Origin of the sequence: Amycolatopsis azurea DSM 43854, assembly GCF_001995215.1 — a bacterium.
GTDB lineage: Bacteria > Actinomycetota > Actinomycetes > Mycobacteriales > Pseudonocardiaceae > Amycolatopsis > Amycolatopsis azurea.
On sequence record NZ_MUXN01000005.1, the window covers coordinates 221497 to 277887 of the forward strand.

Genomic DNA, 56391 nt, shown 5'->3' on the forward strand with positions numbered 1-56391 from the left:
GGCGAGACCGGGAGCCCGTGCGTCCAGATGTGGGAGAACGGGTAGAACCGGGCGCCCGGCAGCTCGCGCTCGAGCAGGGCGAACACCTCGCGGTCGACCCGGGGCACGCCTTCGACGACACCGATCTTCTCGGTCGGGATCTTCCACGAGCGCACCATCGAAAGCACCGCGCCCGCCAGCTTGCCGACTCCGACCTCCACCAGGTCGGACTGGAGGCAGAGCATGACCTCGGGCAGGTCTTCGGCCTCGTCGTAGAGGTGCGGTCCGATCCCGATGAACGCGTCGTCGAGACCCACCGGCACGTCCAGCAACTCCGCCGAGGCGTCGTCGCGGACCTCCACGATCTCGAACCGGTCGGCCAGCGCGCGCAACAACGGCCCGACGTCGTCGCAAGCGGGCAACAGCCCCTGTCCCGTCATCGCCGCCCGGCCACCGGACCGCTCGGCGGCGGCCGCCGCCCCGGCGAGAAGCCCGATCTGCTTGGGCCAAAGCCTGTTGATGTAGCCGCCACCGACGACGTGCACCACGTCGGCCGTCGCGAGCAGCTCGATCCCGTGATGCAACCTGGGCATCATGCCGGGGTTGTGCACGGCTTCCCTGACCCACGCGGCCGTCTGCCACGGGTCCTCGGAAGGGGCCTCCCAGCAAAGCCGCCACAGCGTGTCCGTGAACTTCGCCCGCGGATGCAGCCCGTCGAGGAGCACGGCCGCCGGACCGGGCGAATGGGTGTCCACCCACACGTCCGCGTCGGGTGCCACTTCGGCCAGATGCCGGAGCCAGCTCGCGGCGATGAGCTCATCACCGTAGTTGGGGTGACCGACCGGCGCGACCAGGTAATACAGCGCGCGCTGGACAGGCTTCGACACCGAAACCGTACTGTCGGGGACCGGCATCCGTGCATCGTATGCTCCGCACACACCGTCACCGGAGCGGGAGCGTCGGACCACCTCCGGGCGGGGCGGCCCAGGCACCATCGGCCCCATCGGTACCCTCGTTCCCGTGCATGCCACCAGCACGGTTCACGCCGCCGACAGTGCTGCGCCGACCTCGGTTCCGCCGATTTCGGACAGCAAGACCTTTTCGCGCGCGTTCGCCGACATCAAGACCGGTTTCGCCGCCAAAGAGCTGTGGGGACACCTCGGCTGGCAGGACATCAAGCAGCGCTATCGCCGCTCGGTGATCGGCCCGTTCTGGATCACCATCAGCCAGGGCATCATCGCGCTGGGCCTGGGACTTCTGTATTCACAGCTGTTCAGCATGCCGACGGCGACGTTCCTGCCCTACATCAGCACCGGGTTCATCGTCTGGGGCTTCATCAGCGGCTGTCTCTCCGAGGGCATGGAGACCTTCATCTCCAACGAAGGGCTGATCAAACAGCTCCCGGCGCCGCTGTCGGTCTACGTGCTGCGCACGGTGTGGCGCCAGACCCTGATGCTGATGCACAACCTGATCGTCTACGTGATCGTGGTCGCGATCTTCTTCACCTCGCTCAACCACCAGTACTCGCTGAACACCGGCAACTGCAACGAGGGCTTCACCGGCATCTGCCACCCCGGCCTCGGCTGGTACTCGCTGAGCGCGATCCCCGGCATCCTGATGCTCGCGCTGAACGCCGGCTGGGTCACCCTGCTGCTGGGCATCATCTCGACCCGCTACCGCGACATCCCGCAGGTGATCAACTCGCTCATCCAGCTGCTCTTCTATATGACGCCGATCGTGTGGCCGATCGACCAGCTCATGGCAGGCGGCGCCCGGACGGGCATTTCGGGAGCCTTGCCGTTCGTCTACGCGAACCCGCTCTTCCACTTCATCCAGATCGTGCGGGCACCACTGATCGGGCAGGCCGTCAGCCCCTACAGCTGGGTGGTCGTCGGCGGCATCACCATCATCGGCTGGGGCCTCGCCCTGGTTGCGATGCGCAATTACCGTTCCCGCGTCTCTTATTGGGTGTGACAGATGGTCAGCATTGATGTGCACAACGCCTACGTCGACTTCCCCATCTTCGACGCGAAGACCCGCTCCATGAAGAAGAAGGTGCTGGGCAAGGTCGGCGGCAAGATCGGCACCGAGACCAAGGTGCCGATCATCGAAGCCCTGCACGACGTGACGCTCTCGCTGAAGCAAGGCGACCGTGTCGGCCTGGTCGGCCACAACGGTGCCGGGAAGTCGACCCTGCTGCGGCTGCTGTCCGGCATCTACGAGCCCACTCGTGGCTCGGCGAAGATCTCGGGCAAGATCGCACCGGTCTTCGACCTCGGGATCGGCATGGACCCGGAGATCTCCGGGCTGGAGAACATCATCGTCCGCGGCCTGTTCCTCGGGATGACCGCGAAGCAGATGGAAGCCCGCGTCGACGACATCGCGGAGTTCACCGAGCTCGGTGACTACCTGCAGATGCCGCTGCGGACGTACTCCACCGGTATGCGCGTGCGCCTGGCGCTGGGCGTGGTCACCTCGATCGACCCGGAGATCCTGATCCTCGACGAGGGCATCGGCGCGGTCGACGCGGCCTTCCTCAACAAGGCCAAGGACCGGCTGAAGGACCTCGTCAAGCGGTCCGGCATCCTGGTTTTCGCCAGCCACTCGGACGAGTTCCTCTTCGAGCTCTGCGATTCCGCCATCTGGATGGACGAGGGACACGTCAAGATGCGCGGTTCGCTGCGCGACGTGCTCACCGGCTACAAGGGGCGCGACCCGTTCGAGAACATGAGCCAGGAGACGCTGGAGCGCTTCGGTATCGAGCCGCAGCCGGTGGCGACGACGAACGGTGGCCAAGGATGACCAGCGAGACCCGGCAGTTGCCCGAAGGTGCCGTCGTCGGCGTCGTCGTCACGCGCCATCGGCGGGAACTGCTCGCGGACTCGCTCAAGGTGATCGCCGCGCAGACGCGGCCGGTCGACCACCTCGTCGTGGTCGACAACGGGCCGGACAAGTCGGCGCGGGACATCGTCGAGAACTACCCGCTTCCCTTCACGTACCTGCCTTCGCACCGCAACCTCGGCGGCGCGGGCGGGTTCGCGCTCGGCATGCTGCACGCGCTCTCGCTGGGCGCGGACTGGATCTGGCTGGCCGACGACGACGGCCGTCCCGCCGACGAGAACGTCCTCGCGATCCTGCTGGACGAGGCCGAAAAGCGGGACCTGGCCGAGATCTCCCCGGTGGTGTCCAACATCGACGCGCCGGACAAGCTCGCGTTTCCCTTGCGGCGCGGGCTGACCTGGAAGCGGTCGTCGTCGGAACTGGGCGTCGACTTCCTGCCCGGTATCGCCTCGCTGATGAACGGCGCGTTGTTCCGCGCGTCCACTTTGGACGTCGTCGGTGTGCCGGACCTGCGGCTGTTCTTCCGCGGCGACGAGGTCGAGCTGCACCGCCGCCTGGTGCGTTCGGGGCTGCCGTTCGGCACCTCGCTCAAGACCGCGTACCTGCACCCGGACGGCTCGGACGAGTTCAAGCCGATGCTGGGCGGCCGGTTCCACGCGCAGGACCCGGAGAACGAGGTCAAGCGCTACTACACCTACCGCAACCGCGGGTACCTGCTGTCGCAGCCGGGCATGCGCAAGATCGGCGCGCTCGAAGTGGTGCGGTTCGGGCTGTACTTCGTCGGCGTGAAGCGGGATCCGAAGGCGTTCTTGCAGTGGCTGAAGCTGGTTCGCCAGGGCCGCAAGGAAAAGTTCTACCGCTACTGAGACACACGAAAGGGCCCCTCGCTCGTGCGAGGGGCCCTTTTCGTGTGTCTATTCGCCGATGACCGGCGGCGCGGTGCGCATGTCGGTCCCGAAGACCTCGTCCGGGTCGCCTTCGACGAGGTACGTCGGACGCTGGTGCTCGGTGTCCTCGTCCCCCTCCGACTGCTGGCCGCGGCCACCCATGCCGCCGCCCATCCCCGGGCCGCCACGGCCGGCGGCGCCACCGCCGAGACCGCCCATACCGCGGCCTGCCGCGGCTTCGGCGGCGCCGACACCGCCGGGGCGGGCCGCGCCGGACGCGGAACCCGAACCGGGCGTGGAGCCCGAACCGCCACCGGGTCCGAAGCCGCTGCCGCCGCCACCGCGGCCGCTCCGGCTGTTGTACTCCGAGTCGCCCATGCCGCCGCCCATCATGGGCGACATCGGCATCGGGCTCATCGGCATGGCGTTCGAGTTGTTGTTCGGGCCGGGGGTGCTGATCGGCGGCTGGTTGCCCAGGAAACCCGACGGTGTCGTGCTCGACGGGATGCTGCCCGTACCCGTGGTGCTGCCGGGACCGGGGATGTGGCCGCCGCCACCGCCGCCTCCTCCACCGTTGCCACTGCCACTGCCGCCACTGCCGCCACCGTTGCCCGGCGGGATGTAGGTGTTGCCGGGGTTGCTGCCGTGGCCGGGCTGGCCGTCACCGGGGTTCCTCGAGCCTGGCGGAACCTCGTACGGCTGCGGCTTGTCGATACCGCCCCCGCCGTCCACGCCGAACTTGGGCGGTTCGGCGAACGCCGGCTGCTTCGACGCGGCGTCGTACAGCGCCTTGTCGTAGTTGTGCATGGCGGTGGCCGCCTCGGTGTGCGCCTCTTGGCTGTCCTTCTGCTTCTGGATGGACTTGTCGATGTTGTCGCCCATGTTGAACGGGTTCGACGTCAGCCAGCCACCGACCTCCTCCTTCCAGCTGAAGGGGATCGGCTTGGGCATGGTGTTCTTCACGGTGGAAGCCGCGTTGCCCTGGTCGTAGATCGTTTCGGAGGCGAGCTTCGCGTTCTGGGAGTTCGTCTCGGACCACTTGCTGAGGCTCTTGAAGTAGCCCTGCGCGTTGCCCGCCGCGTCACCCTCCCAGGTGCCCTGCGACGCCGTGACGGCCTTGTCCATGGTCGTCGAGAAGGTGTTGAACGCCTGGTGCAGGTGGTGGTACGCCGTGGAGACGTCGGTGACCTGGTTGACGTTCAGGTCGCTGTTGACGAACTGTTCGAGCTTCTCGTGGTCGTAACCCTGGTAGTCCGCGTTCGACGGCTCCAGTCCCTCGACGTATTGAACGTCCTTGTTCTTGGTCAGCTCGTCGACGTTCTTGTCGCCGACCTCCTGGGACTGCTGGTGCGCCTTCCCGGAGGCGATGAACCGGTTGACCGCGCCGAACAGCCAGCCGTCGCTGGGATCGACGCCCTCGTCGGCCTTCTGCTGGAAGTACGCGTCGCGGGCCGCGGGCGAAAGGTCGGAGACCTGCTTCTCGCTCAGGTTCGGTGTCTTCGTGGTCATCCTGATTCCCCCTTAGCCTTTCGGAAGCTTCGGTTCGACGATGTCGGCGACCTTCTCGGCGATCCCGCAGGCCTTCTCGGTGTCGTCTCCGGCGATCAGGACGTCGACCCGTGCCGACGCGGTGAGTTCGAGCGCCATCAGGCACCCTCCCGGAGGCCTGGGGGCGAGTACCGCCTTGCGCCCGTTGACGTTGCCGCTGGTCTTGCCGTTGCCGGCGTCGCTCACCGAGTCGAGACCCTGCGTGTCACGAACCCCGACACCGATCGAAAGAGCTTCCGCGGCTGTCGCCGCCTCCTTGCTCAGCGTGCAGAGCCGGGCCCCGCCCGCGTTGTCGGTGGTCGGTGGTTTGAACGTCCCGTAGGACGCCAGGTCCGTCGCGCTGACGAGTGAACACGGGTCGATCGACGCGGTGTCCCCACCGGAGGTGGGCGCGGCGCTGGACGCGCTCGACTGCGCGGGAGGAGCTGACGGCGCGGGACTGGCACTTCCCGGCTTCTCGCTGGAGCACGCGGCCAGTACCAGAGCGGCCGCGGCGAGCGGCACCACGTAAAGCTTCTTCATCGTCCCTCAGGCCTGGATCTTCTTGGTGGCGTCGATCGCGCTGTCTTCGACACCCTTGTACAGTCCGGCCGCCCTGGCCAGTGCCTCGTCGGCGTCCTTGACCACCTGCTCGAACTGCCCGATGATCGCGTTCGCGGAGTTGGCCGACTGGGCGGCGCCCTTGTGGTCGTGGGCTGCCACGGCCTTGCCGTAGGGGTGGCCACCGAGCTGCGGCGCGTCGTTCAGCGCCATGGTCTTGACCTTCAGCTCGCGGAGCTCTTCCGTCATGTTCGCCAGGGCCTCACGAAGCGGCTTGACGCCCTCTTCGGAGATCTTGAAGCCGCCGCTCTTGGCGGCCGAGACCAGCTTCTGGGTCTCGGCGCTCACCTTGGCGATCGCAGCCTGGTTCAGGCCGCCCGCCGCCACGTAGTTGGCCGCCGCGCCCATGGCGGAGCCGATCGAGAAGTCCGGTGCCGCCTGTCCGCCGTCCGCTTCGAAAGCCATCGTCCGCCCCACTGCATCGTCTGCTCGCCCGTGCGTACCGCCCGGCAGTCTACTAGCCGAGCACTCAGCGCAACGAGGATCGCGGCTATTCGCCGATCATCGCAGTACGCGCCTGAACTGTGACGAAACGGGCTTCACCCCGGTTCCCGACGGTTCAGAACTGGCCTTCGAGCTGGGTGTACAGCTGCTGCGCGATCCTCGCGTTGTCGGCGGGAGCGTAGGTCAGCCAGCTTTGCCCGTCGGCCGCCTGGCGCGAGGTCATCATGAACCGGCCGGCTTCGGTGTCGAACCACGCCAGCGGCGGGAAGACCTGGCCACCGCGGATGAACACGCTGAACTGGCCGACCCGCGTCTTCGGCTTCTCGAAGATCCGCTCCACCTGCCGCTGTTGCGGGTTCGACCCGTGGGAGCGGGGTCCGGCGACCTTGGCGAACGGGTCGTACGCGTCGTCGTTGCGGGGACGCTTCGGCGCGCTCGCCGGCTTCGCGATGGTGACGGACTGGCCGGGACCCGCCGGGGTCAGCGGCAGCAGGTCGACGATCGACGCGACGATCGCGGTCGGCCTGGTCTCCTCGAATACGAGCAGGTTCTCTTCCTGGCGCACGACGACCGCGAACTGGCCGTTCGTCGCCGACCTCGCGAACAACTGCTTGTCCTTGTCCATCTGCGCGACCGCCCACACGGCGAGCTGCGGGGCGACGAACGTGGCGAGCGCGAGTTCGACGTCGGCGTCGAGCCTGCCGCCGCGCATCATGCCGCGGCCTTCGAGGTCGCGGAAGACCGCCTCGCGCACCATCGCGCGCTGGTCGGTCGTGGTGCCGATGTGCGGGACCTCGAACGGGGCAGGCGCCGGGCCGAGCCGCCCGTGTTCGAGCAGGATGTCCACCGCAGCCAGTGACAACGAGAACGAATGCGGCATCGCCATTTCCCCCCGCGGGTGTCTTGTTCGTCGGGATGAACGTAGTCCACGCACCCGGTACGCCCGCAGCGAACCCGCTTGCCGGGCCGTGATCAGTGCTGGTGCCATGGGTTCATGGCAGACCAGAAACCCGCGCTCGTACTCCATCTCGCCGCCGGCGGCGAACCGCTCCTCTTCGCGCTCACGACGGAGGAAGCCGAACGGCTGACCAAGGATCTCTCGCATTTCGTCCGGACCGGCTCGGTCCAGTCGATCCAGACCAAGGACGAGTCGGAGGTGGCGGTCAACTTCTCCCACGTCGCCGCCGCCTACATCGACGACCTGAACCGCAAGACCCGGGTGTTCGGCCTCCACTAGTCCCGGGAGAACAGCTCCAGGAGTCCCGACTTGAAGAAGGACCCTGGGTCCTTCAAGGAGGTCTTCACGGACCGGTGTTCTGCGGTGATCAGCGTGGTGAAGGGGAGCGTTGCGAAAGCCACTTTCGCAACCTTCAACGTTGCGAAAGTGGCTTTCACAACACCCGAGATCGGCGGGCGGGCGGGCGACTGAACACGCCACCTTTGCCCTTCACTTCACGACCTCCACTGATCCGACAGGGACAGCGCCTAGTCGCGGGCGAACAGCTCCAGGAGTCCCGACTTGATCTCCGGGCGGCTGGCGGCGACGAGCAGGAAGGTGGCTTCCCGGACGAGCCGCTGGGGGTGTCGTCCGGCGAGGACCGACGTGCTGCCGTTGGCCGCGACCAGCGCGCCGGCGGCCCGGAACGCGAGTTCCGCGCCCGCCGCCCGGGCCGGGGGCAGGGACGGCGGGTCGGCGAGGCCCGCGTCGAGCCGCGTGCGGACGACGTCGATCTCGGCCCGGATCCCGGCGGCGTCGTCGGCCTTCCCGAGGGCATCGAGGAGCCGGGCGGCGCGGTCGGCCAGGCCGAGCGGGGCGCAGCCGTTGAGCCGGGAGGCGAACGTGTTCCCCGCGACGAACTCCGCGTGCGGGATCTTCCCGTAGACACGGTCGTCGGCGACGAAGTAGCGGGTGAAGCCGAGGTGCACGGTGGACGTGCCCTGCGCGGCGACGAGGTCGAGCGGCTGGACCTCCACTCCCTCCGCGGGAACCGCGTCGACGGCCGCGCAGACGACGGTGTCGCCGTCCCGGGCGCACAGTTGGAGCAGGTCGATGACGCCCCAGCCGCTGACGAACGGCGCCTCGCCGTCGAGCAGGTAGCCGCCCTCGACGCGTTCCGCGCGCAGCCTGGGCGGGGTCGGGATCACCGCGGCGAACGCGGCGCCCGCCTTGAGTTCTCCCTTGATCAGCGCCGGGAGGTAGCGCTCGCGCAGGTCCACGCGATCGGTGACGGACAGCGCGGCGACCAGGCCGTGGTGCTGGATCCAGGTGAACATCGTGCTGAGACAGCCGCCGGCCAGCGCCTCCAGGATCTGGACGATCGTCGAGAGGTCGGCACCCGGACCGCCTGCTTCCTTGGGCGCGGCGAGGCCGTAGAAGCCTTCGGCGGCGAGGGCGTCGAAGTGGCTCGAAGGGACTTCGCCCTTGAGGTCGACTTCGGTGGCTGCCGGGAAGAGAACGTCATCGGCGAGGGCTTGGGCGCGGGCGACCGGATCCGTCATACCACTAAGGCTCCCTTACTTGACCGAAGGACGCTTTCGTCGCGTCCGCCGCAGCGAAAGGGCCCTTCACCGCGTCTTATGCGGTGAAGGGCCCTTTCAGCTCATGCCTGCTGCTTACAGCTTGTAGAGCCGCTTCCAGTTCTCCCGCGACGTCAGCTCGGGCATGGAGCGCTTGTACTGCTCCTGCACCGCCGCGCCTTCCTTGCGGAGCCGCTGGAGGACCTTGGCACCCTTCCGGGCCAGCTCGAACATCTTCACGCGGTCGTACGAGCGGACCCGCACACCCTCCTGCGAAGCGTCGGTGACGACGGCGGTTTCGAAGGTCGCGATGTGCCACCAGTGGGCTTCGTCGATCGGGACCGCGCCGAGCGAGTGACGGCTGCGGCCGAGCACCCGGTCGAGGACCCGCTTGATCAGCACCAGACGCTGCATGCTGGGCCGCGGCGCGCTGTTGATGATGCCGATGTCGTTCGACGCGATACCCGGGACGTCGGTGGCCTTGTGCCGCTTGGTCTCGGGGTACTCGTCGCGGATCCGGCGGATCTCCTTCATCGCGGCGACGCCGCCGTCACGCAGGATCTCCGGCCCTTCGAGGAAGTCCTCGACGGCCTTGATCAGCGTGGCGGACAGGCCGTACTGCATGCCGAGCAGGTACCGGACCAGCTGCGCGAGGAGCGCGCGAGAGAGCAGGTTCAGGTTGAACGGCGAGTGCAGCGCGGCGGTGATGATCGAGTTCCGCAGGTTGAAGTAGCGGTGCCACTCGTCCCAGTCCTTCCAGTGGAAGTCGGCGTGCCAGACGCCGGCGCCCGGAAGGGTGACCGTGGGGAAGCCCGCACCCCGCGCGCGGTAGCTGTACTCCGCGTCGTCCCACTGGAAGAAGAACGGCAGCGGGTAGCCCGTGGCCTTGACGACCTCGTACGGGATCAGGCACGACCACCAGCCGTTGTACCCGGCGTCGAGGCGGCGTTCCTGGCGGTTCGGCTTGAGGGTCTCCTCGTCGACGCCGAGCAGGTCGGCGGTCGAGAGCGAGTGCTGGACCGGCTGACCGGGCTCCAGCGTGTTCAGCCGGGCGTACTCGGCGCCGACGTGCAGCTGGTTCGGGTGCAGCAGGTTCAGCATCTGCCCGCCGACGATGACCGGGTTGACCGTGCGGTTGGAGAACGCGGTCATCCGGATCACCAGATCCGGCTCCAGCAGCACGTCGTCGTCCATGAACAGGACGTTCGCGTGCTCGGTCTCGGTGTGCCCGGCGACCTCGTAGAGGCCGCGGGTGAAGCCGCCGGCGCCGCCGAGGTTCGGCTGCTTGATGTAGTGCAGCTTGTCGCCGAGGTCCTTCGAGACCTGCTCGAAGCCGTCACGCGACTCGACGAGGTCGGTGCCCTGGTCGGCGACGTAGATCGCGTCGAGCGTCTCCAGCGAGGAGACGTCGGCGGCGAGCGCCTGCAGGTTCGACAGGCAGTCGTCGGCGCGGTTCATCGTGCAGATGGTCACCGCGGTCGGGCGGATCTTCTCCGGCGCCTCGACCGTCCAGCGGACGTTCTCGACGCGCAGCGACTGGCCACCCTCGGTCTCGAGGTCGAGCCAGAGCGCGCCGCCGTCGTAGAACTTGTCGAGCTTCGCGCTGAGCGTCACCTTCTGCTGCTTCGCGCCCGCGACGATCTCGGCGGCGACCACGCGCGGGTCACCCTCGATGTCGGAAGCGCCGACGGACAGCTGACCGTCACCGGTGACGACGGCCTCGACCTGGACCTCGGTCACATCGGTCCAGCGCTGCCAGTAGCTCGCGGGGAAGCGCCCGAAATAGGTGTTGCCGGACACCTTCGACGCCGGCTCGATGGAGATGCCCGCGCGCTCGCGCACGGCACTGCCCCATTCGAGTTCGGCGTAGAGGTCCTTGCTGACGATGGGGGCCGGGCCGGCGTAAAGCCCGCGCTGCGCGGTGAGACGGCCCTGCGGGGTGCGTTCCGCGAAGCGGGTGTCGTCGATAGTGCTCACCATGGCGCTCGGGGCCTCTCCGGTGACGGCGGCTTTACCGGGCATGAATCCTCAGTTCTCCTCTGTGCTGGTGACGATGTCGCGGGGCTCGCGGAAGACGACCCACTTGAGCATGACGAAATTGATCACGGTCGCGGTTGCCTGCGAAACGACCCAGCCGATGGTGGCCTTCCAGGCCGAGTCCGGCAGGACGTGCAGCATCGTGCGGTTGACGCCGACGGCGACGAGGAACGTCACGGCGTACAGGAGTACGAAGCTACCGATCTGACGTGCGCCCTCCTGGCGTCCACCGGCGAAGGTGAACTTGCGGTTCAGGAAGAACGCGGTCGTGGTACCCACGATGAAACTGAGCGCGCGGGCGACGTCCTCCCACGGCGTCGCGTCCATGCCGAGGGCGCGAAGTCCCTGGTAGACGCCGAAGTCGACCAAGGCGCAGAAGCCGCCGATGAGGCCGAAGCGGATGAGCTGCCCGAGCAGCCCAGGGGAGGACGGCGCTGCTGCCGTCGCACCGGCTTTCGGGTCGGTCGCCACCACTGCTCTACCTCATAAACTGCTGGGGCTGATGCGCAAAGTGTAGAAGCGAGCACTTCAGGGTCACGTTCCGGGCAGTGTTCGGCGTGGTTACCCTGGTCGGCGTGACCCAAGCACCCAAGACACAGCGGCAGTCGCTCATGGGCTGGGCAAGGACGTCGCCGACCATCGCGGACGTCCTGAGCACCCCCGACGTGGAGGCCATCGCCAAGGCGGTGACCCGGGCCGGGGAGCGCGGGGTCATCGCGCGCGGACTCGGCCGGTCCTACGGCGACCCGGCGCAGAACGCGGGCGGCCTGGTCGTCGACATGACCGCGCTGGACCGCATCCACTCGATCGAACCGGACTCCGGCATTGTCGACCTCGACGCCGGGGTCAGCCTCGACAAGCTGATGCGCGAGGGCCTGCCGTACGGCCTGTGGGTCCCGGTGCTGCCGGGTACGCGCCAGGTGACCATCGGCGGCGCGATCGCCAACGACATCCACGGCAAGAACCACCACTCGGCGGGCAGCTTCGGCAACCACGTGGTGTCGATGGACCTGGTCACCGCCGACGGGCAGGTGCGCACGATCACGCCGGACGGCCCCGACGCGGAGCTGTTCTGGGCGACCGTGGCGGGCATCGGCCTGACCGGCATCATCGTCCGGGCCAAGATCCGGATGACCAAGACGGAGACGGCCTACTTCAAGGCCGACATCCAGCGCACGGCGAACCTCGACGAGACCCTGGCGCTGGTCACCGACGGTTCCGAGGACAACTACACGTACTCGTCCGGCTGGTTCGACTCGATCTCCAAGGGTGCGAAGCTCGGCCGCGCGGCCTTCCAGCGCGGTTCACTCGCCAAGCTGGACGAACTGCCGCCCAAGCTGCGGGCCGACCCGCTCAAGTTCAACCCGGGGACCCTGGCCACCCTGCCGGACATCTTCCCGAACGGGCTGGCGAACAAGCTGTCGTTCTCCATGGTCGGCGAGCTGTACTACCGCAAGACCGCGAAGAACGCGCGCGACCAGATCCAGAGCCTGACGGCCTTCTATCACCCGCTCGACCTGTTCGGCGAGTGGAACCGCGCGTACGGCACCAACGGCTTCCTGCAGTACCAGTTCAGCACGCCGCTGAACGCGCACGAGCCGCTGCGCCGGATCATCCAGAAGGTCGCGGACTCCGGGCACGTGTCGTTCCTCAACGTGTTCAAGCAGATGGGCGAGGGCAACGCGGCGCCGCTGTCGTTCCCGCACCCCGGCTGGATGGTCTGCCTCGACTTCCCGATCAAGGACGGGCTGAGCCGGTTCTGCCAGGAACTCGACGAGGACGTGCTCGCGATCGGCGGCCGTCTGTACACGGCGAAGGACTCGCGCACCTCCGCGGAGAACTTCGCGAAGATGTACCCGCGTCTCGAGGAATGGCGCAAGGTCCGCGCTTCCGTTGACCCCGAAGGCGTTTTCGCCTCTGACATGTCCCGAAGGTTGGAACTGTGATCGACGCTGTTGGCAACCCCCAGTCCCTGCTGCTGCTCGGCGGCACCTCCGACATCGCGCTCGCGATCGCGGAGAAGTACCTGGCCGAGCGCCCCCTCCGGGTGGTGCTGGCCGGCCGTCAGTCGTCCCGGCTCGACGCGGCCGCGCAGCGCCTGAAGGACAAGGGCGCCGAAGTGGTATGCGTGGACTTCGACGCCAAGGCCCTGGACACGCACCCCGCCGTGCTGGACAAGGCGTTCGAGGGCGGCGACATCGACGTCGCCGTCGTCGCGTTCGGTCTGCTCGGCGACCAGGAAGAGCTGTGGCAGGACCACGCGAAGGCCGTCGAGGCGGCGACCGTGAACTACACGGCCGCGGTTTCGGTGGGTGTCGCGCTGTCCGAAAAGCTCAAGAAGCAGGGCCACGGCAAGGTCATCGCGCTGTCGTCGGTCGCCGGTGAGCGCGTCCGCCGGTCGAACTTCGTCTACGGCTCCTCCAAGGCCGGTTTCGATGGCTTCTACCTGGGCCTCGGCGAGGCGCTGGCCGAGTTCGGCGTGCAGATCACGGTCGTCCGCTCGGGCCAGGTCCGGACCAAGATGACCGAGGGCATGAAGGACGCCCCGCTGACGGTCGACGTCGAGCAGGTCGCCGAGACCTCGATCGCCGCCTCGCGCGCGGGCAAGGAACTGGTGTGGTCGCCCGCGCCGTTCCGCCTGGTCATGTCGGCCCTGCGGCACATCCCGCGGCCGATCTTCCGCAAACTCCCGATCTAGGGAACGGCCCCGCCGCCACTGTCGTCTCACCCCGTGCACGGACCGGGAGGGGTCCCCCTTCCGTCACGGGTTGAGAGGAATCGATGGCTGACCAGGAAGCCAAGCTCGACGCGGCCATCCGGTCGTTTCAGGAGCAGGCCGCCAAAGCCGCGGAACTGAAGGACAAGATCGCCGGGCTGCGCGGATCCGCGCGCAACGCCGACGGCTCGGTGACGGTGACCGTCGCCCCGTCCGGCGCGCTGCTGGGACTCCAGCTGTCCCCCAAGGCGATGAACCGCACGCACACCGCGTTGCAACAGGACATCCTGAACGCGATCAGAGAAGCCACGCAGCAGGCGGCGGCCGCGATGCAGCAGACCGTCCAGCCGATCCTCGGCGATCGCGCGGAGCAGTTCAAAGAGGCGTTCAACGCCCACGTCGAACCGCTCGGGCCGAGCGCTCCCCCGCCCGCGGAATCCCTCGCCGGACCGGCCGCGCCGGTTCAGCAACAGCCTGTCCGCACCCAGCGTCCGTCGCGCCCCGCTCCCGCCGAGGACGACGACTTCGGCGGCCCGATCCTGCGGAGGGACTCATGACCGGCTTCGGCGTCCAGACGGAGGCGCTCACCGCGCACTCCACGGGGTCCAAAGAGGCCTCGGGCAACTTCGGCAGCCTCGCGAGCCTGCTGGAGCAGGCCAGGGTCTCCGACGACTGCTTCGGCCCGCTCGGCGAGCTGATGGCGTTCAAGTACTTCGAGGGCCTCCAGGAATGCCAGGACCTCGCCGAGCAGGCGAAGTCCTTCATGGACCAGATCGCCGACAAGACCACCACCGCGGCGAAGACCTACACCGAGCACAACCAGGGCACCGCCGAGGTCATCACCGGCCTCGGCGCCGGGCTGGACGACGGCGGCAGCGGCCCCGGCAGCCTGAGCGACCTCAACAGCGCGGGCGACTCGGGTCGCAAGGGGTTCTGGGAGCAGAACGGCGGCTACGGCAGCTCGTGGGTCAGCACGTCCTCGGACGTCGCCAGGGCGAGCAGCCCGCCGGACGTCGCGATCGCGGCCGTGCACGCGCGGATGGAACAGCTCCAGCTCGTGATGAGCCCCGGTCAGTCCTTTTTGGACAACGGGCTCGGCTTCCTGATCGGGATCGTGATCAGCCCGCTGGTCGAACTGGTGCTGGAACCCGCGATCGGCGACCCCGAGCAGATGCGCAGCACCGCCAAGGGCTGGGAGCAGACGGCCAAGTGGCTCGACGGCGTCGCCGAGCACGAGCAGAAGCGGGCAGACGGCACCAAGGAAGCCTGGAAGGGCGACGCGGGCGACGCCTTCCGCGGCCAGATGACCGAGTTCTCGGGCGGCGCCAAGGCGTTCGCGAACGACGTCCGCGGGCTGCAGCAGATCCTGGAGATCGCCGCCGACCTGTTCGACGCGTTCGTCGAGATCGTCATCGACATCATCCAGGAACTGGTGATGGGCCTGATCATCGAGTGGCTGGCCGCGCTGGCCGCCTCGTGGATCACGGCGGGCGCCTCGGTCGGCGCGGCGGGCGCGGCCACGGCCGGTCAGGTCGCGGTGACCGGCGGACGGCTCGGGATGAAGGTCAAGCAGCTGCTCGGCAAGCTCAAGCCGTTGATCGAGAAGCTCGAAGACATCCTGAAGATGCTCCGCAACGGGCCGCTGAAGAAGGTCGTCGAGCGCACCGAGGGCCTGCGTGACGGCAACTGGCTGCAGAAGCGGCTGGCCGACCAGATCGACAAGAACCCCCTCGCCAAGATCGTCACGAAGGCCAACCCGGCGACTGGGGCCTCCAAGACCGCCAACAAGTTCGCGAACCGGTACGGCGTCGGCGGCGAGGGCTCGGACGCGCTCACCACGAACCTCACCGAGGCCGGGCTGCGGGCGATGGGCATGAGCGGGACGACCAGCTTCGGCAAGGCCGCTTTCCGCGGCAGTGCCGGTAATCTGACGGAGCTGGGCGTCGAGCAAGGCGTCAAGGCCGGGTACAACGAGTCGCAGGACTCGTCGTCCGAGGAAGAGCGCCGCGCGGCGACCGACAGAGGGTTCACGATCGAAGAATGAATCTCGGCTACCCGCTCGGGGCCGCGTCGCAGGCCCTGCCTTCGCTGAACCCGGGCGAACGGCTGCTGTGGGCCGCGTACGGCCGCACCTTGAACTACGACGTACGCGGCCTCGACCCTTGGGGTGTCCCGAAGAAGAGCGTGCTGGGCAAGATCGGCTCGGGCGCGGCGAACTTCGCCGGTGACTTCGTCAGCGCCGCGCTGGGCGGCGAGGACGACGGCGGCGCTTCGAATCCGCCGTCACCGCAGGTCATCGTGCTCGGCGAACAGGGCGGTATCGCGCACGCGGCGGTGCGGGAGCTGTCCACCAGCGGTTCGCTTTCGCGGCTGTGGGCGCTGACCAGCGCGCGGCTGCTGGTGCTGGAGAAGTTCATCCCGCCGCCGGAGCCGGAAAAGCCCGCCGAGAAGTCGTTCATGTCGAAGGCGATCGGGTTCGGCAAGGGCGTGGTCAAGACCGGCAAGGACATCGCCGCGATCATGACCACGAAGACCTACGGCGAGAACGCCGAGGGCGTCCCGATCGCGCGGCACGAGATGGTGCCGCGCGCCGGGATCCCGCGCGATCGGATCGCCGGTTTCGCGGTGGCCGAACACGGCAAGAAGCGCCGACCGTGCCTGCGGGCGTCCTTTGTGGACGGTTCAGGGATGGATTTCCTGTTCGACTGCGACGATCCGCGCCAGTTCGCCTGGCTGTACTCGGTGACGGTGAGCTGATGGAGAACACGCCGCTGACCGCGAAGACCGTCGACGAGATCGTCGAACGGGAACTGCACCAGTTCTGGCTCGCGCCCGGCGAACGCCTGATCGTCGGCTGCCCGCCCGCGCACGGGTACGTCGGCTTGCTGCTGGACGGCAAGCTCACACTGCCTTATGAGCCGTCGCGGGAAACCCCTGTGGTGACCGGGAAAACGCGGTGGCCGCTGCCCGCGCCGGACGTCCTCGAAGGCGACTGGACCGACGATCCGACGATCGCCTACTGGGTCGTCGCGCGGACCGCCGACCAGACCGCCGCGCGGCTCGCGGACCACCTCGCCGGCGGCAAGGGTGAGGCGCGGCTGACGCTGTCCGACCGTCGGCTGGCCGTCGTGTACCCGGCGAAGCTGCTGGAGGGCGAGGATCCCGCGCAGCCGTTCCGCACCTTCGACGAGATGCCCTCGGGCGTCGTGCGTTCGGTGACCGCGCTGTACCTGGGGCGGAGTTTCCCGGCGCGGCCGGTGCTCCAGTTCGTCTTCGCCGACGGGTCCGTGGTCTACCAGCGGGACCTGCTGGCGGTCACGCGAGCCGACCGCGCCCACTCCCGCCGCTGACCCCCTCGCGTTTCGTCCTCTACTTGCGCCGAGCCGCGCCGCGCCGCACCGAGCCGCGCCGCCGTGTCCCCAATGCGGCATTGGGGACGTTGGGTGTCCCCAATGCCGCATTGGGGACACCAGAACTCACGACCACCCTGCGGCCCAATGCGGTCTCGTGGGAGCTGGTGTTGCGAAAGCCACCTTCGCAACACTGAAGGTTGCGAAAGTGGCTTTCGCAACCCTTCCGGCGAGGCCACCCGGCGGGCAGAAGCAGACACCCCACCAGGCGTTGACCCCGCTCACCGGCAGGGCGACTTCGCCCCCCTCAATAACCCTTTTGCCACTCACGACCGCAGTGACGCCACGCGAGCCGACCCCGCCCGCTCCCGCCGCTGCCCCTCACGCGTTTCGTCCTCTGAATGCGGTAGTTGGCGTCGCGAACTACCGCATTCAGAGGACGAAACGCGCGGGAGCGGGGGTCAGCGGGCGGGAGGTCAGCGGGCCGGGAGCAGGTAGAGGCTTTGGGTGCCCATCCACGGCGAGTGGATGGTCCAGGTCGCCAGCGCGTTCGACGGCGGTTTCTTCCCGGTGGCCAGCACCAGATCCGGGGTCGCGGGCGGGACGCTGTGGTCGAAGAACCGGAAGTTCGCCGCCAGCAGCGCCTTGCCGAGTTCGCTGCTGCGGTTCTTCGTCTCGATGATCGCCGGGTCGACCGCGCCGCGGTCGGAGAACTGGTCGACGATGTCGCAGTCGCAGGCGTAGGCGAGCGCGCCGACCTCGCCCGCGCTTTCCACCTTGCGCCCCTTGGTCAGTTCGGCCAGTTGCGAGCCGATCCGCCGGTATTCGTCGGACGCGGCGTGGTTGCTGGTGATGGGCGCGAACCGGCGCGGCAGTTCGGGGGTCGCGTAGGCGAAAGCGCTCGCGAGCAGGAACGCGCCGGCGAGGATTCCCGCGCCGAGCCGGGCCCGGCCGGGGACCGCGCAGGCGGCCGCGGCGAGGAAGACCGTCGCGCCGACGATGCTCGGCGCGTAGTACCAGTGGTACGGCGGGACGTTCAGCCAGCAGTAGGCCAGATAGTGCGTCGCACCGGCGATCGCGAGGGTCGCGAACGGCGCCAGGCGCTTCGCCCGCTCCGAACCGCGCCGGTAGTGGAACGTCCACAGTAGACCGGCGAGTCCGCCGATCACGAGCGGCAGAAAGGAAAGTGTCGCCGCGAGCGGGAAGTTGCGCCAGTACAGCAGCGGGCCGTTGGTGAAGCTGAACGGTCCCCACGACCGCTGCATGATCTTGATGACCAGGGTGTCCGGCACCGCCGAACCCAGGGTCAGCCAGCTGAACCCGAACCACGGCAGCATCACCGCGAGCGCGGCGAACGTCAGGCGCCAGATGCCCTCCCAGAACTCACGGCGCGCGAGGAACAGCACGAACGCGATCAGCAGCAGGTCGATCCGGATCAGCGCGATCAGGCCGATCACCGCGCCCGCGGCGGCGGGACGGCGTTCGTGCAGCAGCACCATCAGCCAGACGACGGCCGCCGCGCCGAGCGCGACTTCGAGGCCGACCGACGACAGCAGCAGCGGGTTCACCAGCAGCAGGCCCAGCGCCAGCGGCGCGAATCCGGCGGGGAGGCCGGTCGCGGCGCCGATCCGGCGCAGGCCGAGGACGAGCGCCACCTGGCTCGCGACGAAGACGATCCCGGCGGCGAAGACGGCGTCCCGGACGATGAACGTGACCAGCCCCAGCACGAGGACGTTCAGCGGCGACGTCGCGGTGTTGGCGGTGCCGTCCTCGATCAGGCCCCAATGGCCGTGGAAGGCGAGGTTCTTCGCGTACGACAGCGTGATATACGTGTCGTCGATCAAATGCCCGCTGACCAGCACGAACACCAGGGCCGAGGCCACCGCCGCCCCGGCTGGCAGAACCCAGGGGCGGGTGAGGACGGCGGCTACCGGCAGCGCACCGGAAGCCTGGGGAAGTTCAGCGGAGGCGCTTCGCATCACGAACACCGTACACGGTGCCGTGATGATTCCGTTATCTACCCGCCATGGGACTGGTCACGCCAGCCCCGGTCACCGGGACCTTCACGGAAGTCCCGGTGCATACCGGGACCGCCTGGACCACGGTGTTCGCGGGAAATCCCCGGCCGGTCGTCGTGCCTGGCGACGGCGAGACCGACGGCGGTGCCGATGATCCCTCCGCCGAGGAGGAAGCCGAGCAGGCCGACCGCGACCAGCTGCGTCGCGCGATGCCCGGCGAAACGGCGGAAGCCGCCCTTCTCCGGCGGAGCCTGCTGTGGCGGCACCCAGCCCGGCGGTGGCCCGGCGGGAGGTTCGGCCGGGGCGGCGGCGGGCGTTTCGGACGGCGTCTCGTCGGGCTTCTTCGCGGTCTCGTCACCGACGGCGGGTTGCTCGACCGTCTTGTCGTCGTCGCCGGACGGCCGCTGAGGGTCGCTCATCTTTCGCTCCTAGGTCGATGGGAGCGGGTGTCCTACCCGCTCCCACCACCGAGGATGCGTGCGCAACCTGTGGATGCGCTGTGTCCGAGCTGTCGAATCAGAGATAGAACGACAGGAACAGCGTGACCACCCAGCTCGCGCCGAGCACCTGGAGCACGCGGTCCTTGAGCGCGATCTCCTCCGGCTCGCCCGCGTTGCCGCCGTCGACGTCGACGGCGTAGCGCAGGACGGCGACCACGAACGGGACCATCGAGACGACCGCCCAGACCGAGTCGTGCTCGACCTGGCGGATCTCGAACGCCCACAGGCAGTACGACATGATCAGGATCGCCGCGGACGTCGCCCAGACGAACCGCAGGTAGCTCGCCGAGTACTTCTTGAGCGAAGACCGGATCTTCGCCCCGGTGCGCTCGAAGAGCATGATCTCGGCGTAGCGCTTGCCCGCCACCATGAACAGCGAGCCGAACGCGGTGACCAGCAGGAACCACTGCGACATCGCGATACCGCCCGCCACACCACCGGCGATCGACCGCATCAGGAAGCCCGAGCCGACGATGGCCAGGTCGACCACCGGCTGGTGCTTGAGCCCGAAGCAGTAGCCGAGCTGGACGGCCTCGTAGACCGCGAGCACGACCGCGAGCTGCCAGCTGGCGAAGAACGAGATGCCGAGACCGAGGGCGAAGAACACCACCGCCGAGACGTAGGCCACCGGGACCGGCACGATCCCGGCCGCGATCGGCCGGTTCCGCTTGGTCGGGTGCGCCTTGTCCGCCTCGACGTCGACAGCGTCGTTGATGAGATAGACCGAGGAGGCCACCAGCGAGAACGCCGCGAAGGCGATCAGCGCGGCGATCAGCAGGCCGGTCCGGTCCGTCGACTTCGAAAAGGCGAAGAACGGCGCGGCGAACACCAGCACGTTCTTCACCCACTGACGCGGGCGTGCCGTCTTGATGATGCCGCCGACGAGACCGCCGGCGACCTTCTTCGGTTCGGCGGCCTCGGCCACGGGTTCTACATCGTCAGGCTTGGAATCGGCCTTCTCGGTCGTTTCACTCATCGTCGCTTCAGCTTCCTACGTATCAAGCCGCCGACTACGCCCCCAAGGGCCGCTCCGGCCAGAACGTCGGTCGGGTAGTGGACGCCGAGCACGAGCCGGGAGGCCAGCATCGGCGGTACCAGGGCCGGGACCAGGTTACGCCCGGTCAATCCGGAGTAGAGCACCGCCGCCGCCGTAGTCGAAGTCGCGTGCGAAGACGGAAAGCTCAGCTTGCTCGGCGTGGAGACCAGGACCTCGACGCTCGGGTGGTCCGGCCGGGGCCGCCTGACCACGCGCTTCACCGCGATCGACGCGGCGTGCGCGCCGACGACGCCCGCCGCCGCGACCAGCCAGTCCTTGCGCCGCTTCTTGTCCACCGCGGCCCCGACGAGCCCCAGCGCGAACCATCCCGCGCTGTGCTCGCCGAAGTGCGAAAGACCCCGTGCCGCCTTGACCGTGATGTCGCTCTTCAGAACGCCCTGAGCCTTGGCCAGGACCGCGACCTCACCCGTGGGTGCGCCCTTCTCAAGCATCGAGGGACCCGTCCAGAGGCGCGCCATCGGTCAGGTGCGGCGCGATCTTGTTGTCGAACGCGGACAGCGCCGAGCCGATGGCCATGTGCATGTCGAGGTACTTGTAGGTACCGAGACGGCCGCCGAACAGCACGTTCTTGTCCTTGGCCTCGGCCTTCGCCAGCTCGCGGTAGGCCTCGAGCTTCTCGCGGTTCTCCGGGGTGTTGATCGGGTAGTACGGCTCGTCGGCCTCGCCGGCGAAGCGCGAGTACTCGCGGAACACGACCGTCTTGTCGTTCGGGTAGTGCTTGCGCTCCGGGTGGAAGTGCCGGAACTCGATGATCCGGGTGTAGGGCACTTCTTCGTCGTTGTAGTTGACCACCGAGGTGCCCTGGAAGTCGCCCGTCTCGACGACCTCGGACTCGAAGTCCACCGTGCGCCAGCTGAAGCGGCCCTCGGAGTAGCCGAAGTAGCGGTCCAGCGGCCCGGTGTAGACGGTCGGGGTGCCGGCGGGGATGTGCTCGCGGACGTCGAAGTAGTCGACGTTCAGCCGCACCTCGATGTTCTCGTGCTCGGCCATCTTCTCGAGCCACGCGGTGTAGCCGTCGACCGGCAGACCCTCGTAGGTGTCGTTGAAGTACCGGTTGTCGAAGGTGTAGCGGACCGGGAGCCGGGTGATGATGTCGGCGCCGAGGTTCTTCGGGTCGTTCTCCCACTGCTTGGCCGTGTAGCCGCGGATGAACGCCTCGTACAGCGGGCGGCCGACCAGCGAGATCGCCTTCTCTTCGAGGTTCTGCGCGTTCGCGGTCTCGAACTCCGACGACTGCTTGGCGATCAGCTCACGGGCCTCGTCCGGCGTGTGCGACTTGCCGAAGAACTCGTTGATCAGGCCGAGGTTCATCGGGAACGAGTAGACCTGGTCCTTGACCTTGGCGAAGACCCTGTGCTGGTAGCCGGTGAAGGAGGTGAAGCGGTTGACGTACTCCCACACGCGCTTGTTAGAGGTGTGGAACAGGTGCGCACCGTAACGGTGCACCTCGATCCCGGTCTCCGGCTCGGCTTCGGAGTAGGCGTTGCCACCGATGTGATGGCGCCGCTCCAGCACGAGGACCTTCTTGCCGAGCTCGGCCGCGGCCCGTTCGGCCACGGTCAGCCCGAAGAATCCGGACCCGACCACGATGAGGTCGTAGCCGGCGAAATCGGCTTCAGTAATCTTGTCGGGGTTCGTGTGCGCGCTCACGGGCGTCGAGGGTACGCAGGTCAACTCCGTGCCCTGCACCGAGCACCGGTTTTCACCTTCGACAGACACATTTAGGAAGCAGTGCCTACTCCGGACACCTTCTGGTCGTACTTCGGTGCGACCATCACGTACCTGGCCGTGCTGGCGGTCCCCGGCGGACTCGTCGGCCGTGCCGCCGGCCTGCGCGGCTGGGCACTGGCGGGGCTGGCCCCGCTGTTGTCCTACACGGTAACCGGGCTGGCCGGTCCGTGGCTGGCACTCGCTGGCGTGTCGTACAACCCCCTCACCGTGGCGGCCGTCACGGCCGTGCTCGCCGGGATCGGCTTCGGCCTGCGCAGGCTGGGTCAGGCGCGCGGCTGGATCAAGCCGGGCGCCGAAGAGCCGCCGACCAAGTGGCACCCCCGCGCGCACTACGCCGTCGCGGCCTGCGTCGCGCTGGCCATCGGCATCTCGATCCTCGTGGTGCTCTCCGCCCGCGGCGGGACGACGGCGGTGTTCCAGCGCTGGGACACCGTGTTCCACGCGAACGGCATCCGCTACATCGCCGAGACCGGCGACGGCTCGCTGACCGGCATGGGCACCATCAACTGGTACCCGGACGGCTCGTTCTACCCGAACGCGTATCACCTGGTCGGCTCGCTCGTGTACTCGATCTCGGGCACGACGATCCCGGTCACGCTGAACGCCATCACGATGCCGGTCGCCGGGATCTTCGCGCTGTCGATGGTCGCCCTGATCCGCCAGCTCGGCGGGCGCGCGGTGTTCGCGGGCTGCACGGCCCTGGTGGCCGCCGCGGCCACCACCGGCGCGTACGAGTCGGTGTCCAGCGGGCTGCTGCCGTTCGCGCTGGGGATCGTGCTGACGCCGCTGGCCGTGGTCGCGCTGGCCAGGTTCCTCGCGCGGCCGGGTCTCGACACCGGCTACGTGCTCGCGCTGACCGCCGTCGGGCTGCTGGCGGCGCACTCGTCGGCGCTGTTCGGCGCGCTGCTGTTCGCGTTCCCGCTGGTGGTGCAGCGCTGGTACCGCGCGCTGCGGCACAAGCCGCTCGACGGCGTGCCGGAGGGCCGCGGCGGCTGGCGGGTCATCGGCGGCGACGTCGTCAAGATGGTGCCGGTGATGGTGGGCAGCGCGGTGCTCGCGGCGCCGCACATCCTGGGCGCCCTGAAATTCACTTCGGGTTCCTACCCTTATTACGCGTGGGGCTCGCAGCTGCCGGTGCTGAAGTCGCTGGGGCTGCTGGTGACCTTCCGGCAGGTGCTGAGCGCGCCGCAGGTGTGGCTGACGGTGCTGCTGGCCATCGGCGTCCTGAGCCTGTTCCGGCTCGGCCGGATGCGCTGGGTGGGGCTTTCGGCGATCGGCTTCTCGGCGTTGTTCGTGCTGGTCGCGTCGTTCGGCGCGGAGCCGTGGGTGATCTCGCTGTCGCGGCCGTGGTGGAACGACCGGTACCGCCTGATGGCGCTCGCCGCGATCCCGCTGTGCCTGCTGGCCGGGCACGGGATGGCGGAGCTGCAGCGCTGGTTCGCGAAGTGGGCGAGCGGGCGGTCCTGGGTGAAGAGCCGTCCCGCGCTGCCCGCCCGGCTCGGGCTGGCGACCGCCGTGTTCGTCGTGGCCGCGTCGGCCGTGCTGACCAAGGGCTTCTACACCGAGTCGAACGCGCACGCGGTGTCGTTCCTGTACTACAACGGGCCCGAGGGCGAGGTCACGCCGCCGGTCAGCGCCGACGAGCTGGCGGCGATGGACCAGCTGACCAAGATGAACATCGGACCGGACGAGAAGGTGCTCAACGAGCGCTTCGACGGGACGGCCTGGCTGTACGCGATCACCGGCATCCACCCGGTCGCCGGGCACTACGACCCGGGCGTGCCGCCGCCGGACGCGAAGTACCTGGCGTTGCACTTCCGGGACTACGACACCGACCCCGAGGTGCAGGCCGCGGTGAAGCGGCTGAACATCAAGCACGTGCTGATCGGGAGCACGCCGATCAAGATCGGTGAGCCGCCGGCGCCGGGGCTGCGGGATCTGGACGGGCTGAACTTCCTGCGGAAGGACTTCGGCAACGCGGGCGCCTCGATCTACACCCTGACCCGCTGACCCCCCTGACGGGGACCGAAGGACGCTTTCACCACATCTGACGCGAGGAAAGCCCCCTTCACCACGTCAGATGCGGTGAAAGCCCCCTTCACCACATGTGACGCGGGGAAGTCCCCTTCACCGAACGGTCTCCCCAAGGGCGCCCCGCGCCCGACGGAGACTTCACCGTCGCGCGCCCTCTTTCGGCCGAAGGCCACGGAAACATTTTGCCGGGCGCCTACCCCGAAAACGCGAGCTCCACGTGGTCGGCGCCCGGCGAAATGTTTCCGTCAGCGCGCGACAAATAAACACAGCTCGCGTGGTCGCGGACTGCCCCCGCCGCGACCACGCGAGCCTCAGTCCCCCATTCACCCCCGGGGTGACCCATGAGGGGCAGCCGAAGAAGGCCGCACCCACTCGCTGTACTCATCCCTCAGACGACCGCTAGGCGGAACCGGTTGAGTCGGCCCACCGATGTCACCCGATCGGCCTAGGAGTTTCTTCCTTGGAGTACCGGGAGTACGTCGCTGACGACCTCTTCGAGCGTCGATTCGCGCCCGACGTAGTAGTCCCCGGACCGGGGCCAGTGGGTGACGATGTCGGTGAACCCGAGTTCACCGGCCCGCCCGGCGGCGTCGGTGAACGCGCCGACGCTGGAGAGGGAGAAGACCGGCGCCGAGTCGAGGCTCAGGAACCGCTGGACGCCCGCCTTGTCCCGGCCGACGGCGTCGAGTCGCTCGTCGAAGGTCTTCACGAGTTCCGCGATGCCCTTCCACCATTCGTCCTGGGTCTCCGCCTTGACGCCGGTGGTGACCCAGCCCGCGCCGAACCGCGCGGCGAGCGTCATGGTGCGCGGGCCGTTCGCGGCCACCAGGAACGGCAGCCGGGGCCGCTGCACGCAACCGGGCAGGTTCCGGGCGCCCTTGGCCCGGTAGTGGTCGCCCTCGAAGTCGAAACCGTCGGTCATCAGCAGTCCGTCGAGCGCTTCGACGAACTCGGTGAAGCGGTCCGTGCGCTCCTTGACCGACAGTTCCGGGCCGTCGAGGACGGCGGCGTCGTAATGGGTGTGCGGGACGCCGGCGCCCACGCCGAGGATGAACCGGCCGTCGGAGATGTCGTCGAGGGTGGTCAGCTCGCGGGTGAACGGCACGGGGTGCCGCGCGACCGGCGACGCGACGAAGGTGCCCAGTCTGATCTTCGACGTCACCATGGCGGCCGCCGTCAACGTTGGCATCGCACTGAACCACGGGCCGTCGACGAGGTTCCGCCAGCCGAGGTGGTCGTACGTCCAAGCGTGGTCGAAGCCGTACTCCTCGGCGGCCCGCCATTTCGGCTCGGCCGCCCACCAACGATCTTCCGGAAGGATCACGATGCCTACGCGCACACGGGGGAAGGTACTGGTCCAGACCGACGCTTCGCCCGATGGGCGGATCTTCGGCGACAATGTGCCGGTGGACAAACCCCTCTTGATCGCCTCCGACGTCGATGGCACCCTGCTCGGCCCGATGGAGGTCCTGACCGAACGCACGATCGGCGCCGTCCGGCGCGTCACCGAGGACGGGGTCCCGTTCGTGCTGGTCAGCGGCCGTCCGCCGCGCTGGATCGCCCCGATCGCGAACCCGCTGGACCTGACCGGGTACGCGGTCTGCGCGAACGGCGCGGTGCTGTACGAGATCGGGACGGACCGGATCGTGGCGGTCCACGGCCTGCTGGAACCGACGCTGCTGCACGACGCCGTGAGTGCTCTTGATCACGCTCTTCCCGGCTGCCGGTACGCCACCGAGCGGATCGGCGAGTCCGCGGCCGATGAGGAAATGCGCAATTTCGTGATCGAACCGGACTACCACAACCCGTGGGGCGACAACGAGGGCACGCAGGCGCCGCGGGCCGAGGTGCTCGGGCATCCGGCGATCAAGCTGATGATCAGCAGGCGCGGGATGACCTCCGACGAGATGGCGCGGGCCGCGCGCGAGGTGCTCGAAGGCGCGGTCGACATCACCTACTCGACGAACTCCGGCCTGATCGAGGTCTCCGCGCACGGCGTCACCAAGGCGACCGGGCTGGCCGAGGTCGCCGAGCGGCTGGGCGTGCCGGCCGAGCGGGTGATCGCGTTCGGTGACATGCCCAACGACATCGAGATGCTCGGCTGGGCCGGGCACGGGGTGGCGATGGCGAACGCGCACCGCGACGTGCTGGACGTCGCCGACGAGGTGACCGCGCCGAACTCCGAGGACGGCGTCGCACAGGTCCTCGAACGCTGGTTCTGACCGGCCTTCAGCGGCCTTCGCGGTCGAGCTTCGCGGCCTCTTCCGGCGTCGGCGCGGTGCCGCCGAGGTGCGCGGGCAGCCACCAGCGCTCGTCGTCGGAGCCCGGCTTCTCCGGGTAATCGGCCTGGACGCGTTCCACGAGCGCGGACATCCGCACCCGAAGGTCCTTCGAAAGGACTTCGGCGTCCTCGTCGGCCTTCGGGTGCATCGGCTCGCCGGCGAGGATCGAGATCGGGACGTGGCGTTTGGTGAGGTCCTTCGGACGGCCCTTGGTCCACAGCCGCTGCGTGCCCCACAGCGCCATCGGCACGACCGGGACGCCCGCTTCGGCGGCCATCCGGACGGCGCCGGACTTGATGTCCTTCACGGTGAAGGACCGGCTGATCGTGGCTTCGGGGAACACCCCGACGACCTCTCCGGCCTTCAGCCGCTCGACGGCTTCGCGGTACGAAGCGAGACCCGCGCCGCGATCGACGGAGATGTGGTGCATACCGCGCATGAGCGGCCCGGCGATCCGGTTGCTGAAGATCTCCTTCTTCGCCATGAACCTGACCAGGCGTTTCGCCGGCCGCGCGCCGAGCCCGCAGAAGATGAAGTCGAGGTAGCTCACGTGGTTGCAGGCGATGACCGCCCCGCCCGTCGACGGGATGTGCTCGGTCCCCTCCACCCGGATGCGGTTGTCCAGCACCCGGAACATCAGCTTCGCCGCCATGATGACGGGCGGGTAAACGAGTTCGGCCATTCGTTCAGGTTACGCTACCGTAGGGTAACCTACCTACGGTCGCGTAGGTCACAGGTGACCTTTCGTCCGATCACCGCAGGTCACTGCCCTAACATGTGATCGTGACGCACGAAACCACCGAAATCACGCTCCTGCCGCGAGGGGGGCCTGGCGCTCAGCGCCTCTGGGCCTATCTCGCGCTCGGCACGGTTTCGCTGATCAACCTGATCTCCTTCATGCCGAAGTTCCCCAAACCGCACGAAGCGGCCTGGGGTGACGCGCTGAACTACTACCGCATGTCGGAGCAGACCGGTGCGGCCGTCGAGAACCCTTTCGCGTTGCGGATGCTGAGCCCGTGGATCATCCACCGGGGCAATCTGCTGACCGGGCTCTCCCTCGACGTCCTGTGGGTGGCCTTCACCTTCGTGGTCACGCTCGCCACGGTAATCGTCTTCTTCGAATTCCTGCGCTCGTACCTGAAACTGCAGCTGTTCACTTCGGTGCTCGCCGCCGTCGCGCTGGCCTGCACGTTCTGGTACGCGCCGTACGCCTTCAGCAACCCGTGGCTGGTCGACCCGCTCAACAACCTGCTCTATCTGCTCGCGATCTGGTTCATCCTCAAGCGCAAGCTGATCCCGTTCGCGATCGTCATCGTGCTCGGCGCGATCAACAAGGAGACGACGCTCCTGCTGGCTCCGCTGTACCCGCTGATCGCGTGGACGCGCGGCCGGTCGTTCCGTGATCGCGATGTCCTGGGCGGCATCGGCGTCTTCGTGGTCGCCGTGGGCATCTACCTCGGCTACCGGATCTGGGCGCAGAACCTCATCGGCGGCGACTACGGGTTCGGCGCGGGCCAGTCCAACAGCGGACTGCTCGACAACATCCGCTTCGCGCTCAACGCGAACAAGGGCGCCGGCCAGGTCGAGCTGTTCACCACGTTCCACTTCTTCTGGCTGATCTTCGGCTACGGCCTGTACCAGCAGTACCGCCGGCACGGCCTGCGCGCGGAACTCCTGATCTCCAGCATCTGGCTGTTCGCCTGCTGCCTGGCCGGACGGCTCGTCGCGACCGACACCCCGCGGGTGTTCGTGATGATGGCGCCGCTGCTCGTCGCGCTCGTCGCGATCGTGCTCGATCAGCAGCGGGGCGAAGGACGGCGGCTCTGGGTCGGCGCGCTGTTCTTCCTCTACATCGCGGTGAACCTGCATTTCGTCGGCGGTGCGGCGGTGTTCTGGGTCGACGCCGTCGCGCTACTGATCTTCGCCGCGCTCGTGTCGTTCCCGACGGCACCGGGCCGGGCGGGTTTCAAGGCGTTCAACGGCTTCCGGCCGCATCAAGGGACGTTGGACGTCGCGGACGACCTCAAGCGGTCCTGACGCGCGAACGTCACCAGCGCCAGGACGACGCCGAGCAGCGTGCAGTACAAGGCGATCACCTGGTGCTTGACGTTCTCCAGGCCGTCGCCCAGCGCGGCCAGCGCGAACTGGCCGACGGCGACGGCGAGCAGGAAGCCCAGTGCGACGCCCACCGCGTCGCGCCGGGCCCTCCAGCCGCGCCAAGCGAGCAGGAACCAGATCGGCAGCAAGGCGAAGAAACCCAGTGGTGCCAAGAGTTTCGTGATGGCCGACGCCACCGGGACGCGGTGTTCCTGTGCCTCCGGGGCGAATCCGGCCGACTGGTCGAAGCTGCCGAGGTAGGGCGGCCGCGCGGTGAGCAGATCGCCCGCCGCGCGGTCCAGGATTCCGACGGTGCGCCAGGGATGCGTCGCGAAGTACTCGACGACGTTGCGCCTGCTGATCTTTTCGCGGTATTTCGGGTACTCGGGATCCCTCGTCGCGGGCTTCGGATGCCACCAGCCGTTGCCCGCGTACTGGCCGAACGAAGCGGGCAGCCCCAGTGCGGCGAGGTCGGCCCCGGTGTCGTGCCGACCGTCCACAATGGTCAGGAAGATCGTGTTGAACATGTTGATCTCGCGCGAATCGTCGCCGGGACGCGCGGCGAGAGAGCCGTCGGGCAGCTTCGCCGGTTCGACGGTCTGCTGCGCGTACGCCGTGCCTCCGGCGAGCGCTCCGACGACGAACACCACGGGAAGCCAGCGCTTCAGGCCGCTGACGCCCGCCGGGCGGACGAGCAGCGCGGCGAGCGCGAGCAGCGGCAGGATCATCAGCGTCTGGACCTTGGCGTTGACCGCCACGATGCCGCCGAACAGCAGCACGGCCAGGCCCGCGTAGCGCCACCATCCAGGCCGCGCGGAGACCAGCAGGCCGCCGACGGCGAGCAGCAGGCCGAGGAACGCGGCGCCTTCGCCGAGCACGGAAGCGAAGTAACCGAAGAACGCGGAGTCCGCGACGACCAGCAGCAGCCCCGCGGCCGCGAAGCCGCGGACGCGCCGCGAATACGGCAGTCCGACGACGATCAGCGCGACCGCGGCGGCGGCGAGGACGCTGGAGAGCACGCCGAGCACGACCAGGCTGAGCGTCGATTCGAGGCCGAGCAGCCCGCCGATCCACCGCGCGATCCGCGCGAACCAGCTCTGGGTCAGGAGATAGGTGGCGTCGCATTCGCCCACCGGCGCGGTGTAGGCGAGGTGCACGAACGGCTCCGGTTTGCCCTTCCACGGGATGCCCGCGCCGCACAGCACGCGGAAGCCGTCGCCGTTGTCGGCCATCCCGACCGGCCTCGGCACCAGGAAGCGGACGAGCAGCACGGTGAGCGCGGCGGCGAACACGCCGAGGCCGGACAGCCACGAGCTCGATTCGAGCACCGCCGGCCGGCTGGGGGAAACGCGTTCGTCGACACTCACGAAGGGCACGGTACGTGGCGGAAATCGGGTGAGCGGTCGAGGGCCGCCCTCACCGAACGCTCGACGTCCGCCCGCAGGAACACGGCGAGCCAGGACGACGTCCCTTCACGCACGAAGGTCGCGACGCGATACCTCGCCGAGTACGCCGGATCGATCACGCAGGACTGTGCGGGCGAGTAGCCGTTGTCGGTGACGACGGCGATCGTCGGGTGTCTCCGGGAGACGACGGCTTCGCCTGCTTCCTCGGCATCGGTCTGACCTCGGACGCCGACGATCTGGAGCTGCGTCCCGGCGTGGTACGACAGCACGCCGGGCGCGGACGTGCTCACGACCGAACCGGGCGGCAGGTAGGCGTCGAGCCAGCGGCCGATCTCCTCCAGTTGCGCTCCGTGGTCGTGCCAGGCGCGCACGCGGGCCAGCATCTCCGGGCTGAACACCGAGACCAGCACCGCGAGCCCGGACAGCGCCAGCGCGGCGGCCGGCATCAGCCGCTGGAGCGGCGGACGCGGTCGCGGGCTCGGTTTCGCGGTCGCGGTGAGCACGCCGTAGACGGACACGGCCGCGACGGACAGCAGCGGCGGGATCGGCGCGAGCAGTCGCCAGGCAGGCCTCGCGTCGCCGCCGAAGTAGACGACGAACCCGGCGATCGCGACGGCCGTGACGAGCATCAGCCAGGCCAGCGACCTGGCCTCGGCCTCGTGCGGGGTCCGGCCGGTGCAGCGCAGGAGCAGCGCCCCCGCCGCGACCAGGCCGAGCAGCAGGAATCCCTGGTGGACCACCGAAAACCCCGACAGGTACTGCCACCCTCGGTCGATCCGGTCCGGGACGTCGAGGTCGAAGGGGATGACGACCGACGTGGGCAGCACGTGGTCGTAGTAGGTCATCCGCCACGCCGTCCACGGCGCGGCGAAGACGAGCCCGCCGAGCAGCCAGGCCGCCGGGGCCCACCAGGTGTAGCGGCCGCGCAGGGCGGCGACGACCAGCCAGCCGCCGATGAGGATCGCGAGCAGGACCCCTGCCGGACGCGTCATCATCGCGAAGGCGACGAGTACGCCCGCGACGACCGGGCGCCGGGCCGCGAGCGCGGCGAAGACACCGAACACGAGCAGCACGAACAACGGCGTCTCGGTGCCGGATCCGCCGTACGCGGCGAGGCCGCCGGCGCCCGCGACGAGTACCGCGGCGGCCACCCCGGCGGCCGGGCGCGACTCCCCCGCCGCCCGCTCGACCACCCGGTTCACCGTCACGTGCGCGAGCAGCACGGCGCCGAGGGTGGCGAGGACGCCGAGCACTATCGCGGCGGTTTCGATATCGGTACCGAAAGCGGCCTTCGGCAACGCGATCACGATCATCCACAGGAAATTCGCGTAGCCCTCGATCCGCTCGCCGGTGTTGAACACCGGACCATTGCCGTCGGCGATGTTCTGGGCGTAGCGGAAAGTGATGTACGCGTCTTCCGCGATGGTCGAAAACACCAGCTGGTGCGCCAGGGAGAAACCGAGGGTGAGCAGCAGCGCGACGGTGCGCCAGTTCCTGTCGGCGCCGATCTTGGGCCAGGCCACCAGCACGAAGATCGCGAGCACGCACCAGGCGACGGCAAGCGCGATCACCACCTGATCCCCACCCCTCCCGGGCTGAGCCACTCCCCTGACAAAAAGACTACGGTCAAGTATCGAACGCGGCGCCAGCGTGTTTCTTTCGGCGCAGTCAATTGACACGAACGGGTGAGTCCGGTGTGCGCGGAGTAGAGGTCACTACTCCGAATTCCCTCCTGGACGTGACTCCTTCGGGTACCACCCCTCGGCCGTTAATCTGGTTTCCCATTCCGTTCCGCACCTCGGGGGTTCCGTGCGGATTCCCCACCCCGAGGAAGCGCTGTGCCCACTCAGACCTCCCTGCTGACCGACATCCTCACGGTCTGTGTCGCTCTGCTCGTCATCGGCCTGCCCGGTCTGCTCACCGGTCTCGCCGCCGGACTGCGCGGCTGGGTGCTCGCGGGGACGACCCCGTTGCTGAGCTACGCCATCGGCGGTCTCGCCGGGCCGTGGACGGCCGCGCTCGGGCTCCCGTTCACCCCGGTGACCTACGCGGTGGCGACGGTCCTGTTCGCCGGTGCCGCCTTCGGCCTGCGACGGCTCACGCTGCGCCGATGGCCGCCCGCGCCCGAGGAACCGCTGTGGGGGCGGTCCGGGCACCTCGCCGTCGGGGCGTGCCTGCTGCTGGCGGCGGCCGTCGGGATGTACGCGGTGGTCCGCGGGATGGGGAGGCTGGACGCCATCCCGCAGGGGTTCGACGCCGTGTACCACGCGAACGGCGTCCGGCAGATCGCCGAGACCGGTGACGGCAGCCTGTTCGGCACCGGCGAGGTCAACTGGTACGGCGACGCGGCGCCGGTGTTCTACCCCAACGCGTACCACCTGCTGGCGTCCGTGGTGTACGCGCTCAGTCCGGCGAGCATCCCGCTGACGCTGGACGTGAACACCGCCCTGCTGCCCGCGTTGCTGGCGTTGTCGCTGGTCACGATGGTGCGCGTGTTCCGGGGGCGCGCGGTGTTCGCGGGCGCGGTCGCGGTCGTCTCCATCGCGCCGGTGATGAGCCTGTACGAATCGATGAGCAGGGGACCTTTGCTCCCGTTCCTGCTCGGTCTCGCGCTGACCCCGCTGGCCGCCGTCGCGGTGAAGCGCTACCTCGACCGCCCGGCGCCCGACACCGGCTTCGTGCTGCTGATCAGCGCCGTCGGGCTGCTGTGCGTGCACTCGTCGGCGTTGTTCGGCGCGATCCTGTTCGCCGGTCCGCTGCTGCTGCAACGCTGGGTCGCGCCCGGTGAACGGTGGCGGCGGGTCGGACGTGACCTGCGGGCGCTGGCGATCGTCGGGGTCCTCGCGGTCGTCGTGGCGGGGCTGCAGCTGTTCGGCGCGATCGGCCTCGCGAACGGCGAGGTGCCCTACCGCAGCTGGCCGGTCGAATGGCGGGCGACGACGGCGCTCGGCGCGCTGCTGGGCTTCCAGCATCACGAGCCCTATCCGCAGATCTGGCTTTCGGCGGCGTTGCTGCTGGGCTTCATCTTCTTCTCGCGGGCGGGCGCGCTGCGGTGGATCGGCGTGACGGCGCTGATCACCGGGCTCGCCTACATCGCGGTGACGTCGTCGGAGCAGCCCGTCGTGCTGGCGCTGTCCCGGCCGTGGTGGAACGACCCGTACCGGTTCATGTCGATGGCGGCGGTCCCGCTGTCGATCATCGCGGCGCACGGCCTCGCCGAGACGCAGGCGTGGCTGCGGGACACCGTGGCGCTCCGGAAGGTGCCCGCGTTCGTCGTCGCGCTGGCGGTGTTCGGCGGGTTCGCCTTCCTGAGCAACGGTTTCTACGCGCGGTCCAACGCGGAGAAGGTCGCGTCCGGCTACGCGAACACGCCCGGGATCGACCCGCACAAGCTGCCGGTGAGCCCGGACGAGGTCGTCGCGATGGAGAAGCTCGCCACGTTCACGAAGCCCGGCGAGCGCGCGCTCAACGACCGGCTGGACGGGACGGTGTGGACCTACGCGATCTCCGGCGTCCGCACGACTTCCGGGCATTTCGACGAGACGCTGTCACCGTCGGACGCGCGGCTGCTGGAGTGGCATTTCCGCGAGTACCCGTCGAACCCCGACGTCCGGGCGGCGGTGGCGCGGCTGAACGTGCGGTGGGTGATCCTCGGGCAGTACGGCTACCCGACGGGCGCCCCGCGGCAGGCCGGGCTTCGGGATCTGGAGGGACTGAACTTCGTGACCGAGGTGTACCGCAACGCCGACGCGGTGATCTACCGGCTGAACCCCTGAGGCCCCGCCCCGCAATTAGTCGACTAGATGCGCGGGGTCACGAGGCGGGCCGAGAGGGCGGCGGCGCCGGCGGTGATCAGGTCGGCGACGGTGAACATGACGCGCGAGGCGATGGCGAACGCCGTCGCCTGGCCGACGGTGAGGCCCGACGCGGTCAGCACGGCGACCTGCGCGACCTCGCGGACACCGACCCCGCTGGGCAGGATGAACGCGAACGTGCCGACGGTCATCGCGACCGCCATGGCGCCGACGCACAGCACGAAACCGCTGAAGCCCGGCGTGCCGACGGAGTTCGCCAGCAGCCACAGGTGCACGCCCTGCAGCGCCCACGCGGCCGTCGACGAGCCGAAGACCTTCCCGACGACCGACCAGCTCAGCCGGTGATCCAGCGGCGGGCGGCGCAGGATCCGCAGCACGAGCGACGTGCCCCAGGTGAGCACGCGCGGGTGCAGCATCGCCAGCCCGACCGGGATGAGCACGAACAGCCACATCGCCCGCGGGCTGTTGCTGAACACCGCGGGGGCAGCGAGCAGCGAGACGACCAGCGCGGACACCACGCCGACGCCGAGCTGGATCAGCGAGCCGGTGAAGATCCGGGCCCTGGCGAGCCCGGCCTTGCGGCCCAGCTCCATCTGCAGCAGGTACGCCCACACCGAACCCGGCACGTACTTGCCGAGCGAGCCGACGAGGCAGATCTGCGCGCCCCTCGCGTAGCCGATCGGCTTGCCGAGGTCGTCTACCATGACCTGCCAGCCGTAGGTCGACACCATGATCGCGGCGATGAGCGCGAGCAGGCTCAACGTGGAGGATTCCCACGCGACCTCGGACAAGGTCCGCCAGAATTCACCCCAATTGGTGACGAGCGTCTTCGCCGCGAAACCGACGACCAGCAGGATGGCGACCCAGCGGACGACGTCGAGGATCTTCGCCTTCGTGGATTTCGGCTGTTTTACAGTTACCGAAGTGTCCTCTTCGGGCGTTTCGACTGTCGTCACTGAACCTCCTCCGCTGTATCTCTGACGCCTGTACCTCTGTCGCCGCAGGTCAGGCCTGTACGGTCACCAAGCGGCTGAACTCGGTCAGCAGATCGTAGCCGTCCCAAATCGCGGAGAACGTCAGGGCCGATCCGAAGGGAACGACACGGTCGACGCCGCGCCCCGCCAATTCCGTCACGAATTGCGTCAATTCTTCTTTGGTGAAGCCGAATTGACCGACCGTTTGATCTTTGCGGAGGACGATCGGGACGAGGTCGGAAAGCGTGTCGACCCGCGCGTTGGCGAAAGTGCCCGCGCCGAGCCATTCGCGCGGCAGGATCGCCGGGTCGGCCAGCTCCAGTGTCGCGATGCCGTTGCCCTGGAACTCGATGCCGCTGACGAGCCCATCGACGGCCGCGCCGTACGCCGAAACCCGCTTCTGGACGGCCATCGCGGGCTCGGTGACGTGCTGTTTCGTCGCCAGTACCTCGGCGAGCAGCTTCCGGAACTCCTGGCCGGCTTCGCGGGCGCCGTCTTCGTCGCCGACCCAGAACACCGCGCGCGGCGACGAGCAGGCGGCCTGGTCGAACCAGTACGAGTCGTTGTAGAAACCCTCGGCGGCACCGCGGCGCTCGGCCTCGGAGGAGTTCCGCCAGCCGCGCACCGACGCGACCGCGAACGACGACCGGTCCGGGAAGGTCAGGTCGCGCGCGTGCGGCGCGAGCGGGTACTTGCGCAGCGCCGCGACCGACGCGTCGCCGCCCCAGATGACCCGGAGGTCGGCGGCGACCGACAGCGCGCCGCTGATCGCGTCGCTGCGGTCGTAGGTGATCATGCGCTGGGTCGCGGTGATCGCGGCGGCCGTGTCGTCGTCCACTTCGGACAGTGCGGCGTTCAGCGCCTCCAGCACCGTTTCGGCGGCACCGGCCGAACGGGAGGACACACGGACGACGTTGTGGTTGCCGGCCAGCGCCGAAAGCGCCCACGAGTACACGAAAATCGTGTCGACGTTGGCGGGCGGGACGTGGAAGACCAGGCCGCGCGGGAACCGCAGCGCGTCACCTGAAGTCTCCAAAGTGGACAGTGCCTTGGCGATCTCTCCCTTGCGCAGGAAGAAACCGAGCGACGCCAGTTCCGGGAAACGTCGAGCCGTCGCGGGCGCGAGCAGCTTGCGCGCGAACTTCGTCAGGAACTCGACGACGCGCGGGTCACCGACGCGCAGCCGTCCGCCGACGGGCTCGGCCCGCAGCTCTTCGACGAGCGCGTCGACCTCGATCGCGTCGCCGAGCGGAAAACGCTGGTTGAGAGTCATGCCGCCGCCCCCTGGAAGGTGTCCGAGCAACCGCGGGCCTCGGCCTTGGGCAGCCTGCCCAGGACCGAGAAGTGCTTGCCCGGCCAGTCGCCGTCGTCGATCCCGTTGCAGACACCGAGGTCCTCGGTGAGCAGCACGTGGCCCGGGTAGGAACGCGGCAGCGTGCTGACGACCTCGATCACGCCCGGCTCGCCGACCGGCTGCTCTTCCCAGGTCTCCGGGTTCCGGATCACCACGTCGGCGAAATCGGGGCAGTACAACGAGTTCCCGGACGGTCCTTCGAGGAACACGGTGCCGATCTGCTCGATCATCCCGTAGTAGTTGTGGATCCGGGTGAGCCCGGTGTCCTCCTTGAAGCGACGGCGGAACTCGGTGTTGTCCACCGCGCGGTCGATCAGCTTCTTCCAGCCGCCGGAGTGGATCAGGATCCCGTTCGACAGGTCCAGCTCGTGCTCGCGCGCGACCTCGTAGAGGTACTGCCACACCATGAAGGTGAAGCCGAAGATCAGGAACGGCTTGTCGCCGTACGTCGCCAGGAACGTCTTGACCGCCTCGACGTCCGGATGGTCGTTCTCGTCGAGCACGTAGGTGTGCTTGCGGCCGAAGTTCGCCATGCCCAGCACGCCCGCGCCGCGCGCGGAGAACGAACGGCGGTTCTTGATGATGCCGATGGTGTCGACCATCAGCATCGGCAGCCGTTCGTTGCCGAGGACCTCCTGCAGCGTGGCGCCGAGCTGCTTGGTCTGCGCGCCGGCGGCGTCCTTGTCCAGGTAGATCCGCGACGCACCCGCGCCGGTGGTGCCCGACGACGTCAGCGTCTTGAAGATCTCGGACTCCGGAATGGACCGCAGGTCGTGCGTCTTGAACATCCGCACCGGCAGCCACGGCAGATCCGCGATGGACGCGAACTCCGCGTCCCGCGCGATGCCCAGCGACGAGAGGATGCGCTCGTAGCCTTCGGAGTTCTCGCGGTGGTGCGCGGTGAGCTCGGCGAGCTGCGGAAGCAGATGCTTCTCGCGCTCGGCCTGCGAAAGCGTGAACACACTCATACTTGGGCCTCCAGCGACCGGTAGTCGATCTTGCCGCTGGCCAGCAGCGGCACGGTGTCGATGGGGCGGACGTCGAACCCGCTCGTGTGCAGGTGCAGCCGCTCGGACAACGCCTTCGCGGCGTCCTTGCAGATGTCCTTGTCGGCGCCTTCGGCGAACAGGACGACCTTGTCCCCGGCCGGGACGGCGGCCACGACGTCGATCCCCACCGAGGCAGAACGTACGGCGTGCTCGAGATCATCCAGGCTGACCCGGTTGCCGAAGACCTTGCCGATCCGCTTGAGGCGGCCGGTGATGTAGAGGAACCCGTCTTCGTCGAGGTAGCCGAGGTCGCCGGTGGCCAGGACGCCGCCGTATTCGTCGCCCGCGGCCAGCCCGGCCTCGTCGTCGGCATAGCCCATCATCACGTTGGGCCCGCGGTAGACGACCTCGCCGACGATCTTCGGGTGCTTGGTCTCCGAGCCGTCCTCACGCCGGACGGCGAACGAGCCACCGGGCAGCGCGGGCCCGGCCGAGCCGAGCTTCTCCGCGAGCCGTTCCGCCGGGACGGTGGTCATCCGCGGGGCGGCCTCGGTCTGCCCGTACATCACGAACATCCGCCCGCCGACCTCGCGGATCTTGTCGTTGAACTGGGCGACGAGGTCGTCACGCAGCTTGCCGCCCGCCTGGGTCAGCGTGCGCAACGACGGGTACTTCGCCGGGTCGAACTTGAGGCGCCGCAGCATCTCGTAGTGGTACGGCACCCCGGCGAGCGAGGTGACCTTGTGCTCGTTGACCGCGTCCCAGAACCCGCGTCCGAGCACACCGGACGGTTCGATGACGACGGTCGCGCCGCGGACGAGGTGGGAGTTCAGCACGGACAGGCCGTAGCTGTAGTGCAGCGGCAGGCTGGTCGGCGCGATCTCGTCGCGGTCGATGCCGAGCACCTGCGCGATCGCGTCGGCGTTGGAGAAGACCGCGCCGCGCGAAAGCCGGACCAGCTTCGGGTTGCCGGTGGAACCACTGGTCGGCAGCAGGATCGCGAGATGCGGATGCGGCTCGACGCCCTCGGCGGATTCCCGGACCCAGTGGCCATCGGAGACGCCGTACCCCTCGGGTGCGGGCGCGTCCGGCGCGGACAGCACGGCGGCCGGGCGGAAACGCTCGATGAGCCCCGCCAGGACGTCGGCGTCCAGCGCCGGGTCGATCAGCGCGATCGCGCGGCCCGCCTCGAAAGCGCCGAGGTAGTTCAGCACGCTCGCGAGGTCCACCGACATCCGCGCGAACAACGCGCCCGGAGGCAGGAGTCCCAACGCGGCCCCGACGCGGGTGACCTCGGCGTCGAGTTCCTCGCCCGCGAGCGTCTTGCCGCTGGTGACGTCGATCAGTCGTGCGCCCACACCCAGAAGGGTCATTACAGAACCAAGCCTCCGTCGATGCCCAGCACCTGGCCGGTGATGAACGCAGCGTCATCGCTGACGAGGAACCGGATCGCGTTCGCCACGTCCTCGGGCGTCCCGAGCCGTCCGAGGGGCGTCTTGCCGATGTTCTCGGCCTTCGCGTCCTCTGTGAGGCCCGAGGTCAGGTCGGTGTCGATGACGCCGGGCGCCACCGCGTTGACCCGGATCCCGGAGCGGCCGAGTTCCTTCGCGGCCGAACGGGCGATGTTCGCCACCGCCGCCTTCGAGGCCGCGTACACCGTCTGACCCGCGCTTCCGTGTTCGCCGACGATCGAAGCCAGCACGACGATGGCACCGGTCTTCTTGCGCATCATCGCCCGGGCCGCGGCCTGGACGGTGTGCAGCGTGCCGGCGACGTTCGTGCTCAGCGTGGTGTCGACGAGCTCCTCGCGGATCATGCCGAGGAGCGCGTCCTCCATGATCCCGGCGTTGGCGACCACGATGTCGAGCTTGCCGTGCTCCTTGGCCACGCCGCGGACCAGCGTCGACACGGCCTTGGCGTCGGTGACGTCCAGGGCGAGCCCGCTCGCGGCCCCCGCCGCGGCCGCCGCTTCCTTGGCCTTGGCCTCGTCGCGGCCGGTCAGCACCACGGTGGCGCCCGCCTCGGCGAGCGCCCGCGCGGTCGCGAGCCCGATCCCTCGGGTCCCGCCGGTGACCAGGGCGACCTTGCCGTCGAGCATCACTTGGACTGGAGGTCGGTCACCATGTCGACGGCGACCTTGAAGCTGGACATGTCGATCACCTGGTCGGTGTCGAACTCCACATCGAACTCGTCCTCGATGGCCGCGACCAGCGCCATGTGACCGACCGAGTCCCAGGCCTCGATGTCGCGGTACTTCAGGTTTTCGACGTCGACCTCGCCATCGAGGTCCAGCGCCTCGACGAAGACCTCACGCAGCTTGCCGGCGACTTCCGCCATCTTCTGACTCCTACCTCTCCAAGAACGCGCGACCTCTGCGAGTTCCCGCTCACCTACTCACTCGCGCGGACGGGCGTCCCACGCCTTCACCAAGGTAGAGAGGTCGCCGGGCAGCCGGTCGGCCAGCCCGTCCTCAGGGAGACCGGCCTTACCCTTCAGCCACGGTCCCAGTGCCTCGACGGTGGCCTCGTCCAGCCCGCGGCGGGACAGCCCGACGGTATTGACGCCTGTCACCCGCGCGGGGTTGCCGACGGCGATGGTGAACGCGCCCACCTCCTTGCGGACCGCGGAGCTCATCCCGACCATCGCGCCCGGGCCGATGACGACCCGCTGGTGCAGGATCGCGCCCATGCCCAGGTTCGCCCCGGACCAGATGTGGCAGTGGCCGCCGGTGATGACGTTCGAAGCGACCGTGACGGCGTCCTCGACCAGGCAGTCGTGGGCGATGTGGGAGCCGCGGAGGAAGTAGCCGCCGTCGCCGACGGTCGTCGTGCGCCAGGTGCCCTGGTGGACGCTGACGTATTCGCGGATCCGGTTGCGGCTGCCGATGACGACGCCGTGGCCGTCGTGATCGGGATCACCGTTCGGCGCGGTCTCCCAGGCGGCGGGGTGCTCGCGGCCGCGGTCCTCAGCCGGGGTGCCGATGGTCACGTGCGGGCCGATCCAGTTGCCGTCGCCGACGCGGGTGGGACCCACGATGACCGTGAACGGTCCGATGACGTTGTCTTCGCCGAGCTCGACACCCTCGCCGATGATCGCCGTCGGGTGGATGCGGTTCACCACGTGAGATCCGTTCGTTGTGGCTGGGAGGCAGCCTGGGGTAATGGGCGCTTCGGCGGTCCCGGTAACGTGTGGCCCGCGCCAGAGAGGGCGGCCGGGCGCAGAACCGGCGGCTCACTGTACCGGACGCACCAGAACGCCCAGTCGAGAGAGACTTGCAGATGATCCCCATTACCGTGGTCGACGTCCGTGACGCGGAGGACCTCGTCGTCGAGGTGCTGCGATCCGGCGCCATCGCACAGGGACCGATGGTCAAGCGCTTCGAGGACGCGTTCGCGAGCGTTTCCGGCACGAAGCACGCGATCGCCGTCAACAACGGCACCACCGCGCTGGTCGCCGCCATCCAGGCGCTCGACCTGCAGCCGGGGGACGAGGTCGTCACCTCGCCGTTCACCTTCGTGGCCACGCTGAACGCGATCCTGGAAGCCGGCGCGACCGTCCGCTTCGCCGACATCCGGCGCGACGACTTCGCGATCGACCCGGACGCCGTCGCCGCCGCGATCACCGACCGCACCAAGGTCCTCATGCCGGTCCACCTCTACGGGCAGACCGCGGACATGGGCAAGCTCGCGCCGCTGGCCGCCGAGCACGGTCTCAAGGTGATCGAGGACTCCGCGCAGGCCGTCGGCGCGTCGTTCCAGGGCAAGCGGGCCGGGTCCTTCGGCATCGGCTGCTTCTCCTTGTACGCCACCAAGAACGTGACCACCGCCGAGGGCGGCGTGATCACCACCGACGACGACAAGCTGGCCGACAGCCTGCGTGTGCTGCGCAACCAGGGCATGCGCGCCCGGTACCAGTACGAGGTCGCCGGGCACAACTACCGGATGACCGACCTGCACGCCGCCGTCGGCATCCCGCAACTGGAGAAGCTGGACCAGCTCACCGCCGCCCGCCAGGCCAACGCGAAGCGCCTTTCCGAGGGCCTCGCCGGCACGCCGGGGCTGGACATCCCGCAGGTCCTGCCGGGCCGCGAGCACGTGTGGCACCAGTACACCGTGCTGGTCGGCCCGCACGCCTTCCTCTCGCGTGACGAACTCGCCGCCGCCCTCACCGAAAAGGGCATCGGCAACGGGATCTACTACCCGAAGATCGTCTTCGACTACGACTGCTACCGGAACCACCCGCTGATCCCCGACGCGAAGGTCGAGGATTTCCCTGTGGCCGCTTCCGTCGCCGCGCAGGCGCTTTCGCTGCCGGTGCACCCGCACCTTTCCGAGTCCGATCTGGACACCATCATCGAAACGGTTCGCGAGGTGCTCGGCGCATGACCACGCACAAGATCGCCCTCATCGGCACCGGGAACATGGGCTCGCTGCACGCCCGTGTGCTCGCCGCGAACGAGCGCGTGGACCTCGTCCGCGTGATCGACCCGCGTGAAGAGGCAGGCCGCAAGGTCGCCGAGCGCTACGAAACCCAGTGGACGCCCGAAATCGGCTCACTGTCCGATGTGGACGCTGTCGTGCTCGCTTCGGCCACCGAGGCGCATTACGAGCTGGCGCAGGAGATCCTGGGCCAGGGCAAGCCGATGCTGGTCGAGAAGCCGGTGTGCAACAGCCTCGAGTTCTCCCAGGAGATCGTCGGGCTTTCGGCGAAGAAGGACGTCCCGCTGATGTGCGGGCTCCTGGAGCGCTACAACCCGGCCGTGATGACCGCGCGGGCGCTGGTCAACGAGCCGATCCACTTGATGGCCCGCCGCCACGGCCCCTACGCGCCGCGGATCAAGACCGGTGTCGCGTGGGACCTGCTGGTGCACGACGTCGACCTGGCGATCCAGTTCTTCGGCGGCGCGACTCCGCAGCGGGTCGCCTCCGGCGCCGGCTACTTCCACCCGAGTTCGGTCGAGGGCGCCGAGGACACCATCGAGACGGTGCTGTCGTTCGAGTCCGGCCTCGCCACGGTTTCCGCGTCCCGCCTGGGGCAGCGCAAGGTTCGTTCGCTCTGGGTGTCCGAACTGGACCGCATGATCGAGATCGATCTGCTCCGCCGCGACGTCACCATCTACCGGCACGTCTCGCACGACTCGGTCACCCCGGACGGCCTCGGCTACCGGCAGCAGACCGTCATCGAGATCCCGGAACTGGTCACCGCGCGCGAGCCCCTCGCGACCCAGCTGGACCGATTCCTGGAACTGCTCGAAGGCAAGATCGACGCCGACACCGAGCGCGACCTGATCCTGCCTTCGCACGCCGTCGTCGACCAGGTGCTGACGCAGGCCGCGGCCTGACCTCGCGTCGGGACCTGTCCCGGGTGGGCACGGCTAACGTCGGCGGGTGCCCAAGACCCTCAAGCGCGCGACGACCGTTCTGGCCCTGGCGGCGTTGACGTGGATGATCACCTCGGGACTGCTCTCGTTCCTCGCCGCCGCGCAAGCCGAGATCCCGGAGGGCGTTTCCCGTTTCCGTCAGGAGGATTCGGGTCCGCCGGTCATCATCTGGTTCCTCGTGCTCGGCGTCGTCCAGATGGCGCTGTGCGTGGTGACCCGGGCGGGCCGGAACTGGGCACGGGTGGCCCTCACCGTTTCGGCGATCTTCGTGAGCCTCATCCTGCTGACCACCGTGATCGCCGCGGTCGCCGGCTATCTGGACGCGACCGAGCGTGCAGCCGTCTTGGGCGGCGAAGTGCGGATGTCGGGCCTGGGGATCACCCTCATCGCGATCGACGTGCTCGTCCTCCTGGGGACCGTGATCGGCATCGTCGGGTTGTACCGGCGCCCGGTCAACGCCTATTTCGCCGAAATCCGGCGAGCGCGCCTCGGCTCCGGCGGAGATCAGCCGCTCACTTCGTGAGGCGCTGGCCCCGCGAGTCGTAGGCGATGAGGGGGGTCAGCACTCCCGCCGACTCCACCTGGGAGCTGTCGAACCAGAAGAAGGAGACCGTCGGGTCTTCGCTCCAGGGAACCACCTTCGCCTCGACCGGCTTCCCCCGGACCGTGCTGGTGATCCGTGCCGCCGGGCCCGCGAAGTAGCCGAACACGGGGACGAACGCGCCCCGGACCACGTCTCCGCCGTCCACCGCGTGGAAGCCGAACGACCGGTCGGATTTCTTGTACTCGTTGCTCATCATCAGGTCTTCGAGCGAACCGTTGTCGTTCCGGTAGGCGATCCGCAGGCCGAACTCGACTTCCGGCAGGTCGGGTTCGTCGAGCGCGATGGCGTAGAGCACCAGCTCCCGGCCGCCCTCGCCGTTGGCCCCGAGAGGGACGACGTTGCCCAGCGGTACCGAGGTCGACGGAGCCTTGGTGATCGTCGGCTGCGGTGCGGGCGGCAGCGCCGACGAAGACGGGGCGCTCGCGGCGGGAGGGAGCGGCTGCTGGGCGGGTGGTGCCTTCCGCAACGCGACCGCGCCGACGATGACCAGCACCGTCACCACGGTGGCGGCGACCCCGCCCGCGCCGGTCGCGAGCAGGCGGCGCCGGCGGATGCGCCTGCCCTTGGTCATGATCGCGCCGAGGTCGGGCTCGGCGAACTCCTCGGCAGGCGGTTCCCGCAAAGCCGAGCGCAGCGTCTCGAGGTCGGTCATCGTCCCAGCCCGCCGATCAGTTCCGTTCCGTCCTCCGCGGTGATCCGCAGTTTGGTCAGGGCGCGGGAGTTGGTGCTCTTCACGGTGCCCACGGAGACACCCAGCTCACCGGCCACATCGGATTCCTTCAAGTCGAAGAAGTGCCGGAGCACGACTACGGCTCTCTCCCGGTCTGTGAGCGTACGCAACGCGTCAAGGAGCCATTTCCGCTGGACAACGGCACCGGCGACGTCGAAACCGCTCGGCCGCTCGGGGATCTCCTCGGTGGCGTTCTCGCGGATCGGGCGCCGCCAGCCGTCGATCACGTGGTTGACGAGGACCTGCCGCGCGTACGCGTAGGCGTCCTTACGACGTACCCGCGACCAGGCCGCGTACGTCTTGGCGAGCGCTGTCTGGGCGGCGTCCTCGGCCTGATGGCGGTCGCTGGTCAGCAGGTAGGCCGCATGCTGAAGACGGGTCGACGAGTTCCGCACGAACTCGACGAACTCGTCGTCTCCGCGAGCCACCCTGGTCCTCATCTCCGTTCGACGGTTGACCACCTGAAAGGTTGCCTCAACCGCTGTCGTTGCGTGAAGGCTCAGTCCTTCCGACGAGTGAACCGAAGCGCGACGACGATACCGGCCGCGACCACGGCCACCGCGAGGACGATCCACACCCAGGTCGGCAGCAGGCCCTCGGGGGTGGTCTCGCCGGTCTGCGGGGCCGGGGTGGCGCTGGGCTGGGCTTGGCTGCTCGCGGGAGGCGGGCTGCTCGCTTGTGCCGGGCTGGACGACGGCGGCGCGACAGGGTTGCTGAGGTTGAACTTCACCGAGCCGCTCGCGACGTGCGAGTCCTCGAAGGTCACCTTGTAGCGGAGGGTGTACTCGCCCGCGGGCCCGACGGCCTGGACGGGCGCCGTGACGACGGTGTCGGCGACCTCCGCGCGGCCGACCGTCCACGACGCGTTCTCGGGTCCGGTGATCTGGATCGGGTTCTCGGCGAGCGTGACCGGGCCGGTGAAGGTCAGCTTGATCTGCGTGGGCGGCGTCGCCAGCGACGCGCCCCTCGCCGGGTCGCTGCTCTTCAGCTCCGAATGGGCCAGCGCCGGGGTCGCGGCGCCCAGCAGGGCCAACCCGGTGACCAGCAACGACGCGCCGAACCGCTTGAACCTCATCTGACCACCCTCCGGCCGGGGAACTCGCACGCTGAGCCTAGTAGTCGGCCCAGGTGGGGTGGTGGTTCCCGGGGCTGGAGTGTGACTCGCGTGATCAGAGGCGTGACTCGGGTCAGGGGCGCTGGGCGTGGCGGGTGGTCAGCGCGTCGAGGTCGAGAGTGAGCGGAGTGCCGTCGAAGTCGAGGCTCACCTTGCCGGTGTGCTCACCGAAGTTCTCGTACTCGCCGTCGACCAGGACGTCCGGGACGCGAATGGTCAACGGCTCCTCTGCGAGCAAAAGTTCGACTCCGGCGAAAGCGGCCAGCTCCGTCAAACGCTCGTCCAGCCAATATGCGAGCCGGGTCACCGCCATTTGGTGCCGCGTGTCCAGAAGTGGCGACGCGACCAGAACACCGCCTGCCACTTCGGCCCGGTTCTGGGGCATGGCCGCCCAGACGTCGAGGGTCACTTGTCGTGCGTGATCCGGGTCGTCAGAACGACTCAAATCACTCACGACTCCGTGAAGTCGCCTGCCGGAGCGCCCCAGGACGATGAAGCGTCCCCCCGCTCCTCCGCCAGCGCGCGCCGCCGCGCGTTCTCGCCGCGCACCCGGTCCACTTCGGACTGGATGTACTCGTCGTCGTACTTCTGGAAGACCCGGGCCGGGTTGCCCGCGACGAGACTGCGCGGCGGGACGTCCTTGGCGACCACGGAGTTCGGCTGCACGGTGGCGAAATCGCCGATCGTCACGCCCGCCATGATCACGACCAGGCCGCCGATGAAGCAGCCCTTCCCGATCTTCACCGGCTTGCGTTCGATGAGGTCGCTGCCGGAGTGGTTCTGCAGCGTCATGTTCGCGAGCCAGCTGGAATGGGTGAAGATCAGCGTGTTCAGGCCGATGCTGGTGTGCTCGCCGATCTCCAGCCCGCCGCTCGCGTCGAGCGCGGCGCCCTCGCCGATCCAGCAGTGTTCGCCGATCGTGAGGTTCTCCGGGCTGATGATCTTGACTCGTTCGCGGACCCTCGTCGACTCCGGCAGTCCGTAGAACTTGGCGCGCTCGGCGTCGTTCATGTACTGCGAAACGAGTTCGGTCAGGATCTGCGGGCGCAGCCGGTTGCTGCGCTCGTCATCGAAGAACATCGGCCTCGGTCACCAGTTTCTCGAAGGTGCGCAGGTGTTCCTCCGCGACGACGTCGAGGCCGAAGTTGGCCCGCACCATCGCGCTTTCCCGCTGTGCCACCGAAGCCCGCTTGTCCGGGTCGTCGAGCAGCTCGATGACGGTGTTCGCCACCGCCTCGCTGTCGTCCGGCCGCACCAGCAGGATGTTCTCGCCGTTGCGGAGTTCGATGCCCGGGTAGTTGTCTTCGGTGACCGAAGCGATGGTCGCGGTGCCCGAGAGCATCGCCTCCAGCGACGCGGTGCCGCAGCCTCCGTTGAGGTCGTGCGTGACGATGTCGGCCGCCGCGAAGTACGCGGGCACGTCGGCCTTCGGCACGGCGCCGGTGACGATGATGGCGTCCGCGACCCCGAGTTCTTCCGCCCGCTTGAGGAAGACGTCGTGGTACACGCGGCCGACGACGACCACCTTCACGTCGGGGTGCTTGTCCAAAATGGACGGCAGCGCCTCGACCAGCGGCAGCCGGTTCCGCAGCGGGATCACGTGCCCGAGCGAGACGATCACCGGACCGTCGCCGAGCTTGTGCTCTTCCCGCACGTCCTTCGTCAAAGGCTTTTCGAAGTTCCCGGTGTCGACGGCGATCGGGAAGTAGTCCGAGTTCTCGTCGCTGGTGCCGTAGCGCTCGACGCAGTAGTCGACCCCGAGTTTGTCGAGGATGACGTAACGCGGCTTGAGGTACCGCAGGATCGGGTTCACCAGCACGGTGTCCAGGAACCGGAAAACGCCGCCGTACAGCTTGTTGTCGCTGATCAGCAGCGTGTGGATGGTCAGCAGCATCGGCAGCTTGTGCCGCCGCGCGTACCGCCCGGCCAGCCACGACAGGTCGAAGAACTGCCCGTGCAGGTGGATCGCGTCGGGCTTGAACTCGTCCAGCAGCTTCCGCAGCCGCCGCCAGTTCCCCGGCCGCAGCGAGGCGAAACTCATGTCGAAGTCGATCGACAGGCCCAGCTGCGGCATCTTCACCGCGGGCAGGCGGACGACGCGGTAGCCGTCCTTCGTCTCGTCGGCCGGGGCGTCGGCGTACGCCGCGGTGATCGCGAGCACCTCGTGCCCGCGCGCCGCGTACTGCTCGGCCAGGGAAGCCGCCATGTGCGCGCTTCCGCCCACCCTCGGCGGGAAGAAGTTGTTGACGACAGCGATGCGCATGGGGCGGCTCTCCCCCGGCCCGGCGGTCATCCCTCCGAAGCCTTAACCAGTTCGTACATGCCCTCTTCGACGGAGATCTTCGGCTCCCAGCCGAGGACCTCGCGGGCACGGGTGATGTCGGCGGCACGGCGCGAAACCAGCACGTCGCGCTCGTTGAACAGCGGCTCGACGTTGACGCCGACGGCGTCGATGAGGATCTTCGCCAGTGTCGCGATCGAAGTGTCGATCCCGGTGCCGATGTTGATCGGCAGGTTCGCCTGCTCCGATTCGAGCGCCGCGACGACGGCGCGGGCCAGGTCCGTGACGTGCACGAAGTCCATCGACTGGTCGCCGCGGCCGTCGATGATCGGCGGCTGGCCGGCGCGCAGGCGCTGGATGAAGTGGTTGATCACCGACGTGTAGTAGGCCTCGATCTTCTGGCCGGGGCCGTACACGTTGAAGAACCGCAGCGCGTTCCAGGACAGGCCCTTGGTGCGCTCGTAGAAGCCGAGCATGTCCTCGCCCGCGCGCTTCGAGATGCAGTACGGCGTGAGCGGCTTGAGCTCGTCGTCCTCGTGCATCGGCAGCCGCTTCGGGTCGCCGTAGACGGACGCGGTCGAGGCGAACACGACCCGCTCGACACCCTCGTCCGCCGCGGCGGCGAAGACGTTGTGGTTGCCGACCATGTTGATGTCGATCGACTCGTGCGGGTCCGCGACCGACTTGTTGATCGACACGGTCGCGAAGTGGATGACGTGCGTGCAGCCGCGCATGGCCTCGCGCACGGCGCCGCCGTAGCGGACGTCCTTCTCGACCAGTTCGACCTTGCCGGTGGCGACGAACTCGTTGATCCGGGCGCGGTCGCCGCGGGTCATGTTGTCGAAGACGCGGACGGTGTAGCCGCCCTCGATCAGCATCGGGATGACGTGCGCGGCGATGAAACCGCCGCCCCCGGTGAAGAAGACCTTCTTGTCGGGCATTTCTCTCCTAGCTCGGCAGTGCGGCGCTGACGGTCCCGATGACCCGGTCGACCTGGTCATCGGTGAGGTTGGCGTGCATCGGGATGGCGAGGTGACGGGCGAAGAGGTCCGCCGAAACCGGCAAGGTCTGCTTCTTGCCGTAGATGGGCTGGAGGTGCGAGGCGTAGGTGCCGAAGTTGCACTGCACGCCCTGCTCGCGGATCCGCAGCGCGAGCGCGTCGCGGTCGATCTCCGGGGCCACGGTGAGGATGTAGGCCTGCCACGGGTGTTCGCGGTCCGGCAGTTCCACCGGGACGTCGAGACCGGGCAGGTTCTCGAACGCCTCGTGGTAGCGCTTGGCCACCGAACGGCGGGCCGAGAGCAGGTCCGGGAGGCGGTCGAGCTGGACGTTCATGATCGCGGCCTGCACGTCCGAGAGCCGGAAGTTGTAGCCGAGCTCGTGGAACTCCGGGATCGGCAGCGCGCCGGAACCCTCGCGGGTGATGGCGGGCTCGATGCCGTAGGTGTGCAGCTTGCGCGCGTGCGCGATGAGGTCTTCGCGGTCCGAGACCAGCGCGCCGCCTTCGCCCGCGGTGATGCCCTTGCGGCCGTGGAAGGAGAACGCGGCCAGGTCGGCGAGGCTGCCCGCCGGGCGGGTCTTGTAGGTCGCGCCCGCGGCGCAGGCGGCGTCTTCGAAAAGCCACAGGCCGTGCTTGTCGGCGATGGCGCGGTACTCGTCGAAGTCACCCGGCTGCCCGGCGACGTCGACGGCGAGGATGCCGACCGTGCGCGGCGTGATCAGGGCTTCGATCGACGCGGGGTCCGCGCTCCAGACGTCCGGGCGGATGTCCGCGAACACCGGCGTCGCGCCCGCCTGGAGCACGGCGTGGCCGGTGGCGGGGAAGGTGTAGTCGCCGACGATGACCTCGTCACCGGGCTTCACGCCGAGCACACGCAGCCCGAGGAAGAGTGCCGACCCACAGTTGCTGGTGGTCAGGGCGTGCGCGGTGCCGACGGTCTTCGCGAAGCGTTCCTCGAAACGGCGGCACGCGGGGCCGGCACCGGCCAGCCAGCCGGACCGGAACACCTCCGCCACGGCCGCGAGTTCTTCGTCGCCGACGGTCGGCTGACCGAGGACCACCTGTTCCTGCTCAGACATACCTCTCCCATTGCGTGGGGACCCGGCGAAGTGTATAGACGCCATTCGGCGGATCTCGGGCGGGCTGGATCCGCCCAGGTCAACGACGCTCTAGGGTTTGTTCCATGCGATTCGGCGTTCTGGGGGCGACGGAGGTGCGCCGCGACGACGGCACCGCCGTCGGAATCGGCGGGCCCAGGGTCCGGACGCTGTTCGCGTTGCTCGCGCTGGAGGCGGGCCGGGTCGTCCCGGCGGAGCGGCTCATCGACGGTCTTTACGGCGAGCAGCCGCCCGAAGGCGTGGCGAACGCGCTGCAATCACAGGTCTCTCGGCTGCGCGGCGCGCTGAAAGACCTCGCGCCCGTCGAGTTCAGCCCGGCGGGTTACCGGCTGGCCGTGGATCCCGGCGAAGTCGACGTGCACCGCTTCGAACGGCTCGCCGCCGAAGGCCGACGCACTCTCGCGGCGGGAGACGCCGCGAAGGCGTCTGAACTGCTTCGCGACGCTCTCGGTCTCTGGCGTGGCCCGGCGTTCGCGGACATCACCGACGCGCCGTTCCGCGATCCGCAGGTCACCAGGCTGAACGAGCTGAAGACGTCGGCGATCGAAGACCGTGCCGAAGCCGAACTCAAGCTGGGAAGACACGAAGACGTCCTCGCCGGGCTTCGCGAGGTCATCGACGACCAGCCGCTGCGGGAACGGCCCCGCGCGCTGCTGATCCGCGCGTTGCACGCCGCCGGGCGTCAGGCCGACGCGCTCACCGCGTTCGAGGACGCCCGCCGCGCCCTCGCGGACGAACTCGGCGCCGACCCCGGGCCGGAACTCGCCGCCGCGCACCTGGCCGTCCTCCGCGGCGAGACGCCGCCCGTCAAAGCCGCCACGGCGCCGCTTCCCGCGCAGCTCACCAGCTTCATCGGCCGCGAAGGCGACCTCCGGCACGTGCTCGGCCAGCTGGACCGCTCACGGCTGGTGACGCTGACCGGTCCCGGCGGGGCGGGCAAGACCCGGCTGGCCGTCGAGACAGCCGCCGCGGCGGACCTTCCGGCGGTCTTCGTCGAACTCGCGCCCTACAGCGAAGACGCCGACGTCGCCCATGCCGTCCTGACCGCGCTCGGCCTGCGGACGGTCCCGCTCGGCGCGGTCACCACCCCGGTCGAGACCGCGCCGCTGGACCGGCTGATCGGCGCGCTGGCCGACCGGGCGGTGCTGCTGGTGCTCGACAACTGCGAGCATCTGGTCGAGGCCGCCGCGAAACTGGTCGCCCGGCTGCTCGGCGCGGCCGCCGCGCTGCGGGTGCTCGCCACCAGCCGCGAACCGCTGGGCATCACCGGCGAAGTCGTCTCCCCCGTGCCACGGCTCGCCGTACCGCCGCCGGGCACGCCACCCGTGCGGTCGCTGGAGTTCGCCGCCGTCCGGCTGTTCGCCGACCGCGCGCGGGCCAACGACCCGGGTTTCGCCGTCGACGACACCACGGCGGGCGACGTCCAGCGTGTCTGCGCCGCGCTCGACGGGCTCCCGCTGGCCATCGAACTCGCCGCCGCGCGGGTGCGGACGCTGCCGGTCGGCGAGATCGCGTCGAGGTTGGACGACCGGTTCCGCCTGCTCTCCAAGGGCAGCCGGGGCGCCGAAAGCAGGCATCGCACGCTGCGCGGCGTCGTCGAATGGAGCTGGGATCTCCTGGCGGACGACGAACGCCTGCTCGGCAGGCGGCTGACCGTCTTCGCGGGCGGCACGACCCTCGCCGACGCCGAAGCGGTCTGCGCCGTCCCGGACACCGCGGACCTGCTTCCGTCCCTTGTGGACAGATCGCTGGTCGAGCGCACCGGGGACCGGTACCGGATGCTCGAAACCATCCGGGCTTTCTTCGCCGAAAAGCTCGCCGAAGCCGGTGAAACGGAACGACTTCGGCGTGCGCACGCCGAACACTTCCTTGCCCTCTCCGAGGAAGCGGACCCGCTCCTGCGCACCGGCGACCAGCTGGCCTGGCTCGACCGTCTCGACGCCGCGTACGACGACCTCCTGGCCGCGTTGCGCTGGGCCGCCGATGCCGACGTGCGGATCGCGCTCCGGCTTTCGGCCTCGCTGGTGACGTACTGGTGGATGCGCGGTCGCCGGTTCGAAGGCTCGACGCTGTGCCTGGAGGTGGTCAAGAACCTCGGCCCGAAGCCGCCGGAGGGCCTCGAAGAGGAGTACCAGCTCTGCGTGCTCAGCGCCGCCGCCGGACTCCGCGGCGGCGTTGAACATGAAGCCCTCGGCCGTCACTTTCCCGAAGTGGACAGCCTCGTGCGGAACATGGTCAGTGCGCCCAAGAACCCGGCGCTCCTGATGCTGATGGGGGTGGTGACCGGGCCACCCGGTGACGACGACGAGCTGCTCAAGCGCGGTCAGGCCCTCTTGGCGCACAGTGACGCGTGGAGCCTCGCGCTGGTGCCGACCGGCTACGGGCTGCGCATGCTGATGCAGGGCAAGCTCGAAACGGCGGAAGGCCTGCTGCGCGAAGGGGAGGCCGCGTTCCGCGCGATCGGGGAACGCTGGGGCCTTTCGATGACGCTCGACCACCTGTCGCAGATCCTGATCTGGACGAACCGGCAGTCCGAAGCCCTCGAAATGATGGACGAGGCGCTCCGGCTGATGCGGGAACTCGGCGCGTCCGACGACAACGCGGACCTGCTGTGCCGCCGGGGCACCAGCAAGCTGCTCCACGGCGACGCGGCGGGAGCGCGGGCGGACTTCGAACTCGCCGTCGAGATCGCGCGCCGCGCCGGGATGCCCGAAAGCCGGGCGTTCGGGTACGTCGGCCTCGCCACCCTCTCGCGACACGGAGGTGATCTGGCCACGGCTCGCGCGTTGAGCGAACTCGCGCTTTCGGAGTGCTCCGGTGGCTCATTCACGTCCGAAGGGGGCCGCTCCGGGGCGCGGATCTCGCTCGGCTGGGTCGCCGCCGCCGAGGGCGACCTCGACCAGGCCGAAGAACTGCACCGGCAAGCGCTCGAGTCGGCGGACCAGTGGAACGACAGCACCACCTTGGCCTGCGCCGTCGAAGGCCTCGCCGGGGTCGCGCTGCTCCGGGGCGACCCCGAGCGGGCGGCGGTCCTGATCGGCGCCGCGGTGACCATCCGGGGCACCCCGTTCGCGGTCGACCTGGACGCCGCCCTGCTCCGGACGTCCGCGCGGAAGCGGCTCGGCGACGACTTCGACCGGGCCTACCGCCGGGGCCTCGGCGTACGCGGCGCCGCTCAACTGGCCGGGTTCCCCAGCGAGTCCTGAGCACGGGTCAGCCGGATCCCCTGCGGCGCGAACCGACCGATGGCCTCGGTCAGCAGGCGTTGGTCGAGTTCGCTGTCCTGGACCGCGACGTACAGCGGTTCCGCGTTGACCGGGGCGGCGCCGAGCCGGGTCATCCCGGGGCCGACCGGGTCGATGGTGAGCCGGGTGACGTCACGCCAGGGCACGATCGTCCGCTCGACCCGGACGCCCACCGCGTCCAGTTCGAAGAGCATCCACCGCTGGTCGTGCAGCGACCGCACGTAGGCGATGGTGCCGACGCCGCCGGCGATCAGGACGATCCGCAGCGGACCGGGCGCCCCGATCGAACCGAGCAGCGCGGCGAGCCCGAAGAAGGCCACCAGGAGCCCGGTCAGCTTCGCGGCGCCGACGAGGCCCGCGTTCGGCTTGTGCACCCGGAACCGGACGTTGCGCATCAGCTGCTTCGTGAGCACCCCACCGCCGACGGCGACGGCCGCCGCGATCAGCGTCACCACCAGCGCGCCCGGGGTGAAGTCGACCAGCGCGTTGTATCCGGCGATCAGCGCGACGAAGCCGCCGATGACGGTCAGCGCCAGCGCGCCCTTGCCCTTGCGCACCTCCCGCTCACGGCGTTCGAGCGCGGCCTGGTCCGGTGCGGCGAGGAAACCGCCGTCGATGTTCCTCATCGGGCGTCACGCCGCGCCGCGTCGTGGGCTGCCGCGGCCGCCCGGCGCTCGCGCTGACGGCGGTCGAGGACGTACAGCAGCGCACCGGCGCCGGCGCTCAGCGCGGCGTAGAACAGGTCCTGCACGCCGTCGTCGGGGTAGCCGGTGGAGAACTCGGTCATCGCGAGCGCGATGAAGAGGACGCACAGCACGCCCCCGGCGATCATGTACACCTTGTTGCTCAGCATGGCTTCCCTCACTGGTCGTTTGCCGTGGTGAGAGCACTTTCGCGCGGGGCACATGACATTCGGATGACAAGCCGTCAGCGCGTGGTGCGCGGACGGTCAGCGGCGGCGGACACGCTCCGGAGCATGACCTACCTCGCGGGATCTCCCGAAGACTTCCTCGCCGTACGGCACCTGACGCTGCGCGGCACGCAGGCCGAGATCGGCCACGCCCTCGGCGCCGAGACCAAAGAGCGTTCGGACTGGTCGCCGCCGCCGGTCGAGCCGATCGTCGCCAAGGCGCGGCGCACCTGGTTCGCCCGGAACTGGCCGCAGTACGCCGAACGCACGGCCGGGTTCGCCGAGGCGTACGGGCTCGCGGCCGACGCGGCGGTCTCCTTCGACAACGCTTCGGCCCTGCCCGCCGGATCGGGCTGTTCGGCGCTGTGGACCGGCAGCGCGCTCGGCCGGAACTACGACTTCTTCACCTTGAGCTGGACCCAGCTGGGCGCGGTGATGGCGGGCTCGGACCCGGTCGACGACGGGACCGTGCCGATGGCGTCACGGCCCTACGTCCTGACCACGATCCCCGACGACGGCCTCGCCTCGACGTCGCTTTCGATGTCCACAGTGGACGGTGCGATGGAAGGCGTCAACGAGGCGGGACTCGTCGTCGCGCTGCTGATGGCCGACCTCGAGGCGGCCACTCCGCTGGACCACGATCCCGGGCCGCAGGCGGGTCTCTCGGTGCCCCAGGTCTGCCGGTACCTGCTGGACACCTGCGAAACCGTCGACGAGGCCAAGGAAGCGCTGATGCTCGCCAAGCAGTACACGCACGGCGCGCCCTGCCACTACATCGTCGCCGACGCCTCGGGCCGCGGCTTCGTCTACGAGCGCGGCGCGCACGACATCGAGTACTTCGTCGAGGTCGGCGACGGGCCGCTGTGCGTCACGAACCACCTGCTGCACCGCCACCCGGACCTCGAAGCGCTGCCCGAGGACACCCCGGAGACCATGCTGACCTACCAGCGGCTTCGCACGCTGACCAAGGAAGCGGGAGCCGGGCCGCGCGACGCGCTCGACGCGGTGTCCGTCGCGATCGAGCCCGGCGCGCCGTGGCGGACGTTGTGGCGCAGCGTCCTCGATCCGGCGGCCCGCACCATGAGCACCCGGTTTTACCTGGGTGACGGCGAGAACGGCACCGCGCGGCACTCGCCGGAGCTCACGTTCGGGATTTCGCGGTGACCATCGGCAAGGGCCGCAAGATCGGCACCGTCGCGGTCTGCGTGCTGGCGCAGCTGCTGATCGCGATCGACCTGACCGTGCTGCACCTGGTGCTGCCGTCGCTTTCGGAGCAGCTGCACCCGTCGACGACGGAACTGCTGTGGATCGCCGACGCGTACGGCTTCGCGCTCGCCGGGCTGCTGATCACGATGGGGAACGTCGGCGACCGCGTCGGCCGGAAGAAACTGCTGCTGATCGGGGCGTCGCTGTTCGGCGCCGCTTCGGTGATCACGGCGTACGCGCCGTCGTCGGAACTCCTGATCGCCGCCCGGGCGCTGCTCGGGGTCGCCGCCGCGACGCTCATGCCGTCGACGCTGTCGATCCTGCGGAACGTGTTCACCGGCAAGGAACGCGCGGCCGTGATCGGGGTTTCGAGCGGGCTGACGATCCTCGGTTTCGGCATGGGACCGCTCGTCGGCGGGTTCCTGCTCGACCATTTCTGGTGGGGTTCGGTGTTCCTGGTCAACGTGCCGGTCGTGGTGGTCATGGTGATCGCGGGCGCGCTGATCCTGCCCGAGTCGAAGAACCCGGCGCCGAGCCGGATCGACGTGCCGAGCGTGCTGCTGTCCGTCGCCGGCATGGTCGGGATCGTCTACACGATCAAGGAAATCGCGTACAAAGGCTGGGAGAACTGGGACATCGTTGTCGCCGCGGTGCTCGGGCTCGGCTGCCTGCTCGCGTTCGTCCTGCGGCAGCCGCGGCTGGCCGAACCGCTGATGGACCTGAAGCTGTTCGCGCAGCGGGCGTTCTCGGCGACCGTCGGTACCACGATCCTGGCGATGTTCGCGCAGCTGGCGGTCTCGCTGATGTTCGCGCAGTACCTCCAGCTGGTGGCAGGCTGGTCGCCGCTGAAGTCCGGGCTCGCCGGACTGCCCGGGATGGGCGGCGCGATCCTCGGCGGCGTACTCGCGCCGCTGGCGATCAAGGCGTTCGGCCGGGCCGTCACCATCGCGCTGGGCTGTGCGTTCTCGGCGGTCGGCTTCGCGTTGTACTCGGGTATCGGCGTGACGATCGTCTACACCGACCTGCTGTTCGCGATGATCGTGTTCGGGGTCGGGCTGGCGCTGATCCTGTCCGTCGCGACGGACACGGTGCTCGGCGTCGTGCCGAAGGACCGGGCGGGCGCGGCGTCGGCGATCTCCGAAACGGCGACCGAACTCGGTGGGGCGCTGGGGATCGCGATCCTCGGCAGTGTGCTCGGCGCGCTGTACCGCAGGGAGCTCGTCGTCCCGGACGGCGTGCCGCCCGAGGCCGCCGGGGCGATCTCGGACACCCTCGGCGGCGCCGTCCAGGTCGCGGCGCAGCTCCCGCCCGAGCAAGGAGCGGTGATCCTCACCAGCGCGAAAGCGGCGTTCGTCGACGGGTTGCAGGTGACGATGCTGTGCTCGGCCGGGTTGATGGCGCTGCTGGCGGTGAGCGCGCTGTTCACGCTGCGCGGGGTGCCGAAGGAGCTCGAAGACCCCGAAGACGAGCCCGCGCCGGTTCCGGTCCCGGTGGGCTGAAGGGGCCCTTCACCGCATGGGACGCGGTGAAGGACGCTTTCCCCGCATCTCATGCGGGGAAAGCGTCCTTCAGCCCCTCGGTCCGGCCAGCGGCACGGCGCGGCGGTCACCGGAGCGCACCATGGCGA

At 69.0% G+C, this 56391-nt stretch carries 55 protein-coding genes (2 of these 55 cut by a window edge); 20 read left to right on the forward strand and 35 right to left on the reverse strand.

Annotated features, from left to right (window positions below; genetic code table 11):
* Positions 1–893, reverse strand: partial view of a polysaccharide pyruvyl transferase family protein gene (locus B0293_RS09020; RefSeq protein WP_005149636.1) — the 5' portion only. The gene continues 349 nt to the left of window position 1, outside the view; the window shows 893 of its 1242 coding nt (coding positions 1–893); it begins with the start codon at positions 891–893; its stop codon lies beyond the left edge, outside the window.
* A 106-nt stretch (positions 894–999) separates the two neighbouring features.
* Here B0293_RS09020 and wzm point away from each other — a divergent pair, with 106 nt between their 5' ends.
* Genes wzm through glfT1 form a run of 3 tightly spaced genes read left to right on the forward strand, consistent with a single transcriptional unit; the run spans position 1000 to position 3686 of the window.
* Complete coding sequence (gene wzm, locus B0293_RS09025) at positions 1000–1953, forward strand: galactan export ABC transporter permease subunit Wzm/RfbD (protein WP_005149635.1); 954 nt, start codon at positions 1000–1002, stop codon at positions 1951–1953.
* Between the two features lie 3 nt (positions 1954–1956).
* On the forward strand, positions 1957–2781 hold the full coding sequence (gene wzt, locus B0293_RS09030) for a galactan export ABC transporter ATP-binding subunit Wzt/RfbE (RefSeq protein WP_005149633.1): 825 nt from the start codon (positions 1957–1959) through the stop codon (positions 2779–2781).
* Complete coding sequence (gene glfT1, locus B0293_RS09035; protein ID WP_005149632.1) at positions 2778–3686, forward strand: galactofuranosyltransferase GlfT1; 909 nt, start codon at positions 2778–2780, stop codon at positions 3684–3686. The genes wzt and glfT1 overlap by 4 nt, the downstream gene beginning before the upstream one ends.
* A gap of 48 nt (positions 3687–3734) precedes the next feature.
* Here the strand turns inward: glfT1 and B0293_RS09040 are convergent, their stop codons facing one another.
* From B0293_RS09040 to B0293_RS09055, 4 genes are all read right to left on the reverse strand, one after another.
* Positions 3735–5216 (reverse strand): hypothetical protein, encoded by a 1482-nt coding sequence (locus B0293_RS09040; RefSeq protein ID WP_005149631.1) that lies wholly within the window; start codon positions 5214–5216, stop codon positions 3735–3737.
* Positions 5217–5228: 12 nt separating this feature from the next.
* Positions 5229–5777 carry a DUF3558 family protein gene (locus tag B0293_RS09045; RefSeq protein ID WP_005149629.1) on the reverse strand — a complete coding sequence of 183 codons (549 nt, stop codon included), beginning with the start codon at positions 5775–5777 and terminating at the stop codon, positions 5229–5231.
* A gap of 6 nt (positions 5778–5783) precedes the next feature.
* The gene (locus tag B0293_RS09050; RefSeq protein WP_143254537.1) at positions 5784–6260 is read right to left on the reverse strand and encodes a hypothetical protein; all 477 of its coding nucleotides are present in this window, start codon (positions 6258–6260) and stop codon (positions 5784–5786) included.
* A 154-nt stretch (positions 6261–6414) separates the two neighbouring features.
* Positions 6415–7179, reverse strand: a complete 765-nt coding sequence (locus B0293_RS09055; RefSeq protein ID WP_005149627.1) for an ESX secretion-associated protein EspG — start codon at positions 7177–7179, stop codon at positions 6415–6417.
* A gap of 114 nt (positions 7180–7293) precedes the next feature.
* Between B0293_RS09055 and B0293_RS09060 the strand changes: the two genes are divergently transcribed.
* On the forward strand, positions 7294–7536 hold the full coding sequence (locus B0293_RS09060; protein WP_005149626.1) for a hypothetical protein: 243 nt from the start codon (positions 7294–7296) through the stop codon (positions 7534–7536).
* 248 nt (positions 7537–7784) lie between these two features.
* Here B0293_RS09060 and B0293_RS09065 read toward each other — a convergent pair whose 3' ends face one another.
* From B0293_RS09065 to B0293_RS09075, 3 genes are all read right to left on the reverse strand, one after another.
* Positions 7785–8798, reverse strand: coding sequence for an acyl-CoA dehydrogenase family protein (locus B0293_RS09065; RefSeq protein WP_005149624.1), 1014 nt, complete (start codon positions 8796–8798; stop codon positions 7785–7787).
* Positions 8799–8912: 114 nt separating this feature from the next.
* The gene (locus B0293_RS09070) at positions 8913–10838 is read right to left on the reverse strand and encodes a glycosyltransferase (protein WP_005149622.1); all 1926 of its coding nucleotides are present in this window, start codon (positions 10836–10838) and stop codon (positions 8913–8915) included.
* Between the two features lie 6 nt (positions 10839–10844).
* Positions 10845–11327 (reverse strand): GtrA family protein, encoded by a 483-nt coding sequence (locus tag B0293_RS09075; protein WP_039914887.1) that lies wholly within the window; start codon positions 11325–11327, stop codon positions 10845–10847.
* A gap of 101 nt (positions 11328–11428) precedes the next feature.
* Here B0293_RS09075 and B0293_RS09080 point away from each other — a divergent pair, with 101 nt between their 5' ends.
* The 6 genes from B0293_RS09080 (at position 11429) to B0293_RS09105 (ending at position 16919) form a co-directional block, all read left to right on the forward strand.
* On the forward strand, positions 11429–12799 hold the full coding sequence (locus tag B0293_RS09080) for an FAD-binding oxidoreductase (RefSeq protein ID WP_039914978.1): 1371 nt from the start codon (positions 11429–11431) through the stop codon (positions 12797–12799).
* Positions 12796–13551, forward strand: a complete 756-nt coding sequence (locus B0293_RS09085; RefSeq protein WP_005149619.1) for a decaprenylphospho-beta-D-erythro-pentofuranosid-2-ulose 2-reductase — start codon at positions 12796–12798, stop codon at positions 13549–13551. Before B0293_RS09080 ends, B0293_RS09085 begins: the two co-directional genes overlap by 4 nt.
* Before the next feature lie 83 nt (positions 13552–13634).
* Entirely contained in the window at positions 13635–14126 is a 492-nt protein-coding gene (locus tag B0293_RS09090) for a YbaB/EbfC family nucleoid-associated protein (RefSeq protein WP_005149618.1), read from the forward strand.
* A complete protein-coding gene (locus B0293_RS09095; protein ID WP_005149617.1) occupies positions 14123–15613 on the forward strand; it encodes a WXG100 family type VII secretion target in 1491 nt (496 codons plus the stop codon). Before B0293_RS09090 ends, B0293_RS09095 begins: the two co-directional genes overlap by 4 nt.
* On the forward strand, positions 15610–16326 hold the full coding sequence (locus tag B0293_RS09100; protein WP_005149616.1) for a hypothetical protein: 717 nt from the start codon (positions 15610–15612) through the stop codon (positions 16324–16326). The genes B0293_RS09095 and B0293_RS09100 overlap by 4 nt, the downstream gene beginning before the upstream one ends.
* Positions 16326–16919: a hypothetical protein gene (locus B0293_RS09105; protein WP_005149614.1), complete on the forward strand. Its 594-nt coding sequence runs from the start codon at positions 16326–16328 to the stop codon at positions 16917–16919. Before B0293_RS09100 ends, B0293_RS09105 begins: the two co-directional genes overlap by 1 nt.
* A 476-nt stretch (positions 16920–17395) precedes the next feature.
* On the opposite strand, the gene B0293_RS09110 is transcribed toward B0293_RS09105, so the two are convergent.
* From B0293_RS09110 to glf, 5 genes are all read right to left on the reverse strand, one after another.
* Positions 17396–18898, reverse strand: coding sequence for a hypothetical protein (locus B0293_RS09110; RefSeq protein WP_039914975.1), 1503 nt, complete (start codon positions 18896–18898; stop codon positions 17396–17398).
* Positions 18899–18936: 38 nt separating this feature from the next.
* Positions 18937–19356 (reverse strand): hypothetical protein, encoded by a 420-nt coding sequence (locus B0293_RS09115; protein WP_005149611.1) that lies wholly within the window; start codon positions 19354–19356, stop codon positions 18937–18939.
* A gap of 97 nt (positions 19357–19453) precedes the next feature.
* Complete coding sequence (locus B0293_RS09120; RefSeq protein WP_005149610.1) at positions 19454–20413, reverse strand: decaprenyl-phosphate phosphoribosyltransferase; 960 nt, start codon at positions 20411–20413, stop codon at positions 19454–19456.
* Positions 20410–20925: a phosphatase PAP2 family protein gene (locus B0293_RS09125; protein ID WP_005149609.1), complete on the reverse strand. Its 516-nt coding sequence runs from the start codon at positions 20923–20925 to the stop codon at positions 20410–20412. The genes B0293_RS09120 and B0293_RS09125 overlap by 4 nt, the downstream gene beginning before the upstream one ends.
* Positions 20918–22144, reverse strand: a complete 1227-nt coding sequence (gene glf / locus B0293_RS09130) for a UDP-galactopyranose mutase (RefSeq protein ID WP_005149608.1) — start codon at positions 22142–22144, stop codon at positions 20918–20920. The genes B0293_RS09125 and glf overlap by 8 nt, the downstream gene beginning before the upstream one ends.
* Positions 22145–22225: 81 nt before the next feature.
* Between glf and B0293_RS09135 the strand changes: the two genes are divergently transcribed.
* Entirely contained in the window at positions 22226–24235 is a 2010-nt protein-coding gene (locus B0293_RS09135; protein WP_005149607.1) for a DUF6541 family protein, read from the forward strand.
* 469 nt (positions 24236–24704) lie between these two features.
* Here the strand turns inward: B0293_RS09135 and B0293_RS09140 are convergent, their stop codons facing one another.
* A complete protein-coding gene (locus tag B0293_RS09140) occupies positions 24705–25598 on the reverse strand; it encodes an LLM class flavin-dependent oxidoreductase (RefSeq protein ID WP_005149606.1) in 894 nt (297 codons plus the stop codon).
* Here B0293_RS09140 and B0293_RS09145 point away from each other — a divergent pair.
* Positions 25585–26481, forward strand: coding sequence for an HAD family hydrolase (locus tag B0293_RS09145; RefSeq protein ID WP_005149605.1), 897 nt, complete (start codon positions 25585–25587; stop codon positions 26479–26481). The two genes, B0293_RS09140 and B0293_RS09145, sit on opposite strands and share 14 nt — an antisense overlap.
* 7 nt (positions 26482–26488) lie before the next feature.
* On the opposite strand, the gene B0293_RS09150 is transcribed toward B0293_RS09145, so the two are convergent.
* Complete coding sequence (locus B0293_RS09150; protein WP_005149604.1) at positions 26489–27223, reverse strand: lysophospholipid acyltransferase family protein; 735 nt, start codon at positions 27221–27223, stop codon at positions 26489–26491.
* 101 nt (positions 27224–27324) lie between these two features.
* Here B0293_RS09150 and B0293_RS09155 point away from each other — a divergent pair, with 101 nt between their 5' ends.
* A complete protein-coding gene (locus B0293_RS09155) occupies positions 27325–28578 on the forward strand; it encodes a hypothetical protein (RefSeq protein ID WP_143254538.1) in 1254 nt (417 codons plus the stop codon).
* Here the strand turns inward: B0293_RS09155 and wsfD are convergent.
* On the reverse strand, positions 28536–29966 hold the full coding sequence (wsfD, locus tag B0293_RS09160; RefSeq protein WP_039914966.1) for a glycan biosynthesis hexose transferase WsfD: 1431 nt from the start codon (positions 29964–29966) through the stop codon (positions 28536–28538). The genes B0293_RS09155 and wsfD overlap by 43 nt on opposite strands.
* 35 nt (positions 29967–30001) lie before the next feature.
* Positions 30002–31618 (reverse strand): hypothetical protein, encoded by a 1617-nt coding sequence (locus B0293_RS09165; protein ID WP_005149599.1) that lies wholly within the window; start codon positions 31616–31618, stop codon positions 30002–30004.
* A gap of 264 nt (positions 31619–31882) precedes the next feature.
* On the opposite strand from B0293_RS09165, the gene B0293_RS09170 reads away from it, so the two are divergent.
* On the forward strand, positions 31883–33820 hold the full coding sequence (locus B0293_RS09170; RefSeq protein ID WP_005149598.1) for a DUF6541 family protein: 1938 nt from the start codon (positions 31883–31885) through the stop codon (positions 33818–33820).
* A gap of 23 nt (positions 33821–33843) precedes the next feature.
* On the opposite strand, the gene B0293_RS09175 is transcribed toward B0293_RS09170, so the two are convergent.
* Genes B0293_RS09175 through B0293_RS09205 form a run of 7 tightly spaced genes read right to left on the reverse strand, consistent with a single transcriptional unit; the run spans position 33844 to position 40296 of the window.
* Complete coding sequence (locus B0293_RS09175; protein WP_005149597.1) at positions 33844–34815, reverse strand: lysylphosphatidylglycerol synthase transmembrane domain-containing protein; 972 nt, start codon at positions 34813–34815, stop codon at positions 33844–33846.
* A gap of 49 nt (positions 34816–34864) precedes the next feature.
* Positions 34865–36106: an acyl-CoA reductase gene (locus tag B0293_RS09180; protein WP_005149596.1), complete on the reverse strand. Its 1242-nt coding sequence runs from the start codon at positions 36104–36106 to the stop codon at positions 34865–34867.
* On the reverse strand, positions 36103–37155 hold the full coding sequence (locus B0293_RS09185; RefSeq protein WP_005149595.1) for a LuxE/PaaK family acyltransferase: 1053 nt from the start codon (positions 37153–37155) through the stop codon (positions 36103–36105). Before B0293_RS09185 ends, B0293_RS09180 begins: the two co-directional genes overlap by 4 nt.
* Positions 37152–38549, reverse strand: a complete 1398-nt coding sequence (locus B0293_RS09190; RefSeq protein WP_039914873.1) for an AMP-binding protein — start codon at positions 38547–38549, stop codon at positions 37152–37154. Before B0293_RS09190 ends, B0293_RS09185 begins: the two co-directional genes overlap by 4 nt.
* Positions 38549–39274 carry an SDR family NAD(P)-dependent oxidoreductase gene (locus B0293_RS09195; RefSeq protein ID WP_039914871.1) on the reverse strand — a complete coding sequence of 242 codons (726 nt, stop codon included), beginning with the start codon at positions 39272–39274 and terminating at the stop codon, positions 38549–38551. The genes B0293_RS09190 and B0293_RS09195 overlap by 1 nt, the downstream gene beginning before the upstream one ends.
* Positions 39274–39513, reverse strand: coding sequence for an acyl carrier protein (locus B0293_RS09200; protein ID WP_005149592.1), 240 nt, complete (start codon positions 39511–39513; stop codon positions 39274–39276). The genes B0293_RS09195 and B0293_RS09200 overlap by 1 nt, the downstream gene beginning before the upstream one ends.
* A gap of 57 nt (positions 39514–39570) precedes the next feature.
* Positions 39571–40296 carry an acyl-ACP--UDP-N-acetylglucosamine O-acyltransferase family protein gene (locus tag B0293_RS09205; protein WP_005149591.1) on the reverse strand — a complete coding sequence of 242 codons (726 nt, stop codon included), beginning with the start codon at positions 40294–40296 and terminating at the stop codon, positions 39571–39573.
* A 158-nt stretch (positions 40297–40454) separates the two neighbouring features.
* Here B0293_RS09205 and B0293_RS09210 point away from each other — a divergent pair, with 158 nt between their 5' ends.
* From B0293_RS09210 to B0293_RS09220, 3 genes are read left to right on the forward strand one after another with little or no spacing between them, the layout of a single operon-like run.
* Positions 40455–41561: a DegT/DnrJ/EryC1/StrS family aminotransferase gene (locus B0293_RS09210; RefSeq protein WP_039914868.1), complete on the forward strand. Its 1107-nt coding sequence runs from the start codon at positions 40455–40457 to the stop codon at positions 41559–41561.
* Positions 41558–42517: a Gfo/Idh/MocA family protein gene (locus tag B0293_RS09215; protein ID WP_005149589.1), complete on the forward strand. Its 960-nt coding sequence runs from the start codon at positions 41558–41560 to the stop codon at positions 42515–42517. The genes B0293_RS09210 and B0293_RS09215 overlap by 4 nt, the downstream gene beginning before the upstream one ends.
* 46 nt (positions 42518–42563) lie before the next feature.
* Entirely contained in the window at positions 42564–43079 is a 516-nt protein-coding gene (locus B0293_RS09220) for a hypothetical protein (RefSeq protein ID WP_005149588.1), read from the forward strand.
* Here B0293_RS09220 and B0293_RS09225 read toward each other — a convergent pair.
* The 8 genes from B0293_RS09225 to B0293_RS09260 all read right to left on the reverse strand — a co-directional run bounded on the left by B0293_RS09225 (position 43069) and on the right by B0293_RS09260 (position 49364).
* A complete protein-coding gene (locus B0293_RS09225) occupies positions 43069–43812 on the reverse strand; it encodes a hypothetical protein (protein WP_005149586.1) in 744 nt (247 codons plus the stop codon). The genes B0293_RS09220 and B0293_RS09225 overlap by 11 nt on opposite strands.
* Entirely contained in the window at positions 43809–44318 is a 510-nt protein-coding gene (locus B0293_RS09230) for a SigE family RNA polymerase sigma factor (RefSeq protein WP_005149585.1), read from the reverse strand. The genes B0293_RS09225 and B0293_RS09230 overlap by 4 nt, the downstream gene beginning before the upstream one ends.
* 71 nt (positions 44319–44389) lie before the next feature.
* Positions 44390–44965 carry a copper resistance CopC family protein gene (locus tag B0293_RS09235; protein WP_005149584.1) on the reverse strand — a complete coding sequence of 192 codons (576 nt, stop codon included), beginning with the start codon at positions 44963–44965 and terminating at the stop codon, positions 44390–44392.
* A 112-nt stretch (positions 44966–45077) separates the two neighbouring features.
* Positions 45078–45413, reverse strand: coding sequence for a hypothetical protein (locus B0293_RS09240; RefSeq protein WP_005149583.1), 336 nt, complete (start codon positions 45411–45413; stop codon positions 45078–45080).
* Positions 45414–45454: 41 nt separating this feature from the next.
* Positions 45455–46084, reverse strand: coding sequence for an acyltransferase (locus B0293_RS09245; RefSeq protein ID WP_005149582.1), 630 nt, complete (start codon positions 46082–46084; stop codon positions 45455–45457).
* The gene (locus tag B0293_RS09250) at positions 46071–47267 is read right to left on the reverse strand and encodes a glycosyltransferase family 4 protein (RefSeq protein ID WP_005149581.1); all 1197 of its coding nucleotides are present in this window, start codon (positions 47265–47267) and stop codon (positions 46071–46073) included. The genes B0293_RS09245 and B0293_RS09250 overlap by 14 nt, the downstream gene beginning before the upstream one ends.
* A gap of 26 nt (positions 47268–47293) precedes the next feature.
* Positions 47294–48226, reverse strand: coding sequence for an NAD-dependent epimerase/dehydratase family protein (locus tag B0293_RS09255; protein WP_005149580.1), 933 nt, complete (start codon positions 48224–48226; stop codon positions 47294–47296).
* A 7-nt stretch (positions 48227–48233) separates the two neighbouring features.
* Positions 48234–49364: a DegT/DnrJ/EryC1/StrS family aminotransferase gene (locus B0293_RS09260; protein ID WP_039914864.1), complete on the reverse strand. Its 1131-nt coding sequence runs from the start codon at positions 49362–49364 to the stop codon at positions 48234–48236.
* A gap of 104 nt (positions 49365–49468) precedes the next feature.
* Between B0293_RS09260 and B0293_RS09265 the strand changes: the two genes are divergently transcribed.
* Positions 49469–52609, forward strand: a complete 3141-nt coding sequence (locus B0293_RS09265; RefSeq protein WP_005149578.1) for a BTAD domain-containing putative transcriptional regulator — start codon at positions 49469–49471, stop codon at positions 52607–52609.
* Here B0293_RS09265 and B0293_RS09270 read toward each other — a convergent pair.
* Together B0293_RS09270 and B0293_RS09275 are read right to left on the reverse strand one after the other, a co-directional pair.
* Positions 52579–53274, reverse strand: coding sequence for a hypothetical protein (locus B0293_RS09270; RefSeq protein ID WP_005149576.1), 696 nt, complete (start codon positions 53272–53274; stop codon positions 52579–52581). The two genes, B0293_RS09265 and B0293_RS09270, sit on opposite strands and share 31 nt — an antisense overlap.
* On the reverse strand, positions 53271–53501 hold the full coding sequence (locus B0293_RS09275; protein WP_005149575.1) for a hypothetical protein: 231 nt from the start codon (positions 53499–53501) through the stop codon (positions 53271–53273). The genes B0293_RS09270 and B0293_RS09275 overlap by 4 nt, the downstream gene beginning before the upstream one ends.
* Positions 53502–53624: 123 nt before the next feature.
* Between B0293_RS09275 and B0293_RS09280 the strand changes: the two genes are divergently transcribed.
* Together B0293_RS09280 and B0293_RS09285 are read left to right on the forward strand one after the other, a co-directional pair.
* A complete protein-coding gene (locus tag B0293_RS09280) occupies positions 53625–54722 on the forward strand; it encodes a C45 family autoproteolytic acyltransferase/hydolase (RefSeq protein ID WP_005149574.1) in 1098 nt (365 codons plus the stop codon).
* Positions 54719–56263 carry an MFS transporter gene (locus B0293_RS09285; protein ID WP_005149573.1) on the forward strand — a complete coding sequence of 515 codons (1545 nt, stop codon included), beginning with the start codon at positions 54719–54721 and terminating at the stop codon, positions 56261–56263. Before B0293_RS09280 ends, B0293_RS09285 begins: the two co-directional genes overlap by 4 nt.
* A gap of 69 nt (positions 56264–56332) precedes the next feature.
* Here B0293_RS09285 and B0293_RS09290 read toward each other — a convergent pair whose 3' ends face one another.
* Positions 56333–56391, reverse strand: partial view of a nuclear transport factor 2 family protein gene (locus B0293_RS09290; RefSeq protein WP_005149572.1) — the 3' portion only. Its footprint extends 433 nt past the window's final position; the window shows 59 of its 492 coding nt (coding positions 434–492); its start codon lies off the right edge, out of view; it ends in the stop codon at positions 56333–56335.

Coding starts and splice junctions, on each gene's coding strand:
- B0293_RS09225 (WP_005149586.1), bottom strand. CDS start 43,812: ATGACCGACCTCGAGACGCTGCGCTCGGCTTTGCGGGAACCGCCTGCC.
- B0293_RS09055 (WP_005149627.1), bottom strand. CDS start 7,179: ATGCCGCATTCGTTCTCGTTGTCACTGGCTGCGGTGGACATCCTGCTC.
- B0293_RS09215 (WP_005149589.1), top strand. CDS start 41,558: ATGACCACGCACAAGATCGCCCTCATCGGCACCGGGAACATGGGCTCG.
- B0293_RS09275 (WP_005149575.1), bottom strand. CDS start 53,501: ATGCTGAGCAACAAGGTGTACATGATCGCCGGGGGCGTGCTGTGCGTC.
- B0293_RS09265 (WP_005149578.1), top strand. CDS start 49,469: ATGCGATTCGGCGTTCTGGGGGCGACGGAGGTGCGCCGCGACGACGGC.
- B0293_RS09110 (WP_039914975.1), bottom strand. CDS start 18,898: ATGCGAAGCGCCTCCGCTGAACTTCCCCAGGCTTCCGGTGCGCTGCCG.
- B0293_RS09095 (WP_005149617.1), top strand. CDS start 14,123: ATGACCGGCTTCGGCGTCCAGACGGAGGCGCTCACCGCGCACTCCACG.
- B0293_RS09065 (WP_005149624.1), bottom strand. CDS start 8,798: ATGACGGATCCGGTCGCCCGCGCCCAAGCCCTCGCCGATGACGTTCTC.
- B0293_RS09190 (WP_039914873.1), bottom strand. CDS start 38,549: ATGACCCTTCTGGGTGTGGGCGCACGACTGATCGACGTCACCAGCGGC.
- B0293_RS09195 (WP_039914871.1), bottom strand. CDS start 39,274: ATGCTCGACGGCAAGGTCGCCCTGGTCACCGGCGGGACCCGAGGGATC.
- B0293_RS09050 (WP_143254537.1), bottom strand. CDS start 6,260: ATGGCTTTCGAAGCGGACGGCGGACAGGCGGCACCGGACTTCTCGATC.
- B0293_RS09090 (WP_005149618.1), top strand. CDS start 13,635: ATGGCTGACCAGGAAGCCAAGCTCGACGCGGCCATCCGGTCGTTTCAG.
- B0293_RS09270 (WP_005149576.1), bottom strand. CDS start 53,274: ATGAGGAACATCGACGGCGGTTTCCTCGCCGCACCGGACCAGGCCGCG.
- B0293_RS09070 (WP_005149622.1), bottom strand. CDS start 10,838: ATGCCCGGTAAAGCCGCCGTCACCGGAGAGGCCCCGAGCGCCATGGTG.
- B0293_RS09115 (WP_005149611.1), bottom strand. CDS start 19,356: ATGAGCGACCCTCAGCGGCCGTCCGGCGACGACGACAAGACGGTCGAG.
- B0293_RS09200 (WP_005149592.1), bottom strand. CDS start 39,513: ATGGCGGAAGTCGCCGGCAAGCTGCGTGAGGTCTTCGTCGAGGCGCTG.
- B0293_RS09105 (WP_005149614.1), top strand. CDS start 16,326: ATGGAGAACACGCCGCTGACCGCGAAGACCGTCGACGAGATCGTCGAA.
- B0293_RS09125 (WP_005149609.1), bottom strand. CDS start 20,925: ATGCTTGAGAAGGGCGCACCCACGGGTGAGGTCGCGGTCCTGGCCAAG.
- B0293_RS09255 (WP_005149580.1), bottom strand. CDS start 48,226: ATGCCCGACAAGAAGGTCTTCTTCACCGGGGGCGGCGGTTTCATCGCC.
- B0293_RS09060 (WP_005149626.1), top strand. CDS start 7,294: ATGGCAGACCAGAAACCCGCGCTCGTACTCCATCTCGCCGCCGGCGGC.
- B0293_RS09235 (WP_005149584.1), bottom strand. CDS start 44,965: ATGAGGTTCAAGCGGTTCGGCGCGTCGTTGCTGGTCACCGGGTTGGCC.
- B0293_RS09185 (WP_005149595.1), bottom strand. CDS start 37,155: ATGAGTGTGTTCACGCTTTCGCAGGCCGAGCGCGAGAAGCATCTGCTT.
- glfT1 (WP_005149632.1), top strand. CDS start 2,778: ATGACCAGCGAGACCCGGCAGTTGCCCGAAGGTGCCGTCGTCGGCGTC.
- B0293_RS09245 (WP_005149582.1), bottom strand. CDS start 46,084: ATGTTCTTCGATGACGAGCGCAGCAACCGGCTGCGCCCGCAGATCCTG.
- wzt (WP_005149633.1), top strand. CDS start 1,957: ATGGTCAGCATTGATGTGCACAACGCCTACGTCGACTTCCCCATCTTC.
- B0293_RS09280 (WP_005149574.1), top strand. CDS start 53,625: ATGACCTACCTCGCGGGATCTCCCGAAGACTTCCTCGCCGTACGGCAC.
- B0293_RS09120 (WP_005149610.1), bottom strand. CDS start 20,413: ATGAGTGAAACGACCGAGAAGGCCGATTCCAAGCCTGACGATGTAGAA.
- B0293_RS09100 (WP_005149616.1), top strand. CDS start 15,610: ATGAATCTCGGCTACCCGCTCGGGGCCGCGTCGCAGGCCCTGCCTTCG.
- B0293_RS09250 (WP_005149581.1), bottom strand. CDS start 47,267: ATGCGCATCGCTGTCGTCAACAACTTCTTCCCGCCGAGGGTGGGCGGA.
- B0293_RS09260 (WP_039914864.1), bottom strand. CDS start 49,364: ATGTCTGAGCAGGAACAGGTGGTCCTCGGTCAGCCGACCGTCGGCGAC.
- B0293_RS09210 (WP_039914868.1), top strand. CDS start 40,455: ATGATCCCCATTACCGTGGTCGACGTCCGTGACGCGGAGGACCTCGTC.
- B0293_RS09150 (WP_005149604.1), bottom strand. CDS start 27,223: ATGGCCGAACTCGTTTACCCGCCCGTCATCATGGCGGCGAAGCTGATG.
- B0293_RS09045 (WP_005149629.1), bottom strand. CDS start 5,777: ATGAAGAAGCTTTACGTGGTGCCGCTCGCCGCGGCCGCTCTGGTACTG.
- B0293_RS09145 (WP_005149605.1), top strand. CDS start 25,585: ATGCCTACGCGCACACGGGGGAAGGTACTGGTCCAGACCGACGCTTCG.
- B0293_RS09180 (WP_005149596.1), bottom strand. CDS start 36,106: ATGACTCTCAACCAGCGTTTTCCGCTCGGCGACGCGATCGAGGTCGAC.
- B0293_RS09040 (WP_005149631.1), bottom strand. CDS start 5,216: ATGACCACGAAGACACCGAACCTGAGCGAGAAGCAGGTCTCCGACCTT.